The sequence below is a fragment of the Streptomyces sp. NBC_00237 genome, from assembly GCF_026342435.1.
Lineage (GTDB): Bacteria > Actinomycetota > Actinomycetes > Streptomycetales > Streptomycetaceae > Streptomyces.
The window spans coordinates 1-56862 of record NZ_JAPEMT010000007.1 but is presented as its reverse complement, the minus strand read 5'-3'; the positions used below and the strand labels follow the sequence as shown (position 1 = coordinate 56862).

The window sequence follows — 56862 nt, the reverse complement described above, 5'->3', positions numbered from 1 at the left end:
ACGACGGGCGGCGCCTTCGTACCGCCCGACGGCTATCTCCGGCGGGTCTCGGAGATCTGCCGGGAGCGGGACGTCCTGGTGATCCACGACGAGGTACTTACCGGCATGTGGCGCACGGGAACGCCGCTCGCCAGCCACCATTGGGACGGCTGCGAGCCTGACATTGTGATCCTCTCCAAGGGTCTGGGTGCCGGATACACGAGCGTCGGCGCGGTGCTGGTGTCACCCGAGATTGCCCGGTGGGTGCGGCATGAGGACTCCGACCCGTTGCCAGCGATGGGCACCATGGCCGCTCATCCCCTCATGGCCGCTGCGTGCCTGGGCGTCCTGGACGAGCTGGAGGAAATGGACTTCGCCGCCTTCGCGGCGCGCGGGGAACGCCTCGGAGAGGCCCTGAGGTCGCTGAAGGGCGTCGGGCCGGTGCGGGACGTCCGTGGGCGGGGCTTCCTCTACGGGGTGGAGGTCTCCCCCGGACAGCTCTGGCCGGTGATGAAAGCTGTGGAGGAGCGAGGGGTGTTCTTCTACCCGTTCACCGGCGCCGGGGAGCCCAAGAGCGAGGGGTTCGTCGTCGCGCCCCCGCTGACGTCGACGGACCAGGACATCGAATTCCTGACCACCGCTCTGTCCGGCGCGCTGGGTGCCGTGAGCTGACCCGTCGGCACCTCGACCGGACTCACGTCAACCGATCGAACACTCCAACGAACCAACGAGCAACCCGACTTGGGCCGTGCTCACCAACCGATAGCGTCTGGGGGCACATCGAAGTCGGTGTGCCCCCGACAGGACAAGGACGACCTGCAATGCGTGTTTCCGTGATCGGCTGTGGGCACCTCGGCATCCCGCACGCTGCGGCGATGGCCGAGCTCGGCCACGAGGTCATCGGCGTGGACGTCGACCAGGCCAAGGTCGATCGGCTCAACGCTGGCGAGTGCCCCATCTACGAGATCGGCCTGCCAGAACTGCTTGCCCGCCATACCCAAAGCGGGCGTCTGCGCTTCACCACCGACATCCGCGAGGCCGCCGATTTCGCGGAGCTGCACTTCATCGGCGTCGGCACGCCCATCGACGCTGACGGCCGCTCCTACGACACCGCACAGGTCTTCGGAGCGATCCGTCAGCTCGCTCCCCACCTCGACCGCGCGTGCACGATCGTCGGGAAGTCCACCGTCACCGTCGGCACCACCATCCAGGTCACCGCCCTCGCGCAGCGCCTGGCCCCCGCAGGCGATCGGGTCGACGTCGTATGGAACCCGGAGTTCCTGCGCGAAGGCCACGCCGTCGAAGACACCCTTCGCCCGGACCGGCTCATCGCTGGCGTCTCCGGCGCCGAGGGTGAGAAGGCGATCCGCGCGGTGTACGCCGGGATCATCGACGCAGGTGTGCCGATCTTCGTCACCGACCCGCCAACCGCCGAACTGGCCAAGGGCGCCGCGAACACGTTCTTGGGCCTGAAGATCAGTTACATCAACGCCGTCGCCGACATGTGCGAGGCCGCGGGCGGCGACGTCTCCCAGATCGTGGACATCCTCGGCATCGACCCCCGTATCGGCGCCGGCGGTATGCGGCCCGGCATCGGCTACGGCGGCGGCTGCCTCCCCAAGGACGTCCGGGCCTTCACCGCATCCGCCCGGCAGCTCGGCGCCGCGCAGGCCGCGACCCTCCTGCGCGCCGCCGAGGAGATCAACGAGCACCGCACGGATGTCGCCCTCGGGCTCATCACCCGCGCCCTGGGTGACCGACCCATCAAGGGCGCCCGAATCACCGTGTGGGGCGCCGCGTTCAAGCCCGGCACCAACGACGTGCGCGATTCGCCCGCCCTTGCCCTCTGCCAGGCACTCCAGCAGGCTGGCGGCGTCGTCACCGTCCACGACCCGCAAGCCGTGCCCACGGCGATGGTCCGCAACCCGGAACTTGACTACACCGACGACCTGGCCGCCTCCCTCGACGACGCGGACCTCGTCGTCCTGGCCACCGAGTGGCCCGAATACCGGCAGGCGGTCCCCCACACCTTGGTGGACCGCCCGACCAACCCCCTGCTTGTCGACTGCCGGACCACCCTCGACCCCGAGCCCTGGCGCGCGGCCGGATGGACCGTTCGCCAACTCGGCCGTCCGGGGAAGTAGAACCGGGCCGCGCCATGACCACCGACGACGTTCTCCTCCGCCGGGCCCACGCCGCCGACGCACGCGCCGCGGCCGATGTGTGGCTGCGCTCCTACGCTGCGGCGCTGCCGACCGTGCGCTGCGCACACGATGAGCCCGACGTGCTGGACTGGTTCGCCCGCGTACTCGTCCCGCAGTACGAGACCTGGGTCGCCGTCACCGGGAACAGCGTGGTGGGCCTCTTGGTGCTCAAGGGGGAGGAGCTGAAGCAGCTCTACCTCGATCCGGAATGGCGCGGACGGGGCCTCGGAGACCGGTTCATGTCCCTGGCGAAGCAGCAGCAGCCGGACGGCCTGTCGCTGTGGACGTTCCAGGTCAATGGTCCGGCCCGGCGCTTCTACCAGCGGCACGGCTTCATCGAGACCGAGCGAACCGACGGGCAGCGCAACGACGAGCACGAGCCAGATGTCCGCTACGTCTGGCAGCCGCAGACGTAGCCGCTTCCCGCCCGGCCGGACGACGGCGGTCACCCGGTGTACCGGGTGACCGCCGTCGTCATGGGGCCCACGGGACTACGGTTACGCACATGACAATTCTGATCGTTGGAGGGTCCGGCTTTCTGGGGTCTGAGCTGGTCCGGCAGGCGAGAACAGCGGGGCACACGACGGTCGCGACGTACGCGACCAAGGCGGGCACCGCCTCCCCGAGCGCGTGGCGCCCCCTCGATCTGCGGGACGCGAGAAGCCTGGACGGCGTCATGGCCGAGGTGAACCCGCGCGTCGTCATCAACGCATCGAGCGGCCGGGCCGACTGGGCGGTTACAGCAGAAGGGCCGCTCCAGCTCGCCATCGTCGCGGCGAAGCGCGGCATCCACATGGTCCACATGTCCACCGACGCGGTGTTCTCCGGTGCCGGGCGCGTCCATTACGACGAGACTTCTCTCCCGGACCCCGTCACCCCGTACGGTGCAGCCAAGGCCGCTGCGGAGACCGGGGTCCTCGCGGTGCACCCGAAAGCCGCCGTCGTCCGCACCTCGCTGATCATCGGCCACGGGCGTTCCGTGCACGAGCGCCTGGTCCACCAACTAGTTGCGGGCACGGTCGACGGAGCCCTGTTCACCGACGACGTTCGGTGTCCGGTCCATGTCTCAGACCTGGCCGCCGCGCTGCTGGAACTGGCACTGAGCGGTGCTGCGGGAGTCCACCATGTCGCTGGAGTCGATGCCCTGAGCCGCCACGAACTCGGCGTCCTCATCGCAAGGCGTGACGGTCTCGACGCCTCCCGGCTGCCCGCTGGCCTCCGAGCCGAGAGCACCATTCCCGGAGCCCTCGACGTGCGACTCAACAGCCAGCTGACCCAGCGGCAACTACGCACTCCGCTGCGAGGGGCCCGGGAGTTCCTGGACCTCGGCGCGGCAGCAGAGTAACGGGAGGTGCAGCGGAAACCGCGGTACGGAATCGGCCCGGCAGACCATGGTCTGCCGGGCCGATTCCGTTTGCGTCGCATCACTCGGTCAGCTCATGAGTGGGAAGTCGCACGAGCGGGCCAGGACTGTGAGCACGGCGAGCGCGACCAGTCCGTACAGGACCTGGCGGCCGGTGATCGGCTGTCCGCCGGTCTGCTCAGGTCCGCCCTCGCCGTCGGGGATGCCCCCGAAGTGGGCCTGGTGGCGGTGGGCTTCGCGTGCGGCCGTCTCCCCCTCTGGGCCGATCGGGAAGCGGGTGCGGCAGGCGCCGCACTTCCAATACGCCACGGGGACGTTCTCCTCTCACGGGCCGCCCACGGGCGAGCGGCTACTGATCCGGGAATCGAGCCTAGAACCTGCGCGGGACGGCAGGTAGCCCGCCTACCGAATCGGTAGGCGGGCAGTAGGCGGCGGGTAGTTATTGCAGGTCAGAGGGCTGACCTACCGGTAGTAGGCGGACCAGGTTCGACCCCTGGGCCGGCAGGGGAGTGAAGCTCTGAGGAAGGTCCGCGGAGTGCACACCGGGCCGGTTACGGGAGGCCCCCTTCTTGTCCGATGCGGGCGCCTTCACGCCGTCCCGGACGGGGATCTGGTGGGTCTTCAGGAGAGCCCTCACCCGGCCGATTTCGGACCGCATGTCACCCCCCTCGGGGAGGCTTCCGAGAGCCAGTTCACGGAGGTGCACGGCGGTGCCATTCCCCTGCGTTTTGATGCTCTTACGGACCCACTCGTAGACCCTGATTCGTTCCGCTGCGGCGGCCTCTTCCGGGGACAGTTCCGCCACTTCCCCACCGGACGGATCGGGTTCCGCTTCCCCGCTCCCCTGACCCACTTCGCGATCTTCAAGGGGCCCCGTCTCCGCGACTCCCCCGTCCGTGCCCTCTTCGCGATCTTCCGTTTCGTGATCTTCGTGGGCCCCTGCGACCGCTCCGACGATCCAGGCGAACACCACGAAGATGATCACGAATCCGCCCGCTCCTCGAATCAGGTCCATCGGGTGGTCAACCACCCAGTTCCCTACCGCCGCCGCCAGCTTCCCCACGGCCGGTACCGCCGTGTTGAGCAGGAACATGGCGCCCATGCCGATGAGTACCGCACCACCGATAAGGAGGTCACCGGTGCTGGTCCCGGACTTCGCGGGCGGCTTCTTGCCCCCCGTCGACTTCTTCGCCGGGGCCTTCCCGCCGCGCCGCTTCGGCTTCGCGGAACCCTCAGTGCCACCACCACCAGCCGCCGCCTTCGGGGCGGCCTTCGCGCCCTTCCCCTTTCGCACCCGTCCGATGGCCAGCACCCAGCCTCGGCGCGTCAGGGTCCAGGTCCAACGGAGGATGATCACCGACCCCGTCCGTACGGTGAGCAGGCCGGCGCGGTCGAACGCGTGATACGCCGACAGGTCCGGTCGGCTCACGGCATGGCCAGGCGCCCTGGGGGCGTCCGCCTGCTTCTCCAGGGACTCGTAGATCTGGCCCCACCACGCCCGAGGGCGTGACGGCTGCTCCGCCGTCACGCCCTCGACGTCCACCACGCCGACGTCGTCCGCCAGGCTCTTACCCTCGTCACCCGGGTCGGATTTGACCAGGTCCACAGCCATCAGGCGACCACCGTTCCGGTCAGATTGCTGATCAGGTGCGTGAGTGTGGCGAAGATGGCACCGGCCGCCGTGAACATGCTGGGCAGCATCAGGGCGAACAGGCCGTTGCGGAACTTCGACGGCTTCAGGCCGTAGATCAGGAGGCACATCAGGAGGGCAACCGCACCGGCGCCGAAGTTGCCCGCGGACCCGAAGCTGCTCTGGATCGCCTGGGACAGGCCGCCGCTCATGTCTGCGACGAAGCTGAAGGTCTCCCCGGCCTGGGCATAGAGCTGGCCGGTGATGAACGCGGCCACGATCACGCCCTCGTGGGACAACTTGATCTTCCACTGGCCCCGCGCGCCGAGGATCAGGAACGCGGTCATCACGACGGCGCCGCCGGTGAAACCGATCGCTCCAAAAATCTGGCCCATGTCTGTGATCTGCCTTCTCGGTTAGTTCGTGCCGTACAGGAGGAATGCGACGGTGGCCGTGGCGGCGGGAACGTGGGCAGCCCAGACCACGCCCTTCCAGGGCCACTTGTCGCCGTAGTGGCCGACCCAGCCACGGACCATGCGGTAAGCGAGCTGGAGTCCCAGCGCGACACCGCCGCCGACGACCCAGGCGGGCCGGGCCATCTGCAGGGCCGTGATCAGGCCCAGCGAAGACACGAAGACGACGCCGCCCAACTTCGACCGTGTGGCCAGGCCCAAGACCCCGAGGCCCAGGGCGCAACCAGCCACGGGGGTGGCGTACTGGTCGGCGTGAGCCATCAGGCCCGTGACCCAGTCGTCCAGGTGGAGACCCCAGCCCGCCGCGTACGCGGTGCCGGCGAAGACCGTCTGACGGCCCCGGGGGTTGTTGATCAGGCCGCCGCCGTTCGCGGTGCCAGCGACGACCGGACCAGCTTTCTTGACTGCGGCCACGATCCGGCCGCCCGTCGTCGCGGGTTCCGGGGCCTCGTCGGTGCCCGCCTCGGCGTCCTCGGCGTCCTGCTCCTTCTTCCGCCCGGTCCGGGTCTTCTTCGGCTCGGGCGCCTCGTCCTCGTCGTCGCCGTCCTCGTCGTCAGCGTCGTCCCCTTCGGCTACCGGCTGGGCTGGGGCGGCGGCGGGGGCGTGCTTCGGCGGGGGCGGCGCGACCGCCGGAGCGGGGGCGTTTCCGGTGAAGGTGTCCTGGTCCGCGGCGTCGTCCTTGTAGACGTCGTTCCACCAGTCCTTCGCCAGGGCGGGCGGCCGGGCGGCCGGGGCGGGTGCCTCAACCGGGGCCGGTGCAAGTGCTTCGGCCGCGACCGGCTCCTTGTCGGTGTCGGCGTCCGGGCCGACCATGTCCAGGTCCAGGGCGACGTCGGGCATCGTCGCCGCAGCGTCGGGCTCCGGGTCCGGCTCGGTGGCCGGTGCCGGGATCGTCGGCGCGGTCGACGTCGCCAGGACGTCGTCCAGGTCCGCGAGGAAGTCGCTCACGTCGCGGACACCTGCCTCGGACACCTGCGTCTCCAAGTCGGTGTTCGTCGTCATCGGGCCAGCCACCCCCACTTCCGGATGGCATCGGTCATCAACTGCCGGATGCGGAGTTCGTCGGCCCCGGGCAGGGCCGGGCTGTCCGTCGCCGCCTGCTGATGCCGGACGAAGCCAGCGGGGAGGTCCAGAGCACGGGCATCCGTGTACGGCGTCCAGGGCCGCGTGGACGGGTAGTACGTGCGGGTCAAGACGTGGCCGGGCGGGGTCGCGGACCGGGCGCGCGGAGCGCGTCCACGGTGCAAGTGAAGAAGCGTCACAGTTGGCTCCAAACGGCGAGGACCGCCACGACGGTGCTGACCGTCACGGCGTCCTTGGCGATTCGGACCTTCCTGCTCTTCGGCCGGTACAGGTGGGTCACGGCGAGCGCGACCACGACGGCGCCGAGCACAAGGTCAAACACGGCTGTCCTTCGGGAGGGGGCGGCGGCCCCGGCCGCGACGAAGGGTCGCGGCCGGTGACGCTGCGGGGTGAGAGCCCTGCCTGTGCCGTGGGGCTGCTGATCAGCGCCAGGCACACGAGTGGCGATCAGCAGTCAGCGACGCTTCTGCGGGATCATCTCGTCGCCCTGACGGAGGCGGCCGTCCGTCCGGCCGGCTCCCGGCACGGGGATACCCGGCTGCCCCGTCCGCAGGTAGCTCTTCTGCGGCGTGTTGGTCTTCTGCTCTGCCATGATGTGAGTCCTGTTCCATGCGTTGGGATAGGGACTCGGGGCGGCCCATCTGCTTGGCGGTAGGGGGTCGCTCCGAGGTGCATCCGGCCTCGTTGGTGCTCAGCACCGGCGGGGCCGTTGTCGCGTAAGGCGACTTCGCAGCAAGCGCGTTGGCGTCCTGCGATACCTCTAGTAAACGCCAACCTCCACGGGAGGTCAATCAAGTTCCACGGGAGATTTAGAAATCTCCTCGGGAGATTGAGTGATCTGCTGCGGAGCCTTACGCTCAGCTCATGACACAGCACCCGTCCGCCACCCCGGAGTTCCGTCACGTCGCTCAGCGACTGCGGGACGCCGTGACGGGCGGCACGTACGAACCCGGTTCCCGGCTCCCGGCCGCTGCCGAACTGGCCGACCATCTGGGGTGCACCCGCTCCGCTGTAGAGCGGGCCGTCCGGGTCGCCGCCGCCGAGGGCCTGGTGACCACGCGCAAGGGGTCCGGGGCCTACGTCTCCCGCTTGCTGAAGCGGATCACCCGGCGGACGGACGTCCTGCTCCGCTCCGGCCCCGACGGTGAAGCGGAGGGCTCGGACGACGCGCTCGAAGCGGAGCTGCGCACGCTCGGACTCGTCGCCCGCCGTTTCCCCGAGGTCCGCACAGAGCGGGCCCCACAGGACCTGGCCGATCTACTCGGCCTGAAGCGGCATGGGCAGGCCCTCGTCCGCGAGACGCGGACGTTCGCCGTGGCGGCCGGCTCCGCGCCCGCCGATCCCGGCACTCCCGTCCAGCTCGCAGTCACCTACCTGCCGCTCGACATCGCACGGCACACCGACCTGGAGCACCCAGACCTCGGCCCCCGAGGCGTACAAGGCTTTCTGGCCGAGCTCGGGCACCGGCCCACGGACTTCTCCGAGACCGTCAACGTCCGCCCGCCGCATGAGCACGAAGCGACCGCGCTGGAGATCGACGCGGACAACAGGGTCATCCACCTGACCCGCACCGCTGCCACCGCCGACCGGACCGTGGCGGTCACCGTCAGCGTGCTCCCCGCACACCTGTGGTCGCTCTCCTACCGGTGGACCACCACCGCCTGACACCCCGCTCCCCAACTGGTCGGGCCGGCGCGTCCCGTCGCCCGGTAGTCGGGTAGATCCGCAGGTCAGATGCCACCTACCGGCGCTTACCTACCACCTACCTACCGGCCTACCAGCTCCTCACCCCTCGACTCGGAACCGGCCTCGGGGCCGCTGGACGCCCGTCCGGGACGACTCCGAACCTCCGGCCGGGGGGTTGCCAGCAGAGCCGTAGAACGGCACTCAGGGCCTCCTGCGACGCCGCGCCAAGGAGGTCGGCGGGCAGTAAAACGGGGGGCTGGCCGGACCCTTTCCAGGTCCGACCAGCCCCCCGTTTGCGTCTAGATCAGATCCGCGCCAGGGCCCCCTTCGATTCCAGCGCGTCCAGGTCTGCGATCGGACGCCCGAAGGTGTCCAACAGCTTGCCCTTGCCCTTGTCCTTGGCGGCCTCGGCCGTCTTGGCAGGCGCCTTCTTCTCCGCCGCGGCCTGCTGGGCGGCCTCCCAGCGCTCCATCGCTTCCTGCATGTAGGTGCGGGCCGTCCCCTGCGACGTCAGCCCCAGTTCAGCCTGCACCTGGTACGCGACATCGGTACGGGTGCGGGGGGTCACCGCCGGTCCGAGCAGACGGGGTTCGCCCTGCTCGCACAGCTCGTGCACCCGCTGGATGAAGAGCTGCTTCAGCGAGCCCTTGGTCAGCGTCGGCTTCGACGCCTCCCTCGGCTTCGGCGTCCGCGGCTGCTCCGCCGCCGTCCCGGCCGGCGCGGTCTGCTCCGACTCCGCCTGCTTCGCGTCGAGCTGAGCCTGAAGCTGCTCCGCCTGCTCCTGCGCAACGGCGATCTTGCGCTTCGCCTCGGCGCGCTCTGCTTCGATCTCGCGCTCCGCCTCGGCCTGCTTCGCTTCGATCTTCCGCTCCGCCTCGGCCCGCTCCGTCGCCAGCCGCTCGGCCGCTTCGCGCTCGACCCGCTCGGTCGCTTCACGCTTCGCCTGCTCCGCTTCGGTGCGAAGCTGTTCGGCCTGCGCGCGAAGCTGCCGCTCTGCTTCGGTGCGAAGCTGCTCCAGCTCCCTGCTCCACCGGTCCCGCTCCGTACGGACCTGCTCGGCGCTCTGCTGCTCGAACCGCTCCGCCTGCTCCTGAAGCTGCCGCTTCGCCTCGTCACGAAGCTGCTCGGTCTGCTCGTGCCACCGCTTCGCTTCACGCTCGGCCCGCTGCTCGGTGGTCTCCCGCTCCGCTCGGCGGTCCTCCGCTTCACGCGTCGCACTCTGCTCGACGGCGTCACGGACAAGCTGAACCTGCTCGGCCGCTTCACGCTTCGCCTGCTCCGCTTCGGTGCGAAGCTGCTCGGCCTGCTGACGAAGCTGCTCGGCCAGTTCCTCGAAGCGCTCACGCTCCTGCTGCCGCTCCGCCTGAAGCCGAGTGTGCTCCTCCCGCTCCGCCTCCAGCGCGGCCACGGCCTCGTCCCGCTCCTGCTTGGCGGCCCGCTCCGCTGCACGCAGCTCGTCCTGAACCTCGGCCTTCTGCTCCTCCAGCTTCTGCGTGACCTTCTGCTGCAGCGCGGGCAGCGAGACCACGGTGTTCACCACGTCGTCGACATCCGCGTAGTCGAGCCGTCCCAGCCGCCCGGCCTGCATGTGGCCCATGGTCCGCCGGACCACGGCAAGAGCCTGGTCGACGTTGACCGGGGCGTCCGCGCGGTCCAGTGCGACCGCCGCGTCCTCGGTCCGCCGGTCCACCGCCCGGTCGGCCAGCGATTTCCGCCAGCCGAATCGGAACGTACGGTCGGCACGCTTCTGGGCACGGGCCAGCACGATGACCGCACGGGCCGCACGCTGAGCCAACAGTCGGCGGGAGGTCTCACTGGTCGTAGACGTCGTGTCCAGACCCAGCCACGCGAAAGCCGCGATCCAGATCCGGCGCCACAGCAGAACGAACAGACGAAGGGGGCCCGGCCGGACGCCGTCCTCCTCCTCGGCCTTCGCCAGCTCTGCGATCCGCAGGTCCAGCCCATGCTCCAGCAGCTTGATCGACACCACCGGCACACCGGCCAGGGCCACCTTCGCCCACAGGCCACCGCCCTCCGGCGCGTGCACCCAGTTCGCCGCCGCCGAGAGCGCCACCAGGCCCCACGCCATCCGCCGGGACCGGATCATGCCCTCGGTCCACCGCGGGACATCCTGGGCGGCCAGGGACCGCGCCAGGCCCAACATGAGGCCGATCTCCGCACCATCGAAGATCGCGATGAAGAAGATCCTCAACAGCAGCGGCAGCCCCGCGGTGTCCTCGGCGAACCCGTACAGGCCGTACATGCTGACGGACATGCCGCAGATGCCGACGATGGTCCGCCAGCGGTCGTCAATCATGGCCATGACCCGGGCACGGGCCTCGGTGTCATCGTCGCGGCGGGCCTTCTCGACCGCTCGCGTCGCCGCCCGGCCGGCCAGGCGCACGACCAGGATCAGCAGGGCCAGGGCCGCCACGCCCGCGAGCACTCCGCCGAGAGCGACCGTCCACGGCGGCACACCCAGGGACTCCGCCACGGCGTGAATACGGGGAAGCACGTTCACGCCCCCACCTCCGGCAGCAGAGCACCGGAAGGTGCACGTCCACCCCATTCTGGGGTGATACTGAAGTACGACATCGGAGCCTCGTCTCTGGTGTGAGACCCCGGGATGCCTGCCCTCCAAGCAGTGGCACCCGGGGTTTCGTGCTTAATGGACACGCATCAACCTCTTGCGCTATCCCTAATTATGCCTTACTTTTCCTTGCTTGTCAAGATCCCTGCATGAACTTCCACGGAGGGCTCCCTGCTCACTTCTCATCTCTTACGGAAGACGGGGGAGGGGGAAAGCCCTGGGACCTGAGCCAGCTATCGAGCGCTAGAGCCACGACGTCGCCGTGCTGAGTTCCGTGCTCTACGTGGTACCTGCGAATGCGACGCTGAAGGTCCAGCTCCTGCGGTACCGAGTAGTTGAACTGCCCCCTCTTCGTTCCCCTTGACTCGATGATCCGAAGAGTGTCGGGGTGTGCCTCGTAAGGGTCACTTCCTTCCTCTTCGGAGGATTCGGCCTCCAACTCGTCCGCGATGGCACGCAGGGAAGCGATCTGGCGTTCCTTGGCACTCAAGTCCGAACCTCCTGGCGGATCAATAGGCGACTAGCTATCAGCATAGGCGACTATTGAAATAGTCATCCGCTCCTCCTCCCTCCCGTGGGACTGCCGGGAGGGAGGAGAGAGGGTCAGAATCCTCGGGAGGTGAGCCAGTCGTCCAGGGCGACGGTGACGATGTCACCCATAGGGAGGTGATCCACGTCGTTGTCCAGCGCGAATCGCTTCAGTCGCTTCTTCAGGCGGAGATCGGCAGCCACAGAAGCATCCAGGGACTCCCTCCTTGGTGAGCGCTGGTTCAGCACCTCGGCCGCTGAGGGAAGGTTCTCAGGGCGTCCCGGCCCCATCTCCCACCCCTGGCCGTCGTTGACGGAGACCTGGGAGGGAACGTATCCGGGAGTGGGAAGTGCGGCTGCCGGAACGGTGGCAACCTCCCTTCCAGCTGAGCTTGAAGCGGCGGGGGCCTGCTTCTCCCCCCGCTTTTCCCCTTGGGGAGCCGCAGGGGCCTTCTGGTGAGCAGGGGCCGGCGGACGCGTCCGGCTACGCCCCCTCTGCTTCTGGTCGAGCTCGTCCAGACCGTTCAGCTCGTCCGTGCCCTGTCCCTCTTCCACTGCCTGCTTCTCCTCAGTTGCCATAACGGACCACCGCCTGGTGAACCCTCTTCATCTGCTCCACGAACGCCTCTTCCTTCTTGAAGACGGGCTCAGAGCAGATGGCCACGCGCTTGCGACGCACGCCGACCCACGCGTACTCGGAGACGATGGGGCCGACGGGCACCTGGAACTTCTTCGCCAGCCGCTTCAGCTCGTCCTTGTGCCAGGTCGGGACCGACTTGGGGACCATGTAGGGGACCAAGAGAAGCGGGTAGTCGCTGATGTCCTGAAGCAGATGCTCCAGCGATGCCATCTCTCGCGTCTTCAGGATGACGGGGACTACCGCGACACGCGAAGCTGCCAGGGCGCCGTGGGTAGAGGCGCAGGCATCAGGGTGCGTATCCCAGGTGATCTTCCTCTTCAGCTCTTCTGCCCAGCGAATGAGGGAAGTCTTCACGACCTCAGGGGAAGGCTGGAACTCACCAAAGGTGCTGTGGCCGGGGATCAGGTCCAGCTTGCGCGGACCGCCTCGCAGCGGCCTGGGCGTCCGGTCGTTCTCGAAGGCTTCGATCAGCGGAGCTCCGGTTCGCGTCTCTTCGTTGTAGCCCCAGCCTTTGGACAGACCCCCCTTCGACCAGTCCATGTCGCCGCCCACACCGTCGTCCAAGTAGGCCAGCTCCTGAGCGAGGGTCGTCTTGCCGATCCCGCCCTTCCATCCGACGACACACTTCGTCTCTGGCTCCTGCACGGGAAACGGGGTGACCTGGTGGCCGACGGTCTCGATGCTGGCTTCCACCAACGCGTCTGACGTCATCGCTGTGTTCCCTCGGGCTGGTTATGGTGGTACTTCACGGTTCTCTCTCCTTCTACGGGTGGGTTCCGACTGCGTACGCCGGGGGCTCTCCCGGCGTTCGCGTTTTCGGGGGACTGTGCTCGAACGGTACCTAGAGCGTTGTCGATGCGACCGTACCGGTCTGACGCGGGCCGGTAGCCCCATATCAGCCCCGCCGCGAGTCAGAACGTCTCGACAGAAAGAGGGGCGGACCGCGTCATGTGACGCGGTCCGCCCCTCTTTCACGCAAGGCGAGATCAGGAAGCACCCACGCCTGTCTCCAACCTGACGGTTCCTCCGACCATCCGCCCGTCTCGCAGGGCAGCAGCGTAGGCCCGATAAGGTGGCTGGTCAGCATAAATGTCCTCATGGGACAGGCTGCCGAACAGTAGTGTCACAGCTCGTGCGGGGGCTGCCAGGCGCAACCAGGGCGGCGGCACCACGACGTAACCCCGGAGGTGCACCCGCGCTTCCGACTGCACCCTAACGAGACCTTCCGAGCCGAGGGCGATGCGCCAGCCAGGACTGTCCGGGGCGGCCTTGCCCAATCCTGGCAACTCGTGCAGACCTTCCGAGACCAGCTGCCTCACTACCGGGTCGTAAGTCTGCCCGCCCTCGGTGACTGCCACCTGCTCCACGAAGGCAAGCAGCAGGGCGGGCTTGGTGCCGTCCACCGTGGGCAGGCCGATGGCGCGAGGGACCAGTTCGGTCTCCTCCGTGAGGGCCAGGGCTCCCGGGCCGTAGTCCCGTACCTGCGAGTCCGCACAGCGATGGTGTGCGACTCCCAGATGGGACAGGCCGGGGCTGCGACGCAGCACGACGACGGCGGGCTCCGTCCTGGCGTCCCCTGCGGTCCCGCACTCCACGCACTCGAACGCAGTGATGCGGCTCTGGAACTGCGCGGCCTGGTCCAGGCCCACTTGGTCGATGACGTCGGAGGCGATGGTGACGCTGGTGGTCATCTGGTCAGTCCTCCGGGTTCTGCCGTGCGCTGCTGACGATGTGCGACCAGGTCCCGGCAGCTCCACCGTGCTCGCGGGCGAGCTCGCCCGCGAGCCTGGCGGTGGACATGTCAGGGTTCGCCTTCAATGCCTTTCGGGCCTTCTCCAGCCGCTCGTCCCCGTCGTAGGGGTAGCGGCGCGTGGTCCCGGCCGTGCCAGCGGGGCGACCGCCACCGCCCCGCTCGCGGAGCTCGCCGTACGTCCAGATGTCCCCGCGGCGGTAGTAGCGCTTCACGCGGCCGCTGTCGGCCTCCTCCTCCCTGATGGGATCGGGCCAGTGCTTCGGCTTCCGGGTGGGGTACTTCGTGATGCTCGTGGGCTCCATGTTCAGCACCCGTGCAGCCTGCGAGAGCGTGATCTCGTCCTCGGCGTTGCCACTGCGGTCGATCGGCGTCCGCCACTCCTGGCCAGCCTGGTAGCCCTTGTACCAGCGGTCCCACTCCTTGGAGTTCCAGTACATGGTGTTCCCGACCGTCTTCTCCGGCTCGGGATGCTTGTTGTCCTCCCTCTCACGCCAGAGCAGTTCGAGCGTGCTCCGGCCCAGTCCTGTGCGCTCCTGCAGCTCAGCGCGGCTCTCCAGTCCCGCCGTGCCCGTGTGGTCCTTGTACCAGCGGCGCCAGTCGGCGTCGTACCAGGTCAGTTCCCGGCCGGCGGAGTCCGGGACGGGCTCGGGGTGCCCGTTCGCCTCCCGCTCTCGGTACAGCTTCTCCAGGTGGGTGATGCTCAGGTCGTGCTTGTCCGCGAGCTCCCTGCGGGTCGATACCCGGCGCCCGTTCAGAATGGCCATGAGGGAGTCCTCCGTTGTCTTTCCGTCTCGCGACGGGGCTTCAGTCGTCATTGCCCGCCCCCTGGTCGCGGTGGTGCTGGTCGTGGCCGGCGGTGCGGGGCAGGAGTACCACGCCGGACTCCGTCAGGCCGTGCTCGACCTCCGGCTCCTCGTCCGCGTCCTCCTCGACCTGGTCCTCGTCGCCCTGGTCGACCTTGTGCTTCCAGTTCATGACGCCGGACTCGATCGGCCTGGTGATCGTGTCGATGTCCTGGCTCTGGATGGTCGCTGCCCAGTCCTGGGCGCCGGGGGCGGTCTCGTCCGCAAGCTGGATGAACCAACCCCCGTCACTGGGGAGGGGGCCGTCCTCGATGCGGTAGAGCGGGCCGTGGTCGACACCGGCCGTGTTGCCCGCGTGCAGGGTGATCAGGTCGTCAAGGGCGGGGGCCGTGTGCAGCTCCGCGTCGTTTACCATCATGCGTAGATGCCTTCCTGGTATATGGGCTTTGTTGAAGGGCCTGGGGCTAGGGGGCTTCAGGACGGTCAGCACTACTGCCATTGGGCTGGCCGTCCGCCCCACTTCCTCCCGCGTCACCGCGGAAGAGTCGAGCATCGAACCTCTCGACTTCACTAATCGTGCCTTACTCGGTTACTGCCTGTCCAGTCGTTCGGCGGACATGGTCGAAGCGAACGACCGCACGACACCGACAGGCTGTTTCAAACCTGTCGGAATCCCTAATTATGCCCCCTCAAATCGGGGGGTACAAGCCACAAAATGCCAGCTCAACGGCTTGTCTGGACGGTTGGGACTACCCGCGTCCGGCTTCTCTTCATACCTACAGGACCGCCTCCGGCGGGGCCCTCACTCCCAAGGGGGCGGGGGCTCCGTCGTCGTGTGCGGGCCGTGGGTGGCTGGGGTGTGGGGGCGGCCGGGGTCTCCCCTCGGCCGGTCGGTCACCCGGAGGGCTACCCGGAACCCGGCGGGGCCGCCAGGCCGGGGCCGCTTCGCGGTCGCTTCGCGAGCCTGGCAACCCCACCGGAACCCGGGTACGGGCGGAGCCTGCCCGACCGACCGAGGGGAGCCCCCGCCCACCGGGCGGAGCCGTGGCGGACGCCGTCGACCAGGCTCAGGCCGGCGCGACACGGCACCGGGTCAGGTACGTCTCGACCTTGCCCTCCCGGACCGCGTTGCGCACAACCCGGCCGGTGACACGGAGACGCTGCCCTTCGTCGGGGAAGGGCTGAGCCATCGAGTCCCACGCGTATAGACGCCCGGCACCGTCGGTGAAACGGATACGGCGGCGCTCACCCCACTGGCTCGCGAGTGGGCTGACCTCCGTCACCGTGGCCGTGATCGACTCGCGGTCCTTCGCGGTCAACTGGCGCTGGGAATCGCGCAGATACATCGGAACCGCGGACGCCAACAGGCCGATGTCTCCGGGCGCCACGTCCCGCGCGACCGCGCGGGCCAGCTTGTGGCGGTAGTCGCTCGCGGCGGTGTCGCCTCGACGGCACCAGTCCCGGACGGCGGCGGCCGTGGCCGCGACGTCCTCGGCGGCTCGAAGGTGTTCGTGCAGCTGGTCCAGGTCCTCCCGGCCGGCGCCGCCCAGCAGAAGTGCGCGAACCTGCTCGGCGGTCGTCCAGCCCTCGCCCCGCTTGACGTACCCGGCCTGGACCGTCAGGGCGACGGCGTACTCCAGGACCTGGTCGACGTGGAGCCGAAGATCCGGCGGCACCTCTCCCGGCTCGTACGGCTCGACCGTCGTGCACCAGCGAATCAGGCGCCACAGATCGCGCAGGACGGCCACGGGGAGATTCGCGTACGGGCCCGCGCACGTCGTGCCCAACTGCATCGTGCTGCCGTCCTCGTGGCGGAGGAGATAGCTGGTCAGGGCCCCCCGCTCTCCGCAGGCGTCGCAGTGCGCGATCCGGTCGGCGGCCTCGTCCTCGTACGGGGGGAGTGCGGTGACAACGCTGCCCGCCGCCGGGTCGTGCTCGACCTGGGCGATGACGGTCCACCCCTCGAACTGCAGCAGGGGGAGCGTCACGGTGACGTCCTGGCTGGCCACGGTACCGATGGGAACGCCGTTGATGTCGGGCCACGGCATGGACTCGACAGGGCCGCGGGTGAGGTGGCAACCGCCTAGCCCGTGTGCCCGGGTCTGCCGGTCCGCCTGCTCGATCGCCTGCCGCAGGGTGGCCAGTTGATCGGTCCGGACGGGGAAGGTGAGGGACATGCTGGTCATGCGTTCTCCTGGGGGGCGGCGCGGCCCGGCCGTGCGGGACGGCCGGGCCGGCGGGTTGGTCAGTCGCGGTGGACCTGGCGGGTCCGCCCCCGCGGAGAGCGCGGTAAGCGCGGTGGGGCTCATCGCGGCTCCTCGTCGTTGAAGGTTCGGGGTCTGCCCGAAGGAACTGCCACACCTTCGGACATAGCTAATTCTGCCTTATGTAGGGGGCGGGGTCAACGCTGTTGTCCCTGCTCTGGGCCTACATCGTCAGGGTGCAGGTGTCGCACCCGCCGGTGGCGTGCACCAGCGGGGCGGACCCGGTACGGGCTTTGGACTCGTACGTCGGCGGCAGCCGGAGGGCGGCGTGCACGTCCCGTTCCATGCGCTCGAAGTCGGCGTTCTCCTCGACGCGGACGCCCGGGTCGGGAGCGTCGCGGCGGCGGGACTGCTCGATCAGCTCGGCCATCGTGATGTTCGGGTTGAAGGGGACCTGCCTGACCCGTTCGACCAATGCGCACAGCTCGGCAAGTCGGGGCCGGCGGGCGACTCCCAGCAGCAGATCGCGGTGGTTGGCCAGCGTGCAGGTCGAGCAGGAACAGCGGCTGGACCCCCGACGGTCCCGGGCGCCGGGGTGGGAGTCGTAGCACCAGTGGTACGGGACCTCTTCCGCGAGGGTCCACGCCCACACGTCGGCAGTGCTCACCTGGTGGGCTGGCAGCCACTCGTCCACCACGCGGTGGGAGTTGTCGGTCGTGCGGCGCCACACCTGCCGGTTGCGGCGGTCGCGGCTCTCCTCCGCCCTCAGGCCGAGGACGTTGGCGAACATCAGCGGGCCCTGGACCTCCTTGCGCATGGCTCGGACCTGCGAGGTGAACGCCCCGAACACCATTTTCGTCTTCCACGGCCCCGTGCAGGTGCGGGCCTGGCCCAGCCAGGGCCAATCCCCGCGCTCGGCGATGAACGTGAGCAGATCGAAGGGGACCGTGCGGCCGTCGACCTGCCGGGTGCGGCGGACCTCGATGTGCCGCTCCGGCGGGACGCCGAGGATCTGGCTGTGCTGGGCGGCGAGCTCGCTCGCGCTCGGCCACCGGACCCCGTCCACGGTGACGGCGGGCCACTCCATCGGGCCCAGGCTGGCGTGGGCGGTCCAGACGCGGTCGGCGACCCCGGCCCGGCGGGCGGCGTCCATCGCCTTGGCGCCCGCGATCACGCCGTCCTTCCCGCCGGACAGATTGATCACAATGCGGTGCCGGGTCGCGGCGAAAGCGACCGGATCGGTGTAACTCATCTTGCTCTCCTCGGTGTTGGGCGGGCTCCGGCCGTTCCGGAGCCCGCGGGGTGGATCAGGCGATGAGGGTCACGCCGCCGATCGTCTTGGCCCGGCGGATCAGCGGCTTTCCGCCCGTGGGGCGTGGGGGTTCGGGCGCGGGCAGCGGACGGAGCGGGTTCCAGCGGGTGCCGACGTCCCCGGTGTGCCGGGTCCATGCCTCCTCGAAGTGCTTTCGCTGCTTGTCGCGGACTCCGGCCGGCGCCGCGACGGCGAAGGCGGAGGCCGTCGGGAACCCGCCGTCGGCGGTGAGGTAGTGGGCCCGCTGGATGCCTGACGTCTCCCCGCGCTCCAGGGCGAGCCCGTGGCGGGCGGCGAACTGCCGGACCAGCTGCTCGGCGGTGCGGCGGTCGCCTTCCCAGACGGTCCGCACCGACCTCCAGGCGGGGCCCTTCTTCGCCGGTCCCCGGCATTCGCGGTGCCCGGGGCACCACGGCTCGAAGTCCTCACCGGTGGGGTGATCGGCCCGGCACTGCTCGGTCCGCGGCTGTCGGCACCACCACTTCGGTGACCGGCAGGACCGGCCGTGATGGGTGCGGCAGTCCGGCGTACGCGCCGCGTAGTAGATCCTCCGCACCTCGTAGACCGCGTACGGGGCTTGGTCCAACGACTCCTCGAAGGCGCTGAGCACGGGGTGGTTACGGCCGTCCTCGGTGAGCCTGCGGTACAGGCTGTCCGTCCCGTACAGGCTGGAGCGCTCGTTGAGCGCCATCGCGACGTGCTCCATCCTCATGACGTCCGCGGCGATGTGCGGATGGTCCCGCAGACGCGCTTCGTGGGCTTCCCTGCTCGCACACACGCCGCTGAAGGGGCACTGTGCGCAGTAGCTCTTCTTCACCGGCTCTCCGAGCCGTTCCAGGACGTACCGCTCGACGTCCGCCCGGTCTTGACGGGCCAGGATCAGGGGATAGAACGGTTCGCAGATGGTCCGGCCCGCGGCCCTGTTGTGCTCGCGCTGGATGCGGCTGTCCTTCTCCGCGCGCTTCAGCTCGCCGTAGTGGTAGCCGATCACCCGGCGGTAACTCGCACCGCCGAACTCGGCCTCTGTCCACTGGTCCAGGCACCAGCCCTTAAAGCGAATGCTGCACGTCCTCCGCCCGTTGGCGATCTGGGGGACGGTTCCGGCCTCCCGGAGCTCGTCGCTCAGGCACCACGGCCCCCGCGCGAAGATCCGTCGGGGAGATCGGCTGTCGTCCAGGACGACCACGCCGTCCGCGTCCTGGCGGCCAGCGCGGGCGACCTGTACCAGCCGGACCCCGGCCCGGCGGAGGCGCGGCAGGACCAGCCGGTCGACGTAGTCCAGGGTGTCCGGCCATTCGTCGCCGGTGACCGCGTGGATCACGATCAAGTCGGAGAGGTCGGTGGCCAGTCCGTAGCGCTCGGGGTGGTCCAGGAACTCGATCAGGATGGCCGTGCTGTCGGCTCCGAGTCCGTAGCTCAGCACGGTCATGCCGGAGGACCGGCCGAACGTGGTCCGTTCCGAGGGCTCGGGCAGGTCAAAGAGGGCTGCGGGCGGGGCAGTTGCGGGCACGGGGAGTTGATTCCTCGGGTCGGGTGGCTTCGCGCCGGCGGACGGCGGCGCTCGTGGCGGGCGACTCGATCGCCGCCCTGTCGCCGGGGGCACGGGCGTAGGCCCGTGCCCCCGGTGCAGGTCAGCCCTTCTGCGGGGGCTTGACGATGTCCCGCATCACCGCGGCGCGGGTCGGCGCCGCCGGGCAGGGACCGAGCAGCCGGGTGAGGTGAGCGCGCAGGGCCTCGATGTCACCGGCCTTGCGGGCGCGGTCGGCCTCGTCCAGGAGGCCGGTCACTGCCTCGCGTTCGGTCGGGTGGCCGGTCTCGCACGGGCACTGGGTGGGGCGCTTGCCCACCAGCTCGGCCACGCGGGCGGCCTGCTCCTCGAACGGGACCTTGCATCCCTCGTGCCGCCACGCGGGACGCGGCGTCGGGTCACCGTTCCGCCCGCGCAGGTGGCTCCACCAGCGGTTTCCGACCCAGCCGCAGATCAGATCCTTCATCTCGAACGGGTTGTCGGACCCGGGATAGCCATGCTTGGGGTCCCATGCCAGTTCATCGAGCCTGCCCAGGCAGATGCCCGCGCTCAGGATGTTGCGCCGGGTCGGCGCCATCCGCGGGTGCAGCCACGGGACGATGCCCTCCAGTGCCGCGTCACCGGCCTGTTCGGTCTCGGGAAGGGTGGCGCCGGACTGGGTGACGGTGTCCAGGTGGGCGGCGGCCTTGTCGCGGTTCTCGTGCTGGCTCTCCTCGACCTGGCCCAGCACACGCGCGTGCCAGTCGCCGTGCCAGCGGTAGATGTGACCGATCAGCTTCCCGTCGACCGTGACGGGGTACCGGCCGCCCATGGACCGGTCACCGATGCTGTACCGCTTCTTCGGGGTGTCGGGGGCGTCGTTCGTCGCCATCTCGTTGTCTCCCTGCGTTGAAGGTTCGGGTGGGGCTTCTGCCAAAGCCCCTGGTGGGGTGGGCCCGCCCGGCTGCCACCGGGCGGGCCCACCGGGGTTCTACCGGCGGCGGCGCTTGAGCAGTGCGCTCAGGCCAGGGGCGGAGGGGCGGGCGTTCTGCGGGTGCCATCCATCGCGGAGGAACGCGACGGGCCGGTTCTCGGGGTCACGGACGATGATCAGGTCCGGGCTCGTCGCGACGGTCTCGCCCCGGCGGGCAGCCCGGACCAGCAGGTCGCGCACCTCGTACCGGTCGGCGCTCTCGGGCTCGGCCATCGACTGGCCGGTGAACAGCTTGCTGCTCACCCACCGGGCGGCGAGGGGGATGGTGCGGGCCTCCGCGAGGGTGGGGGTGTGGTGGTCGAGCATCCCAGCGGGGACGGGGACGATCGTGGTGACCACCGTGCCGTCCGTGGCGTCGAGCAGCCGGACCAGTTCCGAGTCCGACGACTGACTGACGGTCAGCTCGTCCGACACGTCGGCCGCGCGGACGGTCCACCATGCCGCGTTGATGTCGGCGGCGGCCGTCACCAGCCGGGGGTGCCCCTCGGTCCACGCGTAGGTGGTGGCCAGATAGAGGGCGAATCCGCCGATCTCGCGCGGGGTCTCGGTCTTCAGCTCTGCGTACATCGTTGCTCCCGTGTTGAAGGTTCGGGTTGCCGGGAGGGACTGCCACCCCTTCCGACATCACTAATAATGCCTTATTTTGGGGTCAAAGTCCAGCCTTGGAGACCCTTTCGGCGAGTGATCTACATCACACGTTCCCGCAGGTCAGCGGCGATTTCTACCCCCACCCGCGCGGGCCTCGCCCGGCGGCCTCCGCCATGGCTCCGCCCGGTGGGCGGGGGCTCCCCTCGGTCGGTCGGGCAGCTCCGCCCAACCGCCGGTTCTGCGGGGGGTGCCAGGCTCGCGCTTGCGCGACCGCGAAGCGGCTCGGCCTGGCACCCCCCGCAGGTTCGGTGGTAGCCCTCCGGGTGACCGACCGGCCGAGGGGAGCCCCCGCCCACCCTCACCCCAGCCACCCACCGGACCTCAACTCGCCATGCACCCCAGCCCCTTGGGAGTGAAGGGCCCTCGCCGGAGGCGGTCATTCGTTCCTCGCCACCTCGTGCAGCCCGGACTCCGCCTCGGCCGGCGCGGACAGACCGGCGGTCCGCGCCAGCGGACCCGAACGGAAACAGCCGCCCCGCCAGGGGCGCCCGTTCGGCCCGACGAAGGAGGGCCCGGTCCGCGCCAGCGGACCCCCGGCCCCGAAGGGGCCAGAAAGAGGGGCCGCGCCGCCAGGCGCGTCCACGGCCCGGTGCCGACGGCACCGGCCGACGAAGGAGGCCGGGGCCGGCGAGCACGCACCGGGCCAAAACACCGCCGCCCCGCCAGGGGCGTCCGCTACCGCCGCGACGACGCCCCGCCCCCGGCCCGCTCGGCGGGGGCGGTGCGGCGTCGCGGCGGTCAGCTGGTGAAGGCGGCCCACTCCATGCCGCCCCTGGCGTACTTGAGACCGGCGCGCACTCGGAACGCCTCGTCGTCCGTGATCGCGCGGCTGATGCCCTGTTCACTCAGGAACGCATCGATGGCCTCCAGCGGCTCGTCCGAGTACCGGAAATTGTCGGTGGCGCCGTGGGTCGCCGTGAGCTCTTCCCGCGTCCAGAGCTGGACGGAGTAGGTCCGACGGTCCGGGTCGAAGATCGGCCGCAGCTCGGCGTCCTCGCCGTCGATCTCGACCCGCCGCAACTCCTCGAACAGCTCGTTGCGGCGCTTCTCGCAGTCCTCGGGACTCCACCCCTCGACGTAGACCCCGGACCTCTGAACGGGGTACTCCATCAGGGGGCTAATGCTGCTGTAGCTCCACGGGAAGTCTGCCTGCCGGAAGTTCACCCGGTAGCGGTCCCATTCCGTGCCTCCGGGCACACGGCCGCACCACATCGCCCCGACCCTGACACCGGCCTGGTGCTTGTACTGGTACAGGTGATCACCAGGCTGCACGTCGGCACCCTTCACCGTGATCGTCTTCAGGCGTGGGACCAGCCGGTACACCTCGGTCTCGTCCGCTGCGGTCCTCATCATGATCTCCTCTGTCGAAGGTGCGGGGCCCGCCAGGGGCGGGCCCGGCGGGCGGGGTGGCGTCAGGACCCGAACACCGCGTCAATGGCGTTCAGGAAGTGGAACGCGCAGGCCCGGATACGGACGGGGCGGCGGTCGGCGGGGTCCCGCTTGATCCACGGGTCCGCCTCGATGGCCACAGGCGCGGGCTGCGTGCAGCGGGGGTGGTCACATCGGCCTGGCCGTCCGGCCTTGGCCAGGGCGATGACGCGGTACGGATCGGCCAGGGCGACGTCGAATCCGAACGCGCTGCTGCGGGTCGCCGCTTCGTACGCGGCGCGCTTCTCGGCGTCGGCTCGGGCCTTCTCTGCGGCGACGGCTTCGTCGGCAGCAATGGCCTTCGTCAGGGTCTCGGCGGACGGGGAGGGGCGGCCTGCCACGGTGTGGGCCTTCAGGATTTCCCTGCGGCGACTGGCCAGCGTTTCGTCGTCCTCCCAGGGCTCACGGGTGGGCAGCACGCGACCGTGCATCCAGTTCCACCGGTCCACCATGTAGTTCAGAGCGATCTGCGGGGTGCGGACCTCGGCGACGAACTCCAGGTCGTGAAGAACGACGTCGTCCCACCACTCGGCGTGCGCCCGGCGGCCGTCGCTGAAGAAGACTCCGAGAAAGGCGTCCGTGTCGGCGAAGTAGACGTTGGCGGCCACGATGTCGCCGTGGTAGCCGTCCTCCTGGAGCACTTCGAGCAACCAGTCGTAGTGCCGGAGTTCCTTGGGGTGCATCGGGACCACGGTGAGGGGAACGTCCCGGCCCTCCGCGATCCGGGGGCCCTTGCGGTGGAAGGAGACGACTCCACCGGTGCGGTAGTAGGGGGTGCTGGTGATCATGTCGTCTCCCTGGTGTTGAAGGTTCGGGGTCTGTCGTCCGGGGCTGCCATCCCCTTCCGACATCACTAATTCTGCCTTATTGGAGTGCCTGAGTCCACCCGGAACGGGGGTCCGGCGGGGTGACCTGCATCACATCTTTCCGCAGGTCAGCGGCGGTTTCCGCCCCACCCGCGCGGGCCTTGCCCGGCGGCCTCCGCCACAACTCCGCCCGGTGGGCGGGGGCTCCCCTCGGTCGGTCGGGCAGCTCCGCCGTACCGCCGGTTCTGCGGGGGGTGCCAGGCTCGCGCTTGCGCGACCGCGAAGCGGCTCGGCCTGGCACCCCCCGCAGGTTCGGTGGTAGCCCGAAGGGTGCCCGTCCGGCCGAGGGGAGCCCCCGGCCACCCCCCAACCCCAGCCACTTCCCGGCCCGCACACACACGACGAGCCCCCACCCCCTTGGGAGTAAGGGCCCGCCGGAGGCGTCCATCTTTCTCACCACGACCAGGTGCAGCCCGGTGGCGGCACCGGCCGGCGCGGACAGACCGGCGGTCCGCGCCAGCGGACCCGAACGGATGCCGTCGCCCCGCCAGGGGCGTCCGTTCGGCCCGACGAAGGAGGGCCCGGTCCGCGCCAGCGGACCCCCGGCCCCGAAGGGGCCAGAAAGAGGGGCCGCGCCGCCAGGCGCGTCCACGGCCCGGTGCCGACGGCACCGGCCGACGAAGGAGGCCGGGGCCGGCGAGCACGCACCGGGCCACAACACCGCCACGCCGCCAGGCGTGCCCGCTACCGCCGCCGTACAGCACGACGCGGCCCGGCCCCGGCCGACTCGGCGGGGACGGGCCGCGTCGCGCGGCGGGTACTACTCGGCGGCGGACGCCTCGGCCGTCACGCAGCAGGTGAGCGGGACGCCGTGGAGGTCGTAGTTCGTGACGCCGGGGGCGACGAAGAACTTACGGCTTCCGTTGTAGCGCAGGACGTCCGTGCTGTCCGCGTCGAGCGTCACGGTGGCACGCGGCTTGCCGCGACGGGGGCGGTCGACCTCGGAGACGATCCCCTTAAGGCCGTTGAGGTACGCGGGGGAGAGCTTGGCAAGCTCCACCGTGGCCCCCTTCGTCACCGTCGCGGCGGCAACGGTCTCCGCCTTGATGCGGTCGCCCCGGCGTCGGGTGTTGACGGCCTCGATGATGTGCTCCAGCGCTGCGTCGTCGGCGTCACCGACGATGAAAGCGGTCATCTGCTCAAGGGTCGTGGTCATGTGAACTCCTGTTGAAGGTTTGGGTGCTGGACCGGGGGAGAGCTGCCTCTCTCCCTCCGGCGGGTCAGGCAGTGCTGCTGGTGAGTCGGCTGACTGCCTCCTGGAAGGTCTCGGCGGAGAACATGACGTCGGGCCACTGAACGGACGCCTCGCGGCCGTCGCTGTACTCGATCCCCCACGCCAGGGAGTCGCCTTCGGCGGCCGGACCGGCGACCTGGGCGGGCTCCCATCCGGCGAAGCGTCGGCGGGGGTCTCGGGCATCCGGCACCCACTTGCGGACCCTGACGGGTAGACCGGCCACGGCGGTTGCGATGCGGGCCGCTTCATCTGCGTATGACATGCAGTCTCCCGGTGTTGAAGGTTCGGGCTGTTGCCGGGAGGGGCTGCCATCCCCTCCCGGCAATGCTAATTCTGCCTTATTCGAGAGACTGCGTCAACGTTGTGACGTGCGTGTTTCTAGCTTCCCCACCACACGCGTTGTCCACCCATCAGCAGCTCCGCCGGGAGGACTCCCGCACTGTTGAGTAGATCCGGCGACGCCTCGTCCAGGTCGACCGACAGGCGCATACGGGCTTCGCCGTCTGGGTCCAGCACGACGTATACCGACACCTGCACTCCGCCCAGCGTGATCATGGGAACTTCTCCGGCCCCGTCCGCCTCCGGCGCGTGCACGGGGTGGACGCGGGATTCCGCGTGCAGTCGCTCGACGTCCTCTTGCCGCACGGGTTACGCCTCCTGCGCGATCTCGTCCGCCCTGTATCCGGCCGACTTGACCATGCCGGGCCAGACGACCATGGCCAGCCGGTCGCCGGTGAAGGGGTCGGTGCCGTATCCGGTGACGGTTCCGAGGATCAGGGGAAGCGTGCGGTGCCGCACGGTGCTGGTGCGGGGGTGGGCCTCCTCGATGGCGGGGGCCTGGGGCTGGGCTGCTTCGGTGTTCACGTCTACCTCTCGGGGAGTGGGGGCCGGTGCCGACTGGCACCGGCCCGGGGGCTGTCAGGCTTCGGCGCGGTCGAGCGCGTGACGGGTGCCGTCGCAGCAGGGGCAGACATCCCCGATCAGCTGCGCGAGGCTGCGGCCGACCGTGATCGCCCGTACGGCGCTGGTCTTCACGGGCGGGTTCTTCGGGTCGGCGGTGATCCATCCGGCGGACGGCGGGACCAGCAGGGGGCCCGGCGGCACTCGGAGGATGCGGGCGGCGACGTGGGAGGCGGCTGCCGCCTCGGCCTCGACCTGCTCGGCGTCGACTCCGCCCGTGGACTCGATGGCGGTCCGGGCGACCTTCAGCAGCAGGGCCCGGGAGGCGTCCTCCGGGTCGATCGCCTCGGCGGGCACCCCGTTGACCAGAAAGGCGCGGTGGTCCCCTTGGGCGGTCAGAGCGGCGATCAGCCGGTTACGGATCACCTGGGCAGGGCTGCCGGAGAGCGGGCGGGGCTTGACCGGCGGGCCGTCGGTCTGCGAGATGTCGAAGACCGCGTTCGAGACCCACCCACGCGCCGGTGCCTCGTCCTGCTGTTCGGGGTCGTCCAGCGTCGACGGCTCGTCCCCCCGCCGCCCTCGCATGGGCCCCCAGATCCGGATGCCGGTCTCGTCCTTGCGAACCTGCCGCCCCTCGTCCTGCCATGCCTTGTAGCCGAGTACGCGCGTCGCCTCCGGGGCCTGGAGGCCGATGGCGATGGCGTTGACAGGTCCGCGGTGGTTCAGATGGACGGCTCCCGCCCTCATGACCGCCGCCCACACGTCGCGGCGCCCCATAGCTGCGTATCCGGCCTGGAGAAGATCCGCCAGTTCGGCGGTGCGCTGCCTGCCGAGTTCTCGCCGGGCTTCCGGCGCGAGCTTCCTGTACCCCATCGGGTTTGTCCTTTTGCGTTGAAGGTTCGGGCCTGTCGTCCGGGGCTGCCATCCCCTTCCGACATCACTAATTCTGCCTTATCTGAGTGCCTGAGTCCACCTGAAACGGCGGTCCAGCGGGGTGATCTGGATCACACATTTCCGCAGGTCAGCGGCGGTTTCCGCCCTACCCGCGCGGGCCTCGCCCGGCGGCCTCCGCCACAACTCCGCCCGGTGGGCGGGGGCTCCCCTCGGTTGGCCGGGCAGCTCCGCCCAACCGCCGGTTCTGCGGGGGGTGCCAGGCTCGCGAAGCGACCGCGAAGCGGCTCGGCCTGGCACCCCCCGCAGGTTCGGTGGTAGCCCGAAGGGTGACCGGTCGGCCGAGGGGAGCCCCCGCCCACCCCTCCACCCCAGCCACCCACCGGGCCGTACTCGGCGTACCGCCCCCGCACCCCTTGGGCAGGCCCGGCGCCCGCCGGAGGCATTGATGTTCGCCTCGACCGGCCACCTGGTGCAGCCCGGTAGCGGCACCGGCCAGCGCGAACGGTCCCGGCGGTCCGCGCCAGCGGACCCGAACGGAAACAGCCGCCCCGCCAGGGGCGTCCGTTCGGCCCGACGAAGGAGGGCCCGGTCCGCGCCAGCGGACCCCGGCCGCCCCGCGGCCGGACAAAGGGGTCGCGCCGCCAGGCGCGTCCACGGCCCGGTGCCGCCGGCACCGGCCGACGAAGGAGGCCGGGGCCGGCGAGCACGCACCGGGCCACCAACACCGCCACGCCGCCAGGCGTGCCCGCTACCGCCGTGGCGCACGACGACCCCGCCCTGCCCCGGCCAGCTCAACTGGGGCAGGGCAGGACGGCAGCAGAGAGGCCGTCTCAGAACAGCGCCGCTTCCACGTACTCGTACGTGGCCGCCGTCGGCTTGGGCACGGCGGCACGCGGGGTGGACACGGAGCGCGGGGCGGGGACCGGCAACAGCCCCTCTTCCGCGTCCTCGAAGTCAGCGAACACCACCTCTGTGCGCGGGCTGACACCTCGCCACCCGTCCGCGTAGGCGGACGTGTCGATGCCCACGCGGGACGACAGGGTGAATCCGGTCTCCCGGTGGAAGCGCTCGTACACCGTGCTGCGCTGCTCCTCGTAGTAGGGGACGCCCGAGACCTTGAACGGGGCGGAAAGCTGCGGCACGAGGAACACGCCCTTCCGTGCGAGGGTCGACGCGATGTCGATGACGTGGAACTCGAAGTTCGGGCCCCGGTACCTCGGACCGTTCCCGCTCCGCTCCACTCGACCGAAGGGGGGGTTGGCTACCGCGTAGTCGAACCGCCCCAGGATCTTCGGGTCCAGGGTGAGAACGTCCGCACAGATCCAGCGGGCTTCGGGCACGACCTTCCGCCCGACCTCGACGTACGCGGGGTTTCTCTCGACGCACACCACCTCGCGCGGCGGCCTCCCCTCGAACCGCCGGTGCCACTTGTCCTGTACGGCCCAAGCCAGTCGACCGATGCCCGCGCACAGGTCGATGACCCGCTCTCCGTTCACCTCCAGCCGGAGGTCGAGCGCCAGATCCTCCGGGGTGAAGAACGCGCCGTCCAGGCTGTTGCTGGTCGTGCTGGACTCCTGCCAGTGGTCGAGCACGGTTTCCCGCTCCTCTTCCGTCAGGTCGCGGGTCAGCTTGACCAGCCGCGACGCCTCGCGGTGCAGTCGCTCTTGCTCCTTGGTCAGCTTCGCCATCTCGCTCTCCCTGGTGTTGAAGGTTCGGGGTCTGCCGTCCGGGGCTGCCATCCCCTTCCGACATCACTAATTCTGCCTTATTTACGGGTCCGGGTCCACCTGAAAAGGGGGTCCGGCGGGGTGATCTGGATCACACATTTCCGCAGTTCAGGGGCGGTTCCCGCCCCACCGGCGGCGGCCTGGTCGACGGCATCCGCCACGGCTCCGCCCGGTGGGCGGGGGCTCCCCTCGGTCGGTCGGGCAGGCTCCGCCCGTACCCGGGTTCCGGCGGGGTTGCCAGGCTCGCGAAGCGACCGCGAAGCGGCCCCGGCCTGGCGGCCCCGCCGGGTTCCGGGTAGCCCTCCGGGTGACCGACCGGCCGAGGGGAGACCCCGGCCACCCCCACACCCCAGCCACCCACCGGGTGCCCAACTCGTCGCGCGGCCAAGCCCCTTGGGAGTAAGGGCCCCCGCCGGAGGCGGTCCTTCGCCACCACCAGGTGCACCCCGGTGGTGGCGTCGATGGGTTCGGTCGGTCCGCGTAGCGGGCCCGCACCGCGGAGCGGGGTGTCCCTCGCCGTCGTCGCGGAGCGACGGCACCCGCGCGAAGCGCGCACTGCTGACCGGTCCAGCGCAGCGGACCCCGTGCGGTGCGGAGCTCCGCACCTCGGGGCGAAGCGCCGACACTGCCACGGCCCGCGGAGCGGGCCGCACCGCTGCTGGTGCCGGAGGCACCGGCACTCGTCCGCCGGAGGCGGACCAACTCCCCGACGACCAGGTGCAGCCCGGACTCCGCCTCGGCCGGCGCGGACAGACCGGCGGTCCGCGCCAGCGGACCCGAACGGAAACAGCCACGCCGCCAGGCGTGTCCGTTCGGCCCGACGAAGGAGGGCCCGGTCCGCGCCAGCGGACCCCCGGCCCCGAAGGGGCCAGAAAGAGGGGCCGCGCCGCCAGGCGCGTCCACGGCCCGGTGCCGACGGCACCGGCCGACGAAGGAGGCCGGGGCCGGCGAGCACGCACCGGGCCACAACACCGCCACGCCGCCAGGCGTGCCCGCTACCGCCGCCGCGCACGGCGACACCGCTCGGATGCCGGTGCGGCCGTGCGCGGTGCCGGGAGGGGACTCCCCCTCCCGGCCTGCGGTCACTTCGAGTTGAGCTGTTCCTGTCCCGTCTCCTTCGCCTTCTCGACGGAGACCTTCGCCGCGTGCTCGGTGCCGTCGTACTCCTGGCCGTCGATGATGGCCTGCTCGATCGGCGTGACCGAGTGGCCCAGCTGAACCAGCATCGAGAGGTACGCGCCGATCCGCTTCCGCGTGTTGCTGCTCAGACCCTGACGGTCCGTGCGCCAGGGCCGGTTGTCCTTGTGGCCGGTCGTCTTCTCGTACGACGCGACGCAGGCCATGAACGGGAACAGCGCCAGGCGGCGGGCGTCCGCCTGCGCCACGATCTCGGCCGTCATCGTGTTCGCCCGGGAGGCGTCCGCGATGCCGAGCCATTCGCGGACCATGCGGGTCCCGTCCTCGCTGGTGATGTCACCGATGCCGAGATCGTCGCCGCGCAGGGTCGACTCCGCGACGAACCGCGCCATGATCACCTGCGCGTCGCGCGGGAACGTCTTGCGGGTCATCCAGGTGTTCAGCCACTCGCGGCGGGCTGCGGTGGCGGCCTTGTAGTGCTTGTTCCCCTGGATGATGCGCTGGCGGGCCTCCTTGTCCTCTGCCTTGGTGGTCGCCGTGGTGCTGCCGGGCGACTGGTAGACGGCGTGGTCGTAAAGGGCAGGCTTCAGGCAGTACGTCACCCAGTGGGAGCCGTACTCCGCCGGGGCCACGACGTGCCCCCGGCACGCCTTGTGCTCCTCCTCGCTGATCGTCTTCGCGCCGTCGTGGGTCCGCAGTTCGTGAATCCGGGTAGCGCTGTCCGGCAGGGCCTCGTACTCGTCAATGACGGTCAGCCCGGCGGCGACGGCCTCGGCCCGCTCCTTGGCCAGCCGCGCCGCCTCCTCCCGGTCGTCGCGGAGCCTGCGCAGACGGTAGGCGAAGTTATTGCCCTGCGCTGCCTGGGTCAGCTCGGCCAGGGCCTCCGGGTCGTCCTCGAACTCGGCCAGCGCTTCGAGCTGGTCGAGCGTCCAGGCGTACTGGACGGCCTGGGCCGCTTCCATCGTCTTGGCCGCGCGTCCCACCTGCACGGCGGTCTTCACGTCCTTCTGCGTCCACCCGGTCTCGGTCGCGATGGCCTTGACCCCGGCCCCCAACTCGCTCGCCTGGAAGAGGGCGGCGGCCTTCTCGCGCGTGTTCAGGCCGACCCGCTGTTCGGCGGTGGTGACCATGTCCACGTACTGCCCGGCCTCGTCCTCGGCCCGGCTGTCGTCGATCACGACGGGGACGGTCTCCCACTTGTCCTCGATCATGACCAGCAGGCGGCGGTGACCGTCGATCACCTTGTACGTGCCGTCCGCCTGCGGGGTCACCAGCAGCGGCGTCCGCAGCTTCTTGCGGAGGCTCCGGCGGAATCGGTCGTGGACCGCCAGGTCCTCACGGACGTTGCCGGGGTGGGCGGTGAGCTGGGAAAGCGGAACGTCCTCGAATCGGAAGGGGGTCTGGATGGTCTGCTCGACGGTCTCGGTCGTCACGTCGTCGTCCTTGGTGTTGAAGGTTCAGGGTCTGCCGTCCGGGGCTGCCATCCCCTTCCGACATCACTAATTCTGCCTTATTTGAGTGCCTGAGTCCACCCGGAACAGCCCTCCGAACGGGTGACCTGCATCACATCTTTCCGCAGGTCAGCGGCGGTTTCCGCCCCACCCGCGCGGGCCTCGCCCGGCGGCCTCCGCCACAACTCCGCCCGGTGGGCGGGGGCTCCCCTCGGTCGGTCGGGCAGCTCCGCCGTACCGCCGGTTCTGCGGGGGGTGCCAGGCTCGCGAAGCGACCGCGAAGCGGCTCGGCCTGGCACCCCCCGCAGGTTCGGTGGTAGCCCGAAGGGTGACCGACCGACCGAGGGGAGCCCCCGCCCACCCCTCCACCCCAGCCACTTCCCGGGCCTCAACTCGCCTTGCGCCCCGGCCCCTTGGGAGTAAGGGCCCCCGCTGGAGGCGTCTCACTCCACGCGGCCGGCTCGATGAGATCCGGCGCTTCCCGCCGCGTTCTACGCCTGCGCGGGCAGTAGTTCCTCGGGCACCCCTTGCACGGCCGTCCACATGCGGTTCACCACAGGAAGGCCGTCCGGGTGTCTCTCTCGGTACTCCCGGACAAGCCGGTAGGGGTCTCCGTCGATCGCGTGCAACACAGTGCCGCCCTCGGCCACCACCGCGTCGGCGAGCAACGCCGCCACGGTCAAGGAGGAGTGCAGGGTCGTCACCGGCTCGTCGGTCGGCTGCGCCTGCGGAGGCCGACCGTCCAGCGGGTACAGCAACACGGTCCATGAGCCGTCCGGCTGCTCCTGGTGATAGGCCACGGCCGACACCTCGGCCTTCATCGCCTCATACGTCTCGCCGTCGGTGGCCAGACCGGGAGTACCGGATCGGCCCGCCACGTATCCGAGCCAATCAGCGTGCTCCAGCACGAAAGGGGTGTCGCACACCCCGGGAGCTACCGGTTTCCGTTGCGGCGTCCACGCCTCGTTCTTGCCCACACCTCGGAAACGACGGACCGGCCGTGAGGTGCCTCTGCATGTTGCCCAGCGCATCCTCCACGGTGCTGCCCGGCGACGGCAGCAGTCGGCGCGGGCGGTTCCGGCGGTCCGCGTCAGCGGACCCGAACGGATGCAGCCACGCCGCCAGGCGTGTCCGTTCGGCCCGACGAAGGAGGGCCTGGTCCGCGCCAGCGGACCCGGCCGCCGCGCGGGCCGCCGGCCCCGAAGGGGCCAGAAAGAGGGGCCGCGCCGCCAGGCGCGTCCACGGCCCGGTGCCGACGGCACCGGCCGACGAAGGAGGCCGGGGCCGGCGAGCACGCACCGGGCCACAACACCGCCACGCCGCCAGGCGTGTCCGCTACCGCCGCCGCGCACGGCGCCCCGCCCCCACCTGTGGGGGGGCAGGGCGTCCGGCGAGAAAGCTCAGCTCTGCTGGCTGGCCGCGACCTCCATCTGAAGGAGAACCCAGTCCGGGCCGCCCTTGGCGTAAACGAGACCGGCGTAAACCACGACCGCCTCGTCACCGGTCACTGCGCGAACGTCCTGTTCGGCCAGGAAAGCGTCGATCGATTCCAGCGGCTCGTCCGGGTAGCGGAAGGCGTCGATCAGACCGTGGATGCCGGACGGCTCCCCACCCTTCCAGAGCTGGACGCTGAAGGTGCGGAGCACCGGATCGAAGATCGGTCGCAGTTCAGCATTCGTTCCATCGAGCGCGATACGGGTGAGGTCAAGGGTGTTGAGATCCACTTTGGCTCTCCTCAGTTGAAGGTTCGGGGTCTGCCGTCCGGGGCTGCCATCCCCTTCCGACATCACTAATTCTGCCTTATCTGAGTGCCTGAGTCCACCTGAAACGGGGGTCCAGCGGGGTGATCTGGATCACACATTTCCGCAGGTCAGGGGCGGTTTCCGCCCCACCGGCGGCGGCCTGGTCGACGGCGTCCGCCACGGCTCCGCCCGGTGGGCGGGGGCTCCCCTCGGTCGGTCGGGCAGGCTCCGCCCGTACCCGGGTTCCGGTGGGGTTGCCAGGCTCGCGAAGCGACCGCGAAGCGGCCCCGGCCTGGCGGCCCCGCCGGGTTCCGGGTAGCCCTCCGGGTGACCGACCGGCCGAGGGGAGACCCCGGCCACCCCCCAACCCCAGCCACCCACCGGGCCGCACACGACGACGGAGCCCCCGCCCCCTTGGGAGTAAGGGCCCCCGCCGGAGGCGGTCCTTCCTGCTCTCCACCACGACCAGGTGCACCCCGGACTCCGCCTCGGCTGGCACGGACAGACCGGCGGTCCGCGCCAGCGGACCCGAACGGAAGCAGCCGCCCCGCCAGGGGCGCCCGTTCGGCCCGACGAAGGAGGGCCCGGTCCGCGCCAGCGGACCCCGGCCGCCCCGCGGCCGGACAAAGGGGTCGCGCCGCCAGGCGCGTCCACGGCCCGGTGCCGACGGCACCGGCCGACGAAGGAGGCCGGGGCCGGCGAGCACGCACCGGGCCACCAACACCACCACGCCGCCAGGCGTGTCCGCTACCGCCGCGGCGGCGCCGCCCCGCCTCGCGTGACCGAGGGGGGCGGCGTCGTCGGGCTTCCTGGCGGGGGTGTTCAGCTCGCCGGGCTGTCGGTGTCCTGGCTCTGCGGCGCGGATTCGACCGCGACCGGCTCCGTGTCCTCCCGTTCGGTGATCTTGGCGCGGACTTCCCCGAACCGGATTCCGGACCGAGCGCCGGACCCGACGAGTCGCACGAACCCGGCCTTCTCCAGGACCTCGTCCACCCCCTGCCAGATGGCGGCGGAGGCGGGGCCCTCGTTGAACGTCACGCCCTCGGGCGCGTCGATGAAGACGGCGGGGATGTCCTCGCGCACGGTGCCCCGGCCGTTCGCGTAGACCATGCGGGCCTGCCTCGACCCGTAGGCGGCGGTGACGATGACCATCTTCGGGCCGTTCGTGCGCTTCTTCGCCTTCGGCTTGGCCTGGGCGTTCTCGGGGATGTCCTGCTCCACCGGTACGGCGGCACGGTCGCAGTACGACCAGTGACCCGGGGTGCAGGTGGCCGGGGCCTGCGGGCTCCCGAGCCCCTTGCCCCACATCCGGCCGCAGCGCGGGCACTGCTTGCCCTCGTGCTCACCGGCCGCCGTGGCGTGCTCCCGGATCACCTCCAGCGTGCCGGTCCAGTCCTTGCCCACACCGACGGCCGTGCCGTTCGCGTCAACGGTGCGGACCTGGAAATGCAGGTCCGTGGCGTCTCGCCCGGTGACCATCCGCACCCGGTACGCCCGCCCGCATGTGCTGGTGAAACTCCACTCGCTTTCGGGCAGCTTGCGCACCTGCTCGCCCTCGACCAGCAGGGCCCGCAGGCGCTCGGGAATGTCGGCAGAGCCTTCGACCTCCGCCGGGACCTGCTCCTGGTCCTGGGGGCTGGCGGCGGTCACACCGTCCATGAGCGCCTTGGCGTCGGCGATGCTCGGCGTACGGTTCCGCTCCAGATAGCGCGCCATGTCCCCGGCGCTCATGCGCGTCTTGACGTCGGAGTAGTCCACCGGCTGCCTGCCAACGTGGCCGTCTTCGTACGTCGCATCTGCGACGGTCATGATCACCTTCGGAGAGCGCAGGTTCCACGCCACCGTAAGAGTCTTCTTGTTGACCCGCAGCACCTCGTACCACGATCCGCGGGAGCGCACGAAATCACCCTTCGTGAAGTCGTCGGCTCCCCACACCTTGAACCCCTCGGCCTCCGCCTTGGCCACGATCGACCGCCAGTAACCGACTTCCTCGGTGAGCTCGTCGCGCCGCCGCGAGAGCTCGACCACGACGGCCGGCGACAGGCGCACGGAATGGCCGTTGTTGGACTCCCCGCGCTGCCAGCGGACGACTCCGCGCAGGTCGGCTTCCTTCGTCTCGATCCGGCGCAGGGTCCGGGCCGGGTTCGTACGGTGCTCTGTGTACGCGCCTGACGCTTCCGCCCGCTGGGCCCAGTGCTTGGCGCGCTCTCCCTCGTTGATGGACTTGCGCATGGCGTTGTCCATCCGGGCATGGTCCCGCCGGGCCCGTCCCTCGCTGTGGTGCCCGACCAAGATCGGTTGCCCCATGGGAAAACGCTCGCTGATCTGCTTCGACCGCTGGTAAGACGCATCGGACGATGCGGTTGCACGGCTGGCCCGGTCCTCGAACCGCTCGGCCCGGCTCTCGGACCGCTGCTCGCGGTCGGCCTCGGCGTCCGCGAACGCGCGGCGCTCGTCCTCGTTGACCACGACGCAGACGGTGAAGCCCAGTTCACGAATCGCCGTCGCCGCCGGGTCGATCTTGTACCGGTCCGCCGACCTGTCCCGGGAGTGGTTGAGACCCAGGCATTCGAGCGAACGGAAGTACCGCCACCCGTACGGCCGGATCGCCTCGAAGATCCCGTCTCCCTTGCGCGAGCCCTCCAGAAGGGTGCCGTCGGCGCGGGTGTGGGTGATCACGACGTCCGCCTTCTCGGGCGGGCAGTCGCCCTCCCACGGCGGCGGCGGGAAGGTCGCGGCCACGCAGGCGGGGCACACGCGGGCGAGTTCGCCGCCGGAGTACAGCGGGGTGTCCTCGCGTCCGCACGCGGAGCACTCGCCGTCTCCGGCGAACGTGAGCGTCACGGTGCGGTACCGGTTGTCCACCGGCGCGGCCGTCTCGACCTGATGGGTTGTCACGGTTGCTCCCTGATGTTGAAGGTTCGGGGTCTGTCGTCCGGGGCTGCCATCCCCTTCCGACATCACTAATTCTGCCTTATTTACGGGTCCGGGTCCACCTGAAAAGGGGGTCCGGCGGGGTGATCTGGATCACACATTTCCGCAGGTCAGGGGCGGTTTCCGCCCCACCGGCGGCGGCCTGGTCGACGGCATCCGCCACGGCTCCGCCCGGTGGGCGGGGGCTCCCCTCGGTCGGTCGGGCAGGCTCCGCCCGTACCCGGGTTCCGGCGGGGTTGCCAGGCTCGCGAAGCGACCGCGAAGCGGCCCCGGCCTGGCGGCCCCGCCGGGTTCCGGGTAGCCCTCCGGGTGACCGACCGGCCGAGGGGAGCCCCCGGCCACCCCCACACCCCAGCCACCCACCGGGCCCCAACTTGCCCCGCGTCCGCGCCCCTTGGGAGTGAAGGGCCCCCGCCGGAGGCGGTCCCTCCTCCTGACCACCACGACCAGGTGCACCCCGGCGGCGGCGTCGCTGAGCGCCGATGGGTTCGGTCGGCACGCGTAGCGGGCCCGCCCCCGCGGAGCGGGGTGCCCCTCGCCGCCGTCGCGGAGCGACGGCACCCGCGCGAAGCGCACACTGCTGACCACCCCGTGCGGTGCGGAGCTCCGCACCTCGGGGCGAAGCGCCGACACTGCCACGGCCCGCGGAGCGGGCCGCACCGCTGCTGGTGCCGGAGGCACCGGCACTCGTCCGCCGGAGGCGGACCAACTCCCCGACGACCAGGTGCAGCCCGGACTCCGCCTCGGCCGGCGCGGACAGACCGGCGGTCCGCGCCAGCGGACCCGAACGGAAACAGCCACGCCGCCAGGCGTGTCCGTTCGGCCCGACGAAGGAGGGCCCGGTCCGCGCCAGCGGACCCCCGGCCCCGAAGGGGCCAGAAAGAGGGGCCGCGCCGCCAGGCGCGTCCACGGCCCGGTGCCGACGGCACCGGCCGACGAAGGAGGCCGGGGCCGGCGAGCACGCACCGGGCCACAACACCGCCACGCCGCCAGGCGTGCCCGCTACCGCCGCGACGACGCCCCGCCCCCGGCTGACTCGGCAAGGGGTGGGCGTCATCGCGGCATCTCTCGCTACCGGAGAGGGTTGCGGCGGCACCAACACCGGTGGTCCACGGTGGAACGAGTGTTGTTGTACGGCCAGAACTCCCGAATATCCGCCTGGGCGGCCTCGTCGGTGCGATAGCACCGCGAGTAGACCTGACTCCGGCTACTGATGGCGTTGCTGTAGTAGACGTTCACGTGGGGGGCGGGCGGCTCGACTGTGGCCGCCTGGACGAGTAGGACCGGCGTCCCCGGCCCGGCCCACATTCCCCATACGCCGCGCCCGTGGTGCGGGTTGTCGCTCAGCCAACTTGCGTGGATGCGGGGGGCTCCCGGCGCCGCCTCGCCCTCCTCGATGTCCACCACCATCGCGGGGTCGTCCCACTTTCCCCAGTTGTCCCGCGTGGTGATGACGTCGCCACGGCGGACGTGCGCGAGCGGCATCCAACCGGGCTCGGTGCTTCGCTCTGCGGTCGGGCGGCCGTGCGACAGGTACTCACCGGAGCACCCGGCATATTTGTTGCCGCCGGAGTGATATCCGGCGTACCCGGTGAACCGGGGGTCATCGCTGGTCGGGGCCTCATCGCCGCAGGTTCCGCAGGTAACGCGCCCTTCGCCGTAGTTCCAGTAAGGGCCATACCGGCGGACGTTCTCGCATCGGCGACAGTCAAGCGGTGTCTTGCTGCGCGGGTCGACGGGCGGGCACTGGGCGGAGTGTTCGATGGTGTACGGGGACGCGATGACCACTGGGGGAATCCTTCTGTCGTTGAAGCGTTCGGGGAGTAGGCGGGGGGCGTCGCCCCCCGCCCGACCGGACACGGCGTCAGATCACGCCAATGGCCAGCAGCCACGACGGCGAGCCGTGCTCACAGGTGCCGTCCGGCTCGACCCAGCACCCGTCGCGGGCTTCGGCTCCGCCTTCGGACATCCAGCTCTGCATCTGCTCGATGGACGGCATCCCCGTGCCGTCCCCGTTCTCGGGCTCCTGGTCCTCCTTCGCTTCGCGGGAGACGATCGGCGCCTGGCCCGACAGGTCGAAGGTGGTCATGTCCTCCGCCCACCACGGGGCGCCGCTGACCTGGAACGTCCGCTGCGTGAAGTCCTTCAGGCCCTGCTTGCTCAGCTCCAGCACACGGTCCGTCCAGCCCGTGACGCGCGGGTAAGCGCGGGCGTCGCTGAGCAGACAGGCGATCTTGTCGCCCACCTGCACGTCCTTCGTGTCGATCCATACGATTTCGACGGTCACGGTTGCTCCCTAGTGTTGAAGGTTCGGGGTCTGCCGTCCGGGGCTGCCATCCCCTTCCGACATCACTAATTCTGCCTTATTTACGGGTCCGGGTCCACCTGAAAAGGGGGTCCGGCGGGGTGATCTGGATCACACATTTCCGCAGGTCAGGGGCGGTTCCCGCCCCACCGGCGGCGGCCTGGTCGACGGCATCCGCCACGGCTCCGCCCGGTGGGCGGGGGCTCCCCTCGGTCGGTCGGGCAGGCTCCGCCCGTACCCGGGTTCCGGTGGGGTTGCCAGGCTCGCGAAGCGACCGCGAAGCGGCCCCGGCCTGGCGGCCCCGCCGGGTTCCGGGTAGCCCTCCGGGTGACCGACCGGCCGAGGGGAGACCCCGGCCGCCCCCACACCCCAGCCACCCACGGCCCGCACACGACGACGGAGCCCCCACCCCCTTGGGAGTGAGGGCCCCCGCCGGAGGCGCATCCCTCGACCTAATCCGTTTCATTGCAGCGCAACGCAATGCAATGAAACCTAATACCCCGGTTGCCCCGCGTGCCCGTCGCCGCCAAGACGTTCGTGCCGACCGTGAGCACTTCCGGCGGCGTCGCCGATCGGCGCGGGCGGTCCCGGCGGTCCGCGCCAGCGGACCCGAACGGAAGCAGCCACGCCGCCAGGCGTGTCCGTTCGGCCCGACGAAGGAGGGCCAGGTCCGCGCCAGCGGACCCCGGCCGCCCCGCGGCCGGGGTCCCCGAAGGGGACGAAGGAAGGGGGTCGCGCCGCCAGGCGCGTCCACGGCCCGGTGCCGACGGCACCGGCCGACGAAGGAGGCCGGGGCCGGCGAGCACGCACCGGGCCACCAACGCCGTCGCCCCGCCAGGGGCGTCCGTTCGGCCCGACGAAGGAGGGCCTGGTCCGCGCCAGCGGACCCCGGCCGCCGCGCGGCCGCCGGCCCCGAAGGGGCCAGAAAGAGGGGCCGCGCCGCCAGGCGCGTCCGCTACCGCGCCGCCGCACGGTCCCCGGCTCGGTCCGGGGGCCGTGCGGCACGGTTCAGCTGCGGCGGCGGCGGTCCAACATCTTCAGGACCACGCCCAGCGTGCCGACCACGACGAGTGCGGGGATGAGGTGCTGAATCAGCCACCACACGCCGTCAAGGCCGATCGCGCCCCCCACGAACAGGGCACCGATGCCGACAACGATGGCCAGTCCATACCGGCTTCCGTCGTTCTGGCGGGCGTTGTGGTTGTTGTTCCGGGGCATTGCGTGGCTCCTCGTTGAAGGTTCGGGGGCCGGGAGGGGCTGCCACCCCTCCCGGCGGGGGCTCGGCTAGCGGCGGACGGGTTCCAGGTTCTGGGGCATCCCGTGGTTGGCCACGAACTGCATGACGCCCTTGGGGGAGTGCATGACGACCGGGGGCTCACCCCTCTTGATCACGGCGATCCAGCCGAAGGAACGGCGCTCGGCGGCGTGCAGGTATCCGCGCTGCTGGAGTCCGAGCAGTGCCTTAGTGGCCTGCAAGTTCTCCTGCGCCTGCTCGGCGGTGGTGGGGGTGTTCCGCATCGCGTCTCCCGGTGTTGAAGGTTCGGGCCGGTGTCGGGAGGGACTGCCATCCCCTCCCGACATCCCTAATTCTGCCTTATTTAGGGGTGCGGGTCCAGCCTCTCGCGCCCCTCGTTCGGGTGACGTGGGTCACACGAGATTGCGGGCCTGGAGCACTCCGACGAACTGGCGGGCCACGGTGGCGACCTGGGCGCGCGGGCGGCGGACGGCCTGGAGCCCCAACAGGCGCTGTCCGCCGCGCTGGATGACGTACGGCTCGCCAACCGCCGGGATCGCAAGGGCAATGAGCCCTTCCGCCGTGTCGACGCGCACAACGGGCCCGTTGGTGACCGGATCGATGCCGTGCCCGACGATGACGGCCGGAACGCCGTGCTCCCTGGTCAGCTCCTCGCTGATCGCGCGGGCCTCGATGATGGCGGACGCCGTGGCGGCGTCGATGTCGGCGGGCTTCGCGGCGGGCCACTCGGGGGCGACGGTCTCGGGCTTGACGGGCTGAGTGCTCATGCTGTGCGTCCTTGCGGTGTTGAAGGTTCGGGGCTCGTCCGGGGCGGGCTGCCATCCCGCCCCGGACGGTGGGGCTCTTGCGGTTGCTTACTCGGTGTCGAGCGCCCGGCGGTGCAGCTCGGCGTACGCGAGCGACTGACGCGCCCGGCTGAGGCGCTTCCGCCGGTCGTCCGGGGCGTACGCGTCCAGCTCGCCCCGCGCGATGGCGTCGACCATCCACACCGGGAGGGTGCCGAACGCGATACGCGCGGCTTCGTGCAGCTCGGCGAGCGTCGCGACCTGGGTGATCTCCTCCGGGGTCGGAAGGGGGTTCTCCCGCAGGCACGGGCCGGTAAGACCGGTCTCCATGTGGCACGTCATGCAGACGCGGGCGACGTTGAACAGGTCGTGAACGATCACGCCGTCCACCCAGACGGCGTCGTAGGCGTCCACGATCCAGTGCTTCGCGGTCTCGGTGTTCACGTGGTCTCCCTGGTGTTGAAGGTTCGGGCCTGTCGTCCGGGGCTGCCATCCCCTTCCGACATCACTAATTCTGCCTTATTGGAGTGCCTGAGTCCACCCGGAACGGGGGTCCGGCGGGGTGACCTGCATCACATCTTTCCGCAGGTCAGCGGCGGTTTCCGCCCCACCCGCGCGGGCCTTGCCCGGCGGCCTCCGCCACAACTCCGCCCGGTGGGCGGGGGCTCCCCTCGGTCGGTCGGGCAGCTCCGCCGTACCGCCGGTTCTGCGGGGGGTGCCAGGCTCGCGCTTGCGCGACCGCGAAGCGGCTCGGCCTGGCACCCCCCGCAGGTTCGGTGGTAGCCCGAAGGGTGCCCGTCCGGCCGAGGGGAGCCCCCGGCCACCCCCCAACCCCAGCCACTTCCCGGCCCGCACACACACGACGAGCCCCCACCCCCTTGGGAGTAAGGGCCCGCCGGAGGCAGAAAATCGTGAAGCTCAGCCCCTCGTCAGAACGGGTCGCTGGCTGGCTTCTGCGCCGCCGGGGACGGGCTCGTTGTGGGTTTCGGCACGACGACCGGAGTTTCCTCTGCGGGCGTCTCTGCCCCGTCGTCGCCGGATTCCGCGGTGTCCTTCTTACCGGCTTCTACCGGTTCCTCCTCGACCTCCGGAGGCTCCTCCTCCCAGCCCTCGTACTCGGCGTCCGGTTCGCGCTCCGGGGTCGCCTTGACGGGCTCGACGTCCTTGCGGGCCGGCGGCGGGACGAAGGGGAGTTCCTTCTTGAGATCGACCGGCGGTTGCTGCTCGACCACCTCGTCCGGTTCTGCCTCCGGCACCGGATACCGCGGGGCAAGAGCCATCTGCACCGTCTGGGAAGAGTCCTCCGGGTGACCGATGGCGACGATGGCCTCGCCAACACCGAGCTCCCGTAGCTGGTTCGGGTGGACCTTGAAGCGGTCGACCTGGCGCAGGGAGCCGACTCCGGACCCTGCCGTGGTCGAGCCGAGAACTCCGATGTCCTCCTGGACCTGAAGCGTCTCCTCCCAGCCCTCGTACGTACCCAGTAGTTCAGCGACCTGTTCCGCGGACGCTTTGGTGCGGTGGAGGATCAGCACGTCCGCATTGGTGAGCACGGCCGCGAGGAAGGCGTCGGAGACATCGGCCAGGTCCGCCAGGTCCTGGGTGCACACGAACAGACCGCCGCCAGCTGCACGCAACCGCTGGAACAGGCCCGTCATCGTGCTGCCTCCGAGCCCGCTGAACTCATCGACCCCTGCGATGAACAGTCCGCCGTTCTCCCCGAAGTTCTCCGTCAGCAACCGATCTCCGACCGATCCGAGATCTGTCAGAAACAGGTTGCCGATCTGCCGCGCCGCCTTCGCGTCGGTGTTCGCCGCGAGGGAGAACAGGACGATGTCGCCGCGCTTGACCGACTCGTAGAGGTCGACACCGTCCTGCGTCTCGATCAGGACGCGGCCAGCGTCGCCCGACACCAGGTTCCGGATGCGGGTGGCCAGGCCCGGGATCGAACGCTTCAGATCCTTGGCCTCGGTGTTGAGGTAGCTCAGGTAGTCGCCCAGTTCCTTCTGCAGCCGGGGCGAGAAATGGTTCGTCCGGGAGCCGAGAGACTTCAGCGTCAGCAGACGGGCCAGGTCGGGAAGGTCGCGGCGCCAGGCCCGCATCGTCCCGTCGGGGAACATCTCCGTGACGTTTCCACGAACCAGATCGTCCAGCGCCCGGACGGCATACAGCAGGAACTCCTCGGCGGCCTCTCGGTGGTGCGGCTCGGAGAACCCGCCGCCGGCCACCTGGTCCAGGCACTCCACGATCCGGCTGCGGATCTGCTCGGCGGAACCGTGACGGATGGGGTTGTACGTCGTACCCGCCCCGGTGACCGTCACCAGTTTGAATCGGCGCCCCGCGTGATGCGCCCCTCCGGCCATCGCCTCGATCAGCATGGGGTCCGCCTTCATGTCGGCGAACAGAAACCCGATGCCCAGCGGCCGCGCGTGCGAACTGACGACCAGCTCGTACACCAGCTGCTCGATCGTGCGGGACTTCCCGTAGCCGGACGCTCCCGGAATGAACCCGTGTCGCCTCATCGCACGACCGCTGATCTCGCACGCCTCGCCGGTCATCCTGTCGACGCCCAGCCGGATACGCAGGTCGTCCAAACTCTGCGCCGGGGGACGGTCATCGTTCTGCGCGAGCTCCCGCAGCTTCGCCTCGATCCGCTTCTGCGGCACCGGGTCCTTCACCGTCCGCCACTCCGCCCGGAACTTCGCTCGTCGGATGAGCCACGCTCCACCGACCCCGGCCGCGACGGTCACGCTGAACGGAATCTGGTTGCCCACCCAGCTCACCCAGTTCTCCTGGGCCAGTTCTGCCAGAGCGGATCGGTTGGGGCTGTCCCAGATCGCCGTCCCCAGTTCGCGGTACGGCGCCAGGTACCACCGGAAGAAGCCGATCAGCGCACCGACGACCACGGCAATCCACCCGGCCCAGCACACCCAGTGTCGGGCTCGCGGCGGGAAGCGGCGGCCGGCGGCGACCAGGACCAGCACGAGAATCGCCGCGACCGGATTCAGGACGGCCAGGACCACCCCCGCCGCTCTCGCCACGGCCTCACCCGAGTTCGGGTTGATGGGCTGCGAACCCTGCCACTTCGTCGTAGGTCCGCCTGCGATGTTCCCTCGTGCTCGCTCGCTCCGTGGCGTGCTCACTCTGCTCCCCGTTCTTCTACATCCCAGAGGCGGACAAAGATCTTCTGTCCCCGCCCCAGCTCGGCCGAGGAAGCATTCGCTTCCTCCGCGGCCAGCTCCACGTTCTTCACCAGTTTCGGAAAGGCCCAGTACATGGCGTAACTGATGTGATCGGCGTTGACGTACAGCAGCATGTTCCTCACGAGACGCGGACGCGCCTTCTGAGTTCGCTCCAGCTCGTGTGCCCACACAGTTCCGTCCGGACGTCGACCCACCAGGTCCGGGTATCGGCGGCCTCGCCCGCTCTCTCCGGTCGTCACCGCGTAGGTGGGCTCCGTGCTCGCGTACTGGTTCGGTGTATCGCGAGCACGGATCTCCCGCTCGGTCACCAGCTCATCGTCCGGCCTGATGCCGTTGATGTACTGAGCCAGATCCACAACGGCCAGGTCGTGGTTGTACTCCTTGATGTTCGGCGTCCCTGCACTCCCAGGAATGTTCAGCAGTTCCGTCGCGGACTTCGTCAGCCAGAACACCTGAGCACGTCGTCCCGGAAGCTGGCCGGCGGACAACAGACCCATCTCCGTCAGCGCCCGAAGCCTGCGGTAGACCACCTGACGAGACGGCATAACTCCGCCCTCTCCCGTGAACTGCCGCGTGACCTGTTCCGCCGTTACGCCGTACCACCGACCGATCCACTCCAGGACCGGAACATCCCGTTCAGTAAGGCGCCAGTTCTTCCCCTTAGGCACCATCACTTCGCGGACTACAACCTCCACGACAACCAACTCCCACCGTTACTCGCGAACGCACGCCGTGCGGCACACGGCAAAACTCCGAGGTTCAAAACGGGCTCGCCCGCCCGCAGGGGCCGAGGAACGAGAGCCCCTGCCGTGGTGGCCGACGTAGGAGGCCACCACCAGATCAAAGCAGCCGACCCCGCCAGGGGTCGACCAAGGTCCGGCGCCCTGGTCGCAGACCAAAGGCCCCCAGGGGCCGACGTCTGCGACCAGGTGAACGCCGCCGGACCACCAAACGCCGCCCGGAGGGCGCCCACTTCAGTAACCCCGCCCCGCCCCGGCGGAAACTCCCCGACTTGCCTAACCCCCCACCACGGAGCGAACTCGACGGCTTGCCACTGGCTGAAGCAAGCGAACCAAAACCCACAAGACGCGGAACTCGCCACCGGTGGTGACGTGGCATCACGACGGCACAGATCAGAGCCCATCGCCGTCTGCACACCGACCCACCTCCTGGCGGCACCCTCCCGGCGAACCCGCCGCCCCACCAGAGCACGTACGCCCCGACCGGCTTCGAGTTTCGCTGTCCACCCCCGTCCAGTAACTCACCAGCGACAACTTGCAGACATCACTCCTCCGTACCCCCCACCGGCCCACCCTAGTTCTTAAAATCTTCTCTCTCTTCTCTTGTCTTTCGTCTTTGTCTTTCTCTTTTGTCCTTGTCTTTGTCTTTCGTCTTTGTCCTTCCTTCCTTCCCTCTCACTCACTCACTCTCCTTCTCTCATCTCCTCTTCAACCTCCATCACACTCAACCTGTGCTCCCCCCACCCACTCTGATCTGAACCCACGTGCTGCTTCCTGACCACCCACTTCCTGAGGGACGATGGGAGTGGGTGGTCAGGAAGCAGCACGTGGAAAAGGGCAGGTCAGAGTGGGTGGGGGGAGCACCCTTTGTCACACCCTGTTTTACACATGGTTTTACACCCTGTGGCAAACTCCGAGTTTGCTAGCAGGGTTCGCGCTGCCGAACTGGTGGGCGGCTACCCGGTGATACTCACCTAGGCGGCAGCACCCCACTTCGCCATGTACCGGCGCTCGCGCAACTCGGTGACCCTGGCCTTCTGCTGGGCCGGCGTCAGCTCACGGAAACGCGCCTTCCACTCGTCTCGACGGGTCGTCTTCTCCTCCGCGGGCAAACTCGCCCACCACTGCTCGCGACGGCTCTGGTCGGCCGCTGCACGCCTCTGTAGGGCCCTCTCCTTCTGCTCCTGCCAACGACGCTGCAGCTTCTCCCTGGTGGCCTCCCAGGACCGCGCGAAGGCACTCCGCTCCCTGTCGATCCGCGCTGCCGTTGCTGCCTTCCGCTTGGTCATAGACCGCAGTTCCCGGACGGCCTGACCCGTGAGCGCCCACCCCTTCCTTCCGGCCTGGGCGATGCGGAGCTTCCGGAGGACCTGGAGGCCGGTCTCGACGTTCTCCAGCTGTGCCCGGGTCGGTGTGGGGGTCGGGTGGTAGCCGCTGAGGGTGTGGAGCTGGGGGACCGTGAGGGGGCCGGGGTGGAGGGCCAGGGTCGTAGCGAGGCTGAACCAGGAGCGGCTGCGGGGGGCGGGGGTGTGACTACAAGGTGGGTCAGAAGTTTCAGCACGGAAGTCCAGGGTCAGCAGGTTCAGGCTGAACTCGTGTGACGCCTTGGGGCCCATGCTCTGGTCGTACGTCCGGGTCCGGATGAGGACTCCGTCCTCCACGAACGCGTCCAGGGCGGCCCGGATGGTGTTCCGGGACTTCCCCGTGTCGTTCTCCAGGTCGCGTTCTGGCAGCGGTCGGCAGGCCAGTCCCTGACGCGCCATGCGGTCCCCGATGGCCGCGAGGATGTGTTCCCTGCTGTGCCGGGTGGCGGTGGTCCAGGTCGGCCAGTGGAGTTCCCGTACGCCTGCCAGAAGCGGGCCTGTGACCTTCTTCCAGCGCTCGGACGGGGATTTCCCTGTCCGGCTGTTCCGGTGGTCGTCTACGTACTCGACAGCCGCGTTCCAGACGTGCTTCACCCACCACCGGTGGCCGCGCTTGCGGGCGCGAGAGAAACCGAGGTGTGCGGGGTCGCTGACCACTTGCCAGACGGCGTCAGCGTCAAACCCCGCGATGATGAGGCGAGCCGTAGAAAGGAGTTCGCTGAGAGACCGGTCCATCCAGTAATCGGTGCCGGGCTTACGAAGGCGCTCCCAGAACTCCCCCTCCGGAATCGTGGAGATACGACGCTGCCAGGGAGTTGCCGGAACTTCCTTTCGCAGAGTTGTGACCGGCCGGGTGTACTGGGGCATGTTCATGGCCCACGACGGCAGCGTGTTGGCAGCCCCCTCCACGAACTCGGGGAGGTCGACACGGCCGGTCTTGCGGTGCGGCGCGGAGAGCGGGCGGAGGGTACGGCGCCAGTCGATCTGGCGGGCCGTGGCACCCCAGTGAGCGCGGACGGTTTCCACCGTCGTCTTGAACTCGGCGCGTGCGGCCTGGGTGCGGAAACACGCGATCAGGTGCCAGCGGCCGGCGCCGCCGCCCGAACGACGGGTGAGGAACCAGCCGTCCAGTTCCCTGGCGCGACTGGTGAGGTGTTCGAGCGCGCTGGTGCTCCAGTCGTCGTCGTCGCCGTCAATGTCGACGGCGACCGCGCTTTCCCGGAGGGTGGCAACGTAGGAGGCTGCGCGGCCGGTGCGGACGAACTCGGCGGCTTCGCTGAGGAACTTCAGCGGCCGGTCAGTTGCCACCTTCGAGTTTCCGCTGTCGATGCAGAAGACGGGGGCGGCGAACAGGAGATCGTCCAGCAGCATGGCGGCCACGCGGGCTCGCTCGGCTGCGCTCTCGGTGTTGTTCTCCGTCTGCTGCCGGGGCAGGGACGAAGTGCTGGGGAGGGGGAACAGCGGCTCGGTGGCTGCCGCCCTGTGCGTACGGGGCTCGGCGGTGGGTACTCCCGTGAACGGCGCGCGTGACACACCGCTTTCGGGCAAGGAGGTGCCGGCCCGGGGACCTGTGGCTATGATGGTCTCCAGAACTGAACGACATCAGGCAGCACAAAGCCCGCATCGGGCGATGTCTCCGACGTCGATGGAAAAGGCCCTGATCAGCTCACTGGCGACCAAACCGATCGCTGACAGTGCCTTGGGATTCAGTTTTCGTTGGCCCCGCGGGTGAGTCCCCGGGGCGTGTATCAGCTACGTCGATATGCCCCCATGGCGACTACCCCGAGGGAGGGGTGCGTCCTGAGCCGAGTTGGACGGGCGCTGTGCACCCTCGATCCCCTCGATCTCCTTCTTCACCATCTCGGCTGTGCGCTTCCAGTCCAGCGGCACGTCGCCACGCAGCACCAGGTGCTCCACGACGGCGGTGATGAGACCGGCAGCAGCCAGGCGGGGGTGAATCTCCCGCAGCTTCGGGATCAGAGCCTCTGCCACCACCGGCGGCAGGTTGACGGTGATCCGCCAGTTCTCGCCGGAGGCAGGGTCATAGGCGCTCTCACGATTCGTGAGCATCCGCTTGTTCCCAGTCCCGGCCATGATCCGTATCTTGCCATCTCCGACCCCTTCCGTGCATCACGAATCACGCGTGTCGGAGCACTTTTTTCACGTCCGTCCCGCCCTGCTCAAAGCAGAATGTCCGGCCTTCGCCCTGTTCATGTCGGCTTGCCACTGTGGTGCCGGCGTGTCAACCACGGCGGGGCCTGTGTCCTTCGCGAGGGTGACGGCTCGTCACCCTCGCTCTCTGTGAGCGTTGGACCGGGTGTCGGCTCCTACCGGGGTGCTGCGGGCTGCCCTCGGCCTCGCGATGCCTCCGGACGTACGACGGTCCCCTCAGTGGGAAACCGAAGGGACCGTGATGCGGTGTCCAGGTCGCACGACTGGAATGCGGCTAGCCGTGCGCGGGGTTTCCGCGATGAAGTTCCCAGTCGTTGAACTCGTGTTGACGACCAGAGTTCCGGTGATCCAGTGGAAGCGCTCGTTCAGGAACCCAAGGCTGACGTGAGTTTCTGAAGATGAACGCTGAGCTGGTCAGTCGCTATCCCTCCGGGTGACAACCAACTGGTGGCTGCCGGGCACGTCGGCACGGACCCTCGTGACGAAACCCCGCCGTCGTAGCACCCGGTCGATCGCGGCGGCCATCGCCGCTTCGGTTTCGTCCTGCAGTTGCACGTCGGGGTGCTTGTTCTCCTCGCGGTCGATGGCGTCGGCGGCCTGCTTCAACAACTCCGCGCTGCACGCCCACCCCACGATGACGGCCGCCAGTTCGCGGGACTCCACGACGTCCACGCCGCCGCCGCCGCTGACCGGTGCGGAGGGAAGATCACTCAAGGGAAGGCCCGCGAGCTGAAGCGTGCGGTACACCTCGATCCGCAGGCCCTCGACATCGTCCACCGTGTTCTCCGCTCTTCCCGGCTCCCGTGTGCCGCTGCTGCGGCCCCCGGAGAAACGCTACTGGTCACACCGGTTTCTCAACAGCAGCGCACTGGTGCACGACTGCAGGAACCAGCCACCCGTCCGAGAAACCCGTTCCCTGTTCGTCGCGGGTGTCCGCCGGGTACGGTCTGCCCTATGCCGGACAACGCCCTCGCGCCCTTGCCGCTCACCATCCCGGGCTTGCCCACGCCGTGCTGCCTCGACGGCCGCGCCCTGATGACTACGTGGGTCGACGCCTACAGCGCGGCCGTGAACTCCGGCAAAGCGGCCCGGGAGGTGTACGACGCCGAGCTCGCGTGGACCACGCATCAACTGGTCGTGCACCGGCTGAACCCGCCCCGGATAACCGGCTGCCACAACTGCGCGGAGTGGGCGGCGAACCTGGAGCTGGGGCCGGACGACTCTCCGGACCTCGACCACCCCGTACAGTACGAAGCAGCCGAGCACGCAGTCCGCCACCAGGTCTTCGACCCGCTGGTGCGGCACTTCAGCGGCGGCAGCCGCTCCGCCTTCTAATCAGGACCCGTGAACATGCCCGACACCACCGCCGACGCTCGTGCACGGCAAGACCGTATGACGGCAGCCGGACTGACCGGCGCCGCTGCGGTGTGCGTCCTCCTCGCGGCCGGCTCGGGGCACCGGTGGCCGGTACTGGTCGCGGCGGGCGCGCTGATCGGTGCCGTGATGGTGTACCGCCGGGTCATGCGCGGTGCTTACGCGTACTGGGTCGCCTGGGCGGTGTCTCCCGTCCTGAGCCTGCTCATGCTGTGGGCCCAGCCCTCTGACCTCCGCGAGGCGGCTGCACTGCTCGCCCTGCCGTGGGCCGGACTGAGTGCTGTGGTCGCGCTCGTGCTGTTCGTACTGTGGCGCTCTCGCCGCGACGGTCACCTGGACTGGGTGGTGTGGCACCCCGACCTCGGCCTACTCCGCCGTGAGTCGACGCAGCGGGCGGCCCACGACTGGATCAGGCACTACGACGAAGAATGCCTGGCGGACCGTCTCGATCGGGCCCCGGAGCTCGCACGGCTATCGCCGCTCTACCCGTACGCGGACCGCCCGCTGAAACAAGCCGACCGGCCGCAGGAATCGCTGTGACACAGCCTCAGGAGGGCGGAACGAGGGACCGAGCCAAGGCCGGGGTCGCCGCCTTGGGCGCCACCGCTCCCGACTGGGACGCGGTGGACGCGCTCCTAGAGCGCCGGGGCCAGGACGCGGCCGTCGTGACCACAGCACTGGCTTACCTGACGGCCTGCGCCGAGTGGCGCGAGCAGAGCAGCCGCATCGGTGTGCATCTGGACCGGCATATGAGCCGGTGGCAGCGTACCGAGAAGCTGCTCATACACCGGCTGCGTCGGCGGGCCGTGCTCAGTGCCGCCTCGCTCGGCGTCCGGCGGGCGCGGTGGCAGCAGGCCCAACGGATCGTGGCCGCGCTCGACGTCCGCGGGTACGGCGTCTACACGATGGAGCGCGAGGAAGCGCTGCACGCCTGCGGGCTCATTGCGCTCGGCGTCGTCCACCATTTGGTGACTGGAGCGGCCCTGCCTGCCATCTGCTCGACCAGCACCGAGTGGGCCTGACGGCAGGGACAGGCCCACTGCCAGCACCCTCCGGTGGACTGGTCACACGTCCCCCGGGTCGAGCACGTGGCCCCACGGCCGCGTGCGGTGCCGAAGCGGCCTCCGGGCCGGTCCCTGCCCGGCCCGTTCGTACGACATGGGCACGGTGTGCGCAATGTCGAAGGGGACCGTCGACCCCTCCCTCTCGCGGCTGTGCGAGTCGGTCTATGACCGGTGAAATCGGCGCCCGGGTCCGATATTCTCGCGTCTTAAGACGCGAGAATGGGAGAAGCGATCATCACGTCAGCAGCGAAATCCGAGGGGCCCGCCGAGAACGCGACGCTCAGCAGCGTCGGAGCCGCCATCACCGGGGCCCTGGCCGTTGGCTGGGAGGCGATCCGCCACCACCATCCCGACGTGCCGGACGCCGTGGTGACGATGGGAACCCGGCACCGGAAGCCGCTCTTGGCGCACTTCTGGGCCCAGCAGTGGAGTCTTATCGGTGGCGACAAGGTCCCGGAGGTGTGGATCGCCGCCGAGGGCCTGGCACGCGGCGCCGCCGACGTGGTGGGCAGCCTGCTGCACGAAGCGGCGCACGGACGGTGCTCCACCCGCGGGGAAGAGGACTGCAACGCCGCGCAGTACCACAACAAGTTCTTTCGCGACTCGGCCCAGGTCCTGGGGCTCACCGTGGAGCGCTCGGAGCGCAAGGGCTACTCCGTCACCTCAATCACGGACATCGCACGGCAGCGCTACCGCGAGCAGATCGCCGCGCTGGAGGCGGCGATCCGGGCGGAGCGGACGATCCCGCCCTCGGGCGCCACCGCCACCGGCGGGCAACGCAGGAACACCAACTACCGGCCGGCGAGCTGCCAGTGCCGTCCCGTGCGCACCCTGCGGGCGGCGGCGGGCACCTGGGAGGGGCCGCCGGTCATCTGCGGCGGGTGCAACAAGCCGTTCGTGATGACGTCCTAAGCCGCGAGACGCAGAGACAGCGTCGCGCTCTGCTCCCAGTCCGGGACGCTGTCGACGTACTCCCAGAAGGCCCGGCTCTTGGGTGCGTGACGGGAGTGGATGGCGACCTGGTGTGGTGGCTTCTTGCTGCGCAGGGCGGCCTGGATGAACCCGCGCCTCATGCTGTGCCCGGTGATGCGGCGGCCCTGCTGCAGGGCACGGCGGAGGCGGAGCCGCCATCCGGAGAGAATGCTGCTGGCCTCGGCCTCGCTGTCGGTCGCCGCCGCGGCGGCGACCGCCTCCGCGCGGTCTTCCCAGACCTCGGCGACCGCCCGTTCGTCCTCGTCCTTGATGAGCCCGGCCGCGCGGGCAGCCGTCTTGATGATGGTCCGCACGGTCCGGGCGGTGATGCCGCCCTGGCGCTCGGCGTCGTCGTTGCGGCGGCCGGCGGCGTCCGCGCCGATCTGCCCGTGCCGGTCGATCCGCCGGAGGAGAGGGCCGTCCGTGAGCTGCCCGGCGTTGGCGAGGACGTCGAACCACCGGCGCACGGCGGTGACCGGGCACAGCTCCGGTGCGTCCAGGGGCGCCAGGATGCGGACGGTCTCGCCCTCGGCGTCCTGGTCCGCCTTGGACTCCCTGACCTCGACCTCCAGCGCGGGCACCTCGTGGATCTCGCCGGTCTCTTCGTCCGTGAGCTCCACGGTGAGGATGCGGATGTCGTGGGTGTTGAGGGCGGCCGGCTCGCTGCACCGCCCGGCCATCCACCAGTCGAGCACCAGCGTGACCGCGTCCCGCGCCCCGCGCGGGGTGCTCACGTTCAGGGTGGCGACCATGCGCCGCAGGTCTTCCGGGGTCACGCCGTCCGCCTTCAGCGGGCCGGGACGGACGCCCCCGAGCCCCTTCGCCTCGTGCTTGGCGCGTCCCCGGATGACGCCCTCAATCGCCTTCAACTCCTCGGCGTCCAGCGGCGATCCATCCAGCGCGCGCATCCCGCGCAGGGTGCCCGACATCGCTTGCAGCGTCTTGACCGGGTGCCCCCGGTCGGCCAGGGCTGCGATGAACGACGCCACGGCGCCGCGCTCGGCGGTGTGCCAGTCAACGTCGCTGCACCACTGCGCGTACTCCTGCCAGCGCCAGGCCCGCGCGTCCCGGCTCGACCGCGGGACGCTCTTCTCGAACCACTTGGCAGCGGACGCCGACAGGCGCATTCCGGTCCTGGTGGTCACCGTCTCCATCTGCCGGGCAATGGGGCGAGACGGCGGAAGGGCGATGTCAGTGCTGGTCACGGCAGGGGCCTCCGGGTCTTACTTCCGTTTGGGGCGGGTCGGCGAGAGCATGGCGCGTACGGCTGCCGCCGCGTCCTGAGCGGCCTGGTGGACGGCCTCGGCGCCCGTGCCGGACGCCCGGGTCATCACCTTCAGCGCGTCCAGCAACTTGGCGACGGGGTCCGGGGTGCCGTTGAGCGGCTGGGCTCGGTAAACCAGCACGGCTTCGCCCGGGTCGGACGGCAGCGTGGCGGGGAAGGTCTCGACGTCCATCCGACCGGCGCGGTAGGCGAATCCGACCTCCAGCCGACGTCGTCCTTCCGGCAGGCCGGTCAGGTCGAACTCCTCGCCCTCCAGCAGCAGTTCCACCAGCGGGAAGACGGCGATGCCACGGCCGTGCCGCAGTGCGGCGTGGACCCGGGTCTTGACCGCTTCGGCCTCAGGCCCCCACTTCTGAGGGCGGGCCTGCTCGTAGGTCTGGCTCACCTGCCCGTGCCTTCCGTGCCCGGGGTGCCGTTGTTCAGGGTGCGCATCTTTTCCTGCACTTCCGCGGCGGTCAGCCGGATCAAGCGGTCCCCCCGGAAGGGCTCGTCCGACGGGGAGGGGAGAGGGAGAACTGTGGTGGGAGCATCCGCTGGTACGTCCGGTCTGACGTACACCAGCTTCACCGCGTCGGTCAGGGCATCGTGCCGTGCGGCACCCCGGGCGACGCCTTCTAGGCAGGCCGTCAGCTTCCGGGCCTGCGCGCTCAACGGCGCCCCGGCTGCGGCCAGTCGACCCAGCTCGGCGGCCTCGGCGGCGATCTCCTCGGTGAGACGCTGCACGTTCCCGGCGACCGTGGCGATCTGCTCGTCCAGCCGGTCCCGCCCGGCCTCCGCCCGGGTGTACGGGGCGGTCACCTCGCGCCCTGCCGGTCGCGGACGGCCCGGATCGGGGCACACCGCCCGCAGGTCTTCACCGAGCACACCGGAGTGTCCCCCGACCGCCACCGGAACTCGTGACAGTGCTGGTCACGGCTGGTCTGGGGCACCTGATCCAGGGCCGTTCGGATCGTCTCGCGGGCCTCGTCCAGAGCGGCGGGCCGGCTGGGGGCCTCCTGCAGAAGCTCCAGCGCCCGGCTCAGGCTCGCCCGGCCGGATGCCAGGCCAGGCAGCTCGGCGAGCGGGACCAAGTCCTCGTGCTGGGCGTCCGCCGCGTCGGCCTCCATGCACCACCGGCCGTACGGCATCAGCCGGTCGGTCATCAGCCGCTCTCCTCGTCGGGCGCTGGAACGTCTTCCTCACTCAGGCGGTCAGGTTCCAGCCAGAAGGAGAGGATCGGCGGGTTCTCGTCGGGGAAGAAGTGCTGGACCACCGTCTCCCGCAGTGTGGTGCGTGTATCCCCTCGCCTGGCGAAGACCAGGCCGGTGACGCTCGCCATCCCACGCCGGCGTTGAACGGTGAGGATGAAACTCCACGGAACACCGCTGGGCTGGGCGCCTTCGGTGGTGCTGTCGGCCGACCCCAGCACCCTCACGTCGGGCGGGAACCAGTCCTTCCGTCGAAGGATTCGCTGGAGGCCAGGACCACGCGGCTCCGTCACTTGTCGTCCGCCTCCGGTCGCTCGACGGTGAACTTGACGCGCTGGACGCCGAAGTCATCCGTGACGGCCAGCTCCTCGTACGCGATGCCAGCGGCGTCCAGTTGAGCCCGGGCCAGGTCGACGGCGCTGGTCTTCCCGCTGTTCAGCGGGCCCATGAGGACGGCCCCCTCGGCGCCGTCCAGGACCGCCACCGGTCCGCCACCGAACAGCTCGGGCGATACCAGGGGCTGGACGGACACGGTCTTCTCCTCGCCGCCCCGGGCAATGCCCGCGCGGTCGACCCCGTGGTGGTCCACCCGGTGAGGTCGCCCTGCGGGTCGGTGTCGACCAGGCCGGGTGGACCGACCCTCGCGGGCGAGCTGGTCGAGCAGTTCGGGGCCGCTGACGCCGCGGCGCTCGGCCTCGACCTCCAGCAGTCGCTGAACCTCCTCGGCCGACCGGCCCGGCTCCTCGGCCTCGCCTCGCTCCGGCATCGCCGCCCCCTCCGGTAGTTGTCAGCGCCTGTTGTAGGCGTCTGCAAGCGCGCTGTTTCTGATTTCCGCTAAGGAGACGGTATAGGAAATCAGGCACCGGGTGAGGGCGGACGGTGTCGCCCGGACGGGTATTTCGACTGCCTAACGGTTCTGTGAGAGCGATTCTCCGCTCACCCCCTCCCGGCGCGGATTTCCGGCGCGGGCTCGCGGTGGTGCCCGGACGAAAAGACAGCGGCAACAAGCGGCGATGGCGTTCTTCGCCCTGCGCCGTTCTCCGGGTGTCTGGTTTCGTATGTGTAGTCCCCTACCCTGAAACGTAATGTCGCACTCAGATCGCCGCGTGTCGCATCGTTCCTGATCAGACCCGGTATAGATTCAATTTCATTACGTTTCATTGCATTACATTTCGTTTCATTGCATTGCGATCTTGAAACGGAATAGACTACACTCCGGAGTCGGAGCGGTACGGACGCTCCGCCGGGAGCCGGTTTCCTGTCGGTGCTACGTGAGACCGTGAGGCGCCTGGGCACCGCCGAGTGCAAGGGGAGGAATCCGAGGGTGAAAAAGAAACCGCCGCCGTCACCGCGCCTGGCCGCCGTCACGGTGATGGACCCGGAGCTGGGGAAGAAGGACCGGGCCCTCCTGGAGCGAGCCGAACAGCATCCCCGCTCGTACAGCGACGGCGAGATGAGCGTCTGGTGGGCCACGGCTCCGCGTCTGCTCCGACCCGGTGCCGCCGTCGCCGCCCTCGCGGGCGGAGCCTGGATCACTGGGGAAACCGAGTGGTACAAGCCGAGCCCCCACGACGGCGGGGACACCATGAACGACCTCATCGGACGAACAATGCAGGACGGCTTCGACTACGTTCACGCGGCCCTCGTCTACGCCTGGCCGTTCGGGGCCGCGGCCCTCGCGTTCATGGCGTGGGGGTACGCGGCGGACGCAGCCTCGCGGAACAAGTCGGCGCGCCGGCTGGCCGAACTTCGGAGTCGGTGTGTCCGGCCCGGGGAACTGAACGACGACGCCCGCACCCTCCTCGCCCGTGCTCAGCAGGCGAAGAAGGCTGTACGCACCTCGGCGGTGCACCGATTCGACCTCATCGACCGGCAGCACAATGAGGTGTCCCTCCCCCGTCAGGAGTGGGAGATCGCGGAGGCTCTGCGGGAGTACACCCGGCTGGTGAAGGCCGAGCCTGCCAACCCCGAAGGGGGCAAGGTGACCGCGCTGCTCAACACCCGGCGCCGGGCCCTGCGGGCGAGCCTCGACGGGATCACCCGGCGGGTCACGGCCCTGGAGTCGTACGCCGAGCAGGTGGCGAAAGCGGATGACCGCTACCGCGAGTTGCAGCAGATCCAAGCACTGACCGACGGCAGTGACGACGTCCTCGACTTCCTCGCCCGCACTGCACGCGACGACCTCGCCGTTGCCGAGATCGAAGGTATGACCGGCAAGGCCGCCGCCGTCGCCGACGCCTTCACCGTGGCGCTCGAATCCGCCAAGGAAGCCGCCGTCATCGCCCTGCCCGCACGCAAGACCGCCTAGGAAGAAACAGCAATGACCGACCAGACCAGCGAGGACACCACCGCCGTTCGTCTCTGCGCGTTCCCCGCCGGCTGTAGCCGCCCGGTGAAGGCAAGGGAGCCCGGCAAGTCGGGAGCGCGGGCGAAATACTGCGATGACCCAGACCACACGTCGCTGAAGGCTCTGCGGTGGCGTGAGGCCAACGGCAAGGACGAACGGGGCAAGCCCGCTGGGCATGTCGTGCCCGACGATCTGTCCTCGCTGCCCCACAGCGCGGCGCTGGCTGAAGCTCAGGTCACGGAAACCAGTCTCCGGTCCCTGATGACTCAACTCCTCGAAGTCCTCCCCCAGCATCGTGCGGCGGTCGCAGCTGCGGGCGATCCGGAGTTGGCGAGCGTGCAGGTCGCCAACGCACAGGCGGCTGCCCAACTCCGAGTCGCTGAGGCGGAAACGAAGTACGGCACCGAGCTTGAGCTACGGCTTGCTGCTGAGTCGGAGCAAGAGCGTCTGCAGGGGCTCCTCGAAGAGGCCCAGGAAGCCGCGACTGAGGCCGACGAACTCCGTGGGCAAGCCGACGCCCAGAAGGAAGAGGCGTTGGCCGCCGCTGTGTCGATGTTCGCCCTGGCTGCCGTCTCCGTGCGGGCCCAACAGGCTACCGAGCACGCATCCGCGGCGGCCGTTGCCGCTGCGGACAAGCGTGTGGAAGAGGTAGAGGAACGCACCCGCGCGGAGATCGAGCAGATCAGGACCGAGACGAACGGCGAGATCGAAGCGGCCCGGACGGCGGCCGAAGAACGGATCGAAGAGCACCGGGTCCAGTTCGAGAAGGGCGCCACCGAACAGATCGCCGCCGCCCAAAAGGACGCGAAGGAGAAGGTCGCCGCCGCCCAAAAGGATGTCGAGACCATCGAGCGGACCACCAGGGAACGCGTCCAAGAGCTCCAGACGGAGACTGCTCAGCACAAGGCAGAGGCGGAAGCCGCGACTGCACGGGTCTCGGAGGCCAAGCAGGAGCGGAAGGACCTGATCCAAGAGCACCTGAACGATCGCAACAGCCTGATCGAGCAGCACAACAAGGAACGCGGCGAGCTGGTCAAGCAGCACAACGACGACCGTGACCGTCTGCTCGAACAACTCCAGGCCAGTCAGAAGTTCGGCG

General features: G+C 69.8%; 59 protein-coding genes and 1 pseudogene (1 of these 60 only partly in view). 12 read left to right on the top strand and 48 right to left on the bottom strand.

Annotated elements, in window-relative coordinates:
* From OG897_RS39695 to OG897_RS39680, 4 genes are all read left to right on the top strand, one after another.
* Positions 1-651, top strand: partial view of an aspartate aminotransferase family protein gene (locus tag OG897_RS39695; RefSeq protein WP_266665178.1) — the 3' portion only. Its footprint begins 591 nt before the window's first position; 651 of the gene's 1242 nt are visible here — the last part of the coding sequence; the start codon falls outside the window, past its left edge; its stop codon occupies positions 649-651.
* 149 nt (positions 652-800) lie between these two features.
* On the top strand, positions 801-2123 hold the full coding sequence (locus tag OG897_RS39690) for a UDP-glucose/GDP-mannose dehydrogenase family protein (protein ID WP_266665177.1): 1323 nt from the start codon (positions 801-803) through the stop codon (positions 2121-2123).
* 14 nt (positions 2124-2137) lie between these two features.
* Positions 2138-2599: a GNAT family N-acetyltransferase gene (locus tag OG897_RS39685; RefSeq protein ID WP_266665175.1), complete on the top strand. Its 462-nt coding sequence runs from the start codon at positions 2138-2140 to the stop codon at positions 2597-2599.
* An 89-nt stretch (positions 2600-2688) separates the two neighbouring features.
* Positions 2689-3528 carry a sugar nucleotide-binding protein gene (locus tag OG897_RS39680; protein ID WP_266665173.1) on the top strand — a complete coding sequence of 280 codons (840 nt, stop codon included), beginning with the start codon at positions 2689-2691 and terminating at the stop codon, positions 3526-3528.
* Between the two features lie 87 nt (positions 3529-3615).
* On the opposite strand, the gene OG897_RS39675 is transcribed toward OG897_RS39680, so the two are convergent.
* From OG897_RS39675 to OG897_RS39645, 7 genes are all read right to left on the bottom strand, one after another.
* Positions 3616-3855 carry a hypothetical protein gene (locus OG897_RS39675; protein WP_266665171.1) on the bottom strand — a complete coding sequence of 80 codons (240 nt, stop codon included), beginning with the start codon at positions 3853-3855 and terminating at the stop codon, positions 3616-3618.
* A gap of 130 nt (positions 3856-3985) precedes the next feature.
* Positions 3986-5158: a hypothetical protein gene (locus OG897_RS39670; RefSeq protein ID WP_266665169.1), complete on the bottom strand. Its 1173-nt coding sequence runs from the start codon at positions 5156-5158 to the stop codon at positions 3986-3988.
* Positions 5158-5571: a hypothetical protein gene (locus OG897_RS39665; RefSeq protein WP_266665167.1), complete on the bottom strand. Its 414-nt coding sequence runs from the start codon at positions 5569-5571 to the stop codon at positions 5158-5160. The genes OG897_RS39670 and OG897_RS39665 overlap by 1 nt, the downstream gene beginning before the upstream one ends.
* Positions 5572-5592: 21 nt before the next feature.
* Entirely contained in the window at positions 5593-6651 is a 1059-nt protein-coding gene (locus OG897_RS39660; RefSeq protein ID WP_266665165.1) for a hypothetical protein, read from the bottom strand.
* Entirely contained in the window at positions 6648-6896 is a 249-nt protein-coding gene (locus OG897_RS39655) for a hypothetical protein (RefSeq protein WP_266665163.1), read from the bottom strand. Before OG897_RS39655 ends, OG897_RS39660 begins: the two co-directional genes overlap by 4 nt.
* A gap of 11 nt (positions 6897-6907) precedes the next feature.
* A complete protein-coding gene (locus OG897_RS39650) occupies positions 6908-7054 on the bottom strand; it encodes a hypothetical protein (protein WP_164494658.1) in 147 nt (48 codons plus the stop codon).
* Positions 7055-7186: 132 nt separating this feature from the next.
* Positions 7187-7324 carry a hypothetical protein gene (locus OG897_RS39645; RefSeq protein ID WP_164494657.1) on the bottom strand — a complete coding sequence of 46 codons (138 nt, stop codon included), beginning with the start codon at positions 7322-7324 and terminating at the stop codon, positions 7187-7189.
* Between the two features lie 272 nt (positions 7325-7596).
* Between OG897_RS39645 and OG897_RS39640 the strand changes: the two genes are divergently transcribed.
* Entirely contained in the window at positions 7597-8397 is an 801-nt protein-coding gene (locus tag OG897_RS39640) for a GntR family transcriptional regulator (protein WP_266665160.1), read from the top strand.
* 325 nt (positions 8398-8722) lie between these two features.
* Here the strand turns inward: OG897_RS39640 and OG897_RS39635 are convergent, their stop codons facing one another.
* From OG897_RS39635 to OG897_RS39465, 35 genes are all read right to left on the bottom strand, one after another.
* Complete coding sequence (locus tag OG897_RS39635; protein ID WP_266665159.1) at positions 8723-10939, bottom strand: hypothetical protein; 2217 nt, start codon at positions 10937-10939, stop codon at positions 8723-8725.
* A 244-nt stretch (positions 10940-11183) separates the two neighbouring features.
* Positions 11184-11498 carry a hypothetical protein gene (locus tag OG897_RS39630; protein WP_266665157.1) on the bottom strand — a complete coding sequence of 105 codons (315 nt, stop codon included), beginning with the start codon at positions 11496-11498 and terminating at the stop codon, positions 11184-11186.
* Between the two features lie 113 nt (positions 11499-11611).
* A complete protein-coding gene (locus OG897_RS39625; protein ID WP_266665155.1) occupies positions 11612-11740 on the bottom strand; it encodes a hypothetical protein in 129 nt (42 codons plus the stop codon).
* A gap of 364 nt (positions 11741-12104) precedes the next feature.
* Positions 12105-12887: a ParA family protein gene (locus OG897_RS39620; protein WP_266665153.1), complete on the bottom strand. Its 783-nt coding sequence runs from the start codon at positions 12885-12887 to the stop codon at positions 12105-12107.
* Between the two features lie 275 nt (positions 12888-13162).
* Entirely contained in the window at positions 13163-13867 is a 705-nt protein-coding gene (locus tag OG897_RS39615) for a hypothetical protein (RefSeq protein WP_266665151.1), read from the bottom strand.
* 4 nt (positions 13868-13871) lie between these two features.
* Positions 13872-14693, bottom strand: coding sequence for a hypothetical protein (locus OG897_RS39610; protein WP_266665150.1), 822 nt, complete (start codon positions 14691-14693; stop codon positions 13872-13874).
* A gap of 40 nt (positions 14694-14733) precedes the next feature.
* Complete coding sequence (locus OG897_RS39605) at positions 14734-15150, bottom strand: DUF6211 family protein (RefSeq protein WP_266665148.1); 417 nt, start codon at positions 15148-15150, stop codon at positions 14734-14736.
* Positions 15151-15799: 649 nt separating this feature from the next.
* Entirely contained in the window at positions 15800-16918 is a 1119-nt protein-coding gene (locus OG897_RS39600; RefSeq protein WP_266665146.1) for a hypothetical protein, read from the bottom strand.
* 241 nt (positions 16919-17159) lie between these two features.
* Positions 17160-18188 carry a phosphoadenosine phosphosulfate reductase family protein gene (locus OG897_RS39595; protein WP_266665144.1) on the bottom strand — a complete coding sequence of 343 codons (1029 nt, stop codon included), beginning with the start codon at positions 18186-18188 and terminating at the stop codon, positions 17160-17162.
* Between the two features lie 55 nt (positions 18189-18243).
* A complete protein-coding gene (locus OG897_RS39590; protein WP_266665142.1) occupies positions 18244-19758 on the bottom strand; it encodes a hypothetical protein in 1515 nt (504 codons plus the stop codon).
* A 121-nt stretch (positions 19759-19879) separates the two neighbouring features.
* A complete protein-coding gene (locus tag OG897_RS39585) occupies positions 19880-20647 on the bottom strand; it encodes a hypothetical protein (RefSeq protein WP_266665140.1) in 768 nt (255 codons plus the stop codon).
* A 99-nt stretch (positions 20648-20746) separates the two neighbouring features.
* Positions 20747-21316, bottom strand: coding sequence for a hypothetical protein (locus OG897_RS39580; protein ID WP_266665138.1), 570 nt, complete (start codon positions 21314-21316; stop codon positions 20747-20749).
* A gap of 819 nt (positions 21317-22135) precedes the next feature.
* Positions 22136-22750, bottom strand: a complete 615-nt coding sequence (locus OG897_RS39575) for a hypothetical protein (protein ID WP_266665136.1) — start codon at positions 22748-22750, stop codon at positions 22136-22138.
* Positions 22751-22809: 59 nt separating this feature from the next.
* Positions 22810-23613, bottom strand: coding sequence for a hypothetical protein (locus tag OG897_RS39570; protein WP_266665134.1), 804 nt, complete (start codon positions 23611-23613; stop codon positions 22810-22812).
* 838 nt (positions 23614-24451) lie between these two features.
* Positions 24452-24847, bottom strand: coding sequence for a hypothetical protein (locus OG897_RS39565; protein ID WP_266665132.1), 396 nt, complete (start codon positions 24845-24847; stop codon positions 24452-24454).
* A 64-nt stretch (positions 24848-24911) separates the two neighbouring features.
* Entirely contained in the window at positions 24912-25187 is a 276-nt protein-coding gene (locus OG897_RS39560; protein WP_266665130.1) for a hypothetical protein, read from the bottom strand.
* A 116-nt stretch (positions 25188-25303) separates the two neighbouring features.
* Entirely contained in the window at positions 25304-25570 is a 267-nt protein-coding gene (locus OG897_RS39555; RefSeq protein ID WP_266665128.1) for a hypothetical protein, read from the bottom strand.
* Between the two features lie 3 nt (positions 25571-25573).
* On the bottom strand, positions 25574-25789 hold the full coding sequence (locus OG897_RS39550) for a hypothetical protein (RefSeq protein ID WP_266665126.1): 216 nt from the start codon (positions 25787-25789) through the stop codon (positions 25574-25576).
* 54 nt (positions 25790-25843) lie between these two features.
* Positions 25844-26698, bottom strand: a complete 855-nt coding sequence (locus tag OG897_RS39545; RefSeq protein WP_266665124.1) for an ArdC family protein — start codon at positions 26696-26698, stop codon at positions 25844-25846.
* Positions 26699-27549: 851 nt separating this feature from the next.
* Complete coding sequence (locus OG897_RS39540; RefSeq protein WP_266665122.1) at positions 27550-28407, bottom strand: methyltransferase; 858 nt, start codon at positions 28405-28407, stop codon at positions 27550-27552.
* 1121 nt (positions 28408-29528) lie between these two features.
* Complete coding sequence (locus tag OG897_RS39535) at positions 29529-31016, bottom strand: ParB N-terminal domain-containing protein (RefSeq protein WP_266665120.1); 1488 nt, start codon at positions 31014-31016, stop codon at positions 29529-29531.
* A gap of 509 nt (positions 31017-31525) precedes the next feature.
* Positions 31526-31942 (bottom strand): hypothetical protein, encoded by a 417-nt coding sequence (locus OG897_RS39530; RefSeq protein WP_266665118.1) that lies wholly within the window; start codon positions 31940-31942, stop codon positions 31526-31528.
* Between the two features lie 492 nt (positions 31943-32434).
* A complete protein-coding gene (locus tag OG897_RS39525; protein WP_266665116.1) occupies positions 32435-32758 on the bottom strand; it encodes a hypothetical protein in 324 nt (107 codons plus the stop codon).
* An 840-nt stretch (positions 32759-33598) separates the two neighbouring features.
* On the bottom strand, positions 33599-35674 hold the full coding sequence (locus tag OG897_RS39520; protein ID WP_266665114.1) for a DUF3560 domain-containing protein: 2076 nt from the start codon (positions 35672-35674) through the stop codon (positions 33599-33601).
* 1107 nt (positions 35675-36781) lie between these two features.
* Positions 36782-37195, bottom strand: coding sequence for a hypothetical protein (locus tag OG897_RS39515; protein WP_266665112.1), 414 nt, complete (start codon positions 37193-37195; stop codon positions 36782-36784).
* 379 nt (positions 37196-37574) lie between these two features.
* On the bottom strand, positions 37575-37997 hold the full coding sequence (locus OG897_RS39510) for a hypothetical protein (RefSeq protein WP_266665110.1): 423 nt from the start codon (positions 37995-37997) through the stop codon (positions 37575-37577).
* Between the two features lie 1026 nt (positions 37998-39023).
* Positions 39024-39233 (bottom strand): hypothetical protein, encoded by a 210-nt coding sequence (locus tag OG897_RS39505; RefSeq protein ID WP_266665108.1) that lies wholly within the window; start codon positions 39231-39233, stop codon positions 39024-39026.
* Between the two features lie 66 nt (positions 39234-39299).
* Positions 39300-39533, bottom strand: a complete 234-nt coding sequence (locus OG897_RS39500; protein ID WP_030795585.1) for a hypothetical protein — start codon at positions 39531-39533, stop codon at positions 39300-39302.
* A 129-nt stretch (positions 39534-39662) separates the two neighbouring features.
* Positions 39663-40037 (bottom strand): hypothetical protein, encoded by a 375-nt coding sequence (locus OG897_RS39495; protein WP_266665106.1) that lies wholly within the window; start codon positions 40035-40037, stop codon positions 39663-39665.
* Positions 40038-40124: 87 nt separating this feature from the next.
* Positions 40125-40499: a hypothetical protein gene (locus OG897_RS39490; RefSeq protein ID WP_124286930.1), complete on the bottom strand. Its 375-nt coding sequence runs from the start codon at positions 40497-40499 to the stop codon at positions 40125-40127.
* Positions 40500-40984: 485 nt separating this feature from the next.
* On the bottom strand, positions 40985-43096 hold the full coding sequence (locus tag OG897_RS39485) for a hypothetical protein (protein WP_266665104.1): 2112 nt from the start codon (positions 43094-43096) through the stop codon (positions 40985-40987).
* Positions 43097-43194: 98 nt separating this feature from the next.
* Positions 43195-43953, bottom strand: coding sequence for a replication-relaxation family protein (locus OG897_RS39480; RefSeq protein ID WP_266665102.1), 759 nt, complete (start codon positions 43951-43953; stop codon positions 43195-43197).
* A 1019-nt stretch (positions 43954-44972) separates the two neighbouring features.
* Positions 44973-46895, bottom strand: coding sequence for a hypothetical protein (locus tag OG897_RS39475; RefSeq protein ID WP_266665100.1), 1923 nt, complete (start codon positions 46893-46895; stop codon positions 44973-44975).
* 219 nt (positions 46896-47114) lie between these two features.
* Complete coding sequence (locus tag OG897_RS39470) at positions 47115-47456, bottom strand: hypothetical protein (protein WP_266665098.1); 342 nt, start codon at positions 47454-47456, stop codon at positions 47115-47117.
* A 492-nt stretch (positions 47457-47948) separates the two neighbouring features.
* Positions 47949-48311: a hypothetical protein gene (locus tag OG897_RS39465; protein ID WP_266665096.1), complete on the bottom strand. Its 363-nt coding sequence runs from the start codon at positions 48309-48311 to the stop codon at positions 47949-47951.
* A 177-nt stretch (positions 48312-48488) separates the two neighbouring features.
* Here OG897_RS39465 and OG897_RS39460 point away from each other — a divergent pair, with 177 nt between their 5' ends.
* The 4 genes from OG897_RS39460 to OG897_RS39445 all read left to right on the top strand — a co-directional run bounded on the left by OG897_RS39460 (position 48489) and on the right by OG897_RS39445 (position 50884).
* The gene (locus OG897_RS39460; protein WP_266665094.1) at positions 48489-48869 is read left to right on the top strand and encodes a hypothetical protein; all 381 of its coding nucleotides are present in this window, start codon (positions 48489-48491) and stop codon (positions 48867-48869) included.
* Between the two features lie 15 nt (positions 48870-48884).
* On the top strand, positions 48885-49448 hold the full coding sequence (locus OG897_RS39455; protein ID WP_266665092.1) for a hypothetical protein: 564 nt from the start codon (positions 48885-48887) through the stop codon (positions 49446-49448).
* Complete coding sequence (locus tag OG897_RS39450) at positions 49445-49930, top strand: hypothetical protein (protein WP_266665091.1); 486 nt, start codon at positions 49445-49447, stop codon at positions 49928-49930. The genes OG897_RS39455 and OG897_RS39450 overlap by 4 nt, the downstream gene beginning before the upstream one ends.
* A 261-nt stretch (positions 49931-50191) precedes the next feature.
* Positions 50192-50884 carry a hypothetical protein gene (locus OG897_RS39445; RefSeq protein WP_266665090.1) on the top strand — a complete coding sequence of 231 codons (693 nt, stop codon included), beginning with the start codon at positions 50192-50194 and terminating at the stop codon, positions 50882-50884.
* Here OG897_RS39445 and OG897_RS39440 read toward each other — a convergent pair.
* From OG897_RS39440 to OG897_RS39415, 6 genes are all read right to left on the bottom strand, one after another.
* Complete coding sequence (locus OG897_RS39440) at positions 50881-52149, bottom strand: hypothetical protein (protein WP_266665089.1); 1269 nt, start codon at positions 52147-52149, stop codon at positions 50881-50883. The genes OG897_RS39445 and OG897_RS39440 overlap by 4 nt on opposite strands.
* Before the next feature lie 18 nt (positions 52150-52167).
* A complete protein-coding gene (locus tag OG897_RS39435) occupies positions 52168-52614 on the bottom strand; it encodes a hypothetical protein (protein WP_266665087.1) in 447 nt (148 codons plus the stop codon).
* Complete coding sequence (locus tag OG897_RS39430) at positions 52611-53027, bottom strand: hypothetical protein (protein WP_266665085.1); 417 nt, start codon at positions 53025-53027, stop codon at positions 52611-52613. Before OG897_RS39430 ends, OG897_RS39435 begins: the two co-directional genes overlap by 4 nt.
* The gene (locus tag OG897_RS39425) at positions 53024-53371 is read right to left on the bottom strand and encodes a hypothetical protein (RefSeq protein ID WP_266665083.1); all 348 of its coding nucleotides are present in this window, start codon (positions 53369-53371) and stop codon (positions 53024-53026) included. The genes OG897_RS39430 and OG897_RS39425 overlap by 4 nt, the downstream gene beginning before the upstream one ends.
* On the bottom strand, positions 53371-53547 hold the full coding sequence (locus tag OG897_RS39420; protein ID WP_266665081.1) for a hypothetical protein: 177 nt from the start codon (positions 53545-53547) through the stop codon (positions 53371-53373). The genes OG897_RS39425 and OG897_RS39420 overlap by 1 nt, the downstream gene beginning before the upstream one ends.
* Before the next feature lie 158 nt (positions 53548-53705).
* Positions 53706-53948: a hypothetical protein gene (locus OG897_RS39415; protein WP_266665079.1), complete on the bottom strand. Its 243-nt coding sequence runs from the start codon at positions 53946-53948 to the stop codon at positions 53706-53708.
* 81 nt (positions 53949-54029) lie between these two features.
* Between OG897_RS39415 and OG897_RS39410 the strand changes: the two genes are divergently transcribed.
* From OG897_RS39410 to OG897_RS39400, 3 genes and pseudogenes are all read left to right on the top strand, one after another.
* A complete protein-coding gene (locus tag OG897_RS39410; protein WP_266665077.1) occupies positions 54030-54200 on the top strand; it encodes a hypothetical protein in 171 nt (56 codons plus the stop codon).
* A gap of 540 nt (positions 54201-54740) precedes the next feature.
* The gene (locus tag OG897_RS39405) at positions 54741-55724 is read left to right on the top strand and encodes a hypothetical protein (protein ID WP_266665075.1); all 984 of its coding nucleotides are present in this window, start codon (positions 54741-54743) and stop codon (positions 55722-55724) included.
* A 12-nt stretch (positions 55725-55736) separates the two neighbouring features.
* Positions 55737-56862: pseudogene (locus OG897_RS39400) on the top strand (hypothetical protein); the annotation flags it as partial.

What these genes read in the sequence shown, in the direction of transcription:
- OG897_RS39640 (WP_266665160.1), top strand. Translation starts at nt 7,597, where the DNA reads ATGACACAGCACCCGTCCGCCACCCCGGAGTTCCGTCACGTCGCTCAG.
- OG897_RS39460 (WP_266665094.1), top strand. Translation starts at nt 48,489, where the DNA reads ATGCCGGACAACGCCCTCGCGCCCTTGCCGCTCACCATCCCGGGCTTG.
- OG897_RS39500 (WP_030795585.1), bottom strand. Translation starts at nt 39,533, where the DNA reads ATGCGGAACACCCCCACCACCGCCGAGCAGGCGCAGGAGAACTTGCAG.
- OG897_RS39685 (WP_266665175.1), top strand. Translation starts at nt 2,138, where the DNA reads ATGACCACCGACGACGTTCTCCTCCGCCGGGCCCACGCCGCCGACGCA.
- OG897_RS39620 (WP_266665153.1), bottom strand. Translation starts at nt 12,887, where the DNA reads ATGACGTCAGACGCGTTGGTGGAAGCCAGCATCGAGACCGTCGGCCAC.
- OG897_RS39470 (WP_266665098.1), bottom strand. Translation starts at nt 47,456, where the DNA reads ATGGCCGGGACTGGGAACAAGCGGATGCTCACGAATCGTGAGAGCGCC.
- OG897_RS39580 (WP_266665138.1), bottom strand. Translation starts at nt 21,316, where the DNA reads ATGTACGCAGAGCTGAAGACCGAGACCCCGCGCGAGATCGGCGGATTC.
- OG897_RS39660 (WP_266665165.1), bottom strand. Translation starts at nt 6,651, where the DNA reads ATGACGACGAACACCGACTTGGAGACGCAGGTGTCCGAGGCAGGTGTC.
- OG897_RS39445 (WP_266665090.1), top strand. Translation starts at nt 50,192, where the DNA reads ATGGGAGAAGCGATCATCACGTCAGCAGCGAAATCCGAGGGGCCCGCC.
- OG897_RS39600 (WP_266665146.1), bottom strand. Translation starts at nt 16,918, where the DNA reads ATGACCAGCATGTCCCTCACCTTCCCCGTCCGGACCGATCAACTGGCC.
- OG897_RS39505 (WP_266665108.1), bottom strand. Translation starts at nt 39,233, where the DNA reads ATGCCCCGGAACAACAACCACAACGCCCGCCAGAACGACGGAAGCCGG.
- OG897_RS39690 (WP_266665177.1), top strand. Translation starts at nt 801, where the DNA reads ATGCGTGTTTCCGTGATCGGCTGTGGGCACCTCGGCATCCCGCACGCT.
- OG897_RS39645 (WP_164494657.1), bottom strand. Translation starts at nt 7,324, where the DNA reads ATGGCAGAGCAGAAGACCAACACGCCGCAGAAGAGCTACCTGCGGACG.
- OG897_RS39585 (WP_266665140.1), bottom strand. Translation starts at nt 20,647, where the DNA reads ATGGCGACGAACGACGCCCCCGACACCCCGAAGAAGCGGTACAGCATC.
- OG897_RS39540 (WP_266665122.1), bottom strand. Translation starts at nt 28,407, where the DNA reads ATGGCGAAGCTGACCAAGGAGCAAGAGCGACTGCACCGCGAGGCGTCG.
- OG897_RS39545 (WP_266665124.1), bottom strand. Translation starts at nt 26,698, where the DNA reads ATGGGGTACAGGAAGCTCGCGCCGGAAGCCCGGCGAGAACTCGGCAGG.
- OG897_RS39610 (WP_266665150.1), bottom strand. Translation starts at nt 14,693, where the DNA reads ATGGCCATTCTGAACGGGCGCCGGGTATCGACCCGCAGGGAGCTCGCG.
- OG897_RS39420 (WP_266665081.1), bottom strand. Translation starts at nt 53,547, where the DNA reads ATGGCGAGCGTCACCGGCCTGGTCTTCGCCAGGCGAGGGGATACACGC.
- OG897_RS39665 (WP_266665167.1), bottom strand. Translation starts at nt 5,571, where the DNA reads ATGGGCCAGATTTTTGGAGCGATCGGTTTCACCGGCGGCGCCGTCGTG.
- OG897_RS39515 (WP_266665112.1), bottom strand. Translation starts at nt 37,195, where the DNA reads ATGCCGCTCGCGCACGTCCGCCGTGGCGACGTCATCACCACGCGGGAC.
- OG897_RS39455 (WP_266665092.1), top strand. Translation starts at nt 48,885, where the DNA reads ATGCCCGACACCACCGCCGACGCTCGTGCACGGCAAGACCGTATGACG.
- OG897_RS39495 (WP_266665106.1), bottom strand. Translation starts at nt 40,037, where the DNA reads ATGAGCACTCAGCCCGTCAAGCCCGAGACCGTCGCCCCCGAGTGGCCC.
- OG897_RS39680 (WP_266665173.1), top strand. Translation starts at nt 2,689, where the DNA reads ATGACAATTCTGATCGTTGGAGGGTCCGGCTTTCTGGGGTCTGAGCTG.
- OG897_RS39425 (WP_266665083.1), bottom strand. Translation starts at nt 53,371, where the DNA reads ATGACCGACCGGCTGATGCCGTACGGCCGGTGGTGCATGGAGGCCGAC.
- OG897_RS39595 (WP_266665144.1), bottom strand. Translation starts at nt 18,188, where the DNA reads ATGAGTTACACCGATCCGGTCGCTTTCGCCGCGACCCGGCACCGCATT.
- OG897_RS39570 (WP_266665134.1), bottom strand. Translation starts at nt 23,613, where the DNA reads ATGATCACCAGCACCCCCTACTACCGCACCGGTGGAGTCGTCTCCTTC.
- OG897_RS39605 (WP_266665148.1), bottom strand. Translation starts at nt 15,150, where the DNA reads ATGATGGTAAACGACGCGGAGCTGCACACGGCCCCCGCCCTTGACGAC.
- OG897_RS39670 (WP_266665169.1), bottom strand. Translation starts at nt 5,158, where the DNA reads ATGGCTGTGGACCTGGTCAAATCCGACCCGGGTGACGAGGGTAAGAGC.
- OG897_RS39575 (WP_266665136.1), bottom strand. Translation starts at nt 22,750, where the DNA reads ATGATGAGGACCGCAGCGGACGAGACCGAGGTGTACCGGCTGGTCCCA.
- OG897_RS39560 (WP_266665130.1), bottom strand. Translation starts at nt 25,187, where the DNA reads ATGTCATACGCAGATGAAGCGGCCCGCATCGCAACCGCCGTGGCCGGT.
- OG897_RS39565 (WP_266665132.1), bottom strand. Translation starts at nt 24,847, where the DNA reads ATGACCACGACCCTTGAGCAGATGACCGCTTTCATCGTCGGTGACGCC.
- OG897_RS39615 (WP_266665151.1), bottom strand. Translation starts at nt 13,867, where the DNA reads ATGACCACCAGCGTCACCATCGCCTCCGACGTCATCGACCAAGTGGGC.